The sequence below is a fragment of the Micromonospora sp. NPDC003816 genome, from assembly GCF_042874705.1.
Lineage (GTDB): Bacteria > Actinomycetota > Actinomycetes > Mycobacteriales > Micromonosporaceae > Micromonospora.
Genome location: NZ_JBIANP010000008.1, coordinates 1 through 57,671 on the forward strand (window position 1 = coordinate 1; position 57,671 = coordinate 57,671).

Annotated in this window: 35 protein-coding genes (1 of these 35 running past the window's edge); 18 read left to right on the forward strand and 17 right to left on the reverse strand. The window is 70.2% G+C overall.

Going from position 1 to position 57,671, the window contains the following annotated elements; all coding sequences use genetic code 11:
* On the reverse strand, positions 1-194 hold a 194-nt coding region (locus tag ACFYTT_RS23325), incomplete at its 3' end, for an S-adenosylmethionine synthetase N-terminal domain-containing protein (RefSeq protein ID WP_387262145.1).
* Positions 195-710: 516 nt separating this feature from the next.
* On the opposite strand from ACFYTT_RS23325, the gene ACFYTT_RS23330 reads away from it, so the two are divergent.
* The gene (locus ACFYTT_RS23330; protein WP_131053206.1) at positions 711-1,304 is read left to right on the forward strand and encodes an NTP transferase domain-containing protein; all 594 of its coding nucleotides are present in this window, start codon (positions 711-713) and stop codon (positions 1,302-1,304) included.
* Positions 1,305-1,335: 31 nt separating this feature from the next.
* Here the strand turns inward: ACFYTT_RS23330 and ACFYTT_RS23335 are convergent, their stop codons facing one another.
* The 8 genes from ACFYTT_RS23335 to ACFYTT_RS23370 form a co-directional block, all read right to left on the reverse strand.
* Positions 1,336-2,463 (reverse strand): Fic family protein, encoded by a 1,128-nt coding sequence (locus ACFYTT_RS23335; RefSeq protein ID WP_176094571.1) that lies wholly within the window; start codon positions 2,461-2,463, stop codon positions 1,336-1,338.
* 49 nt (positions 2,464-2,512) lie between these two features.
* Positions 2,513-3,919, reverse strand: coding sequence for a GH1 family beta-glucosidase (locus ACFYTT_RS23340; RefSeq protein ID WP_387262149.1), 1,407 nt, complete (start codon positions 3,917-3,919; stop codon positions 2,513-2,515).
* Entirely contained in the window at positions 3,916-6,147 is a 2,232-nt protein-coding gene (gene yicI / locus ACFYTT_RS23345; protein WP_387262152.1) for an alpha-xylosidase, read from the reverse strand. The genes ACFYTT_RS23340 and yicI overlap by 4 nt, the downstream gene beginning before the upstream one ends.
* Positions 6,144-7,028: a carbohydrate ABC transporter permease gene (locus ACFYTT_RS23350; protein WP_387262155.1), complete on the reverse strand. Its 885-nt coding sequence runs from the start codon at positions 7,026-7,028 to the stop codon at positions 6,144-6,146. The genes yicI and ACFYTT_RS23350 overlap by 4 nt, the downstream gene beginning before the upstream one ends.
* Complete coding sequence (locus tag ACFYTT_RS23355) at positions 7,028-7,999, reverse strand: carbohydrate ABC transporter permease (protein ID WP_387262158.1); 972 nt, start codon at positions 7,997-7,999, stop codon at positions 7,028-7,030. Before ACFYTT_RS23355 ends, ACFYTT_RS23350 begins: the two co-directional genes overlap by 1 nt.
* A gap of 71 nt (positions 8,000-8,070) precedes the next feature.
* Positions 8,071-9,366, reverse strand: coding sequence for an ABC transporter substrate-binding protein (locus tag ACFYTT_RS23360; protein WP_387262161.1), 1,296 nt, complete (start codon positions 9,364-9,366; stop codon positions 8,071-8,073).
* 36 nt (positions 9,367-9,402) lie between these two features.
* Complete coding sequence (locus ACFYTT_RS23365; protein WP_387262473.1) at positions 9,403-10,500, reverse strand: LacI family DNA-binding transcriptional regulator; 1,098 nt, start codon at positions 10,498-10,500, stop codon at positions 9,403-9,405.
* Positions 10,501-10,776: 276 nt separating this feature from the next.
* On the reverse strand, positions 10,777-11,586 hold the full coding sequence (locus tag ACFYTT_RS23370; RefSeq protein ID WP_387262164.1) for a metal-dependent hydrolase: 810 nt from the start codon (positions 11,584-11,586) through the stop codon (positions 10,777-10,779).
* Between the two features lie 278 nt (positions 11,587-11,864).
* Here ACFYTT_RS23370 and ACFYTT_RS23375 point away from each other — a divergent pair, with 278 nt between their 5' ends.
* Positions 11,865-12,242 carry a bleomycin resistance protein gene (locus ACFYTT_RS23375; protein ID WP_387262167.1) on the forward strand — a complete coding sequence of 126 codons (378 nt, stop codon included), beginning with the start codon at positions 11,865-11,867 and terminating at the stop codon, positions 12,240-12,242.
* Positions 12,243-12,409: 167 nt separating this feature from the next.
* Here ACFYTT_RS23375 and ACFYTT_RS23380 read toward each other — a convergent pair whose 3' ends face one another.
* From ACFYTT_RS23380 to ACFYTT_RS23395, 4 genes are all read right to left on the reverse strand, one after another.
* Complete coding sequence (locus tag ACFYTT_RS23380; protein WP_387262170.1) at positions 12,410-13,000, reverse strand: DUF1707 domain-containing protein; 591 nt, start codon at positions 12,998-13,000, stop codon at positions 12,410-12,412.
* A gap of 105 nt (positions 13,001-13,105) precedes the next feature.
* The gene (locus ACFYTT_RS23385; RefSeq protein WP_387262173.1) at positions 13,106-14,962 is read right to left on the reverse strand and encodes a protein kinase; all 1,857 of its coding nucleotides are present in this window, start codon (positions 14,960-14,962) and stop codon (positions 13,106-13,108) included.
* 79 nt (positions 14,963-15,041) lie between these two features.
* The gene (locus tag ACFYTT_RS23390; protein WP_387262176.1) at positions 15,042-16,373 is read right to left on the reverse strand and encodes a glycosyltransferase family 4 protein; all 1,332 of its coding nucleotides are present in this window, start codon (positions 16,371-16,373) and stop codon (positions 15,042-15,044) included.
* Positions 16,374-16,589: 216 nt separating this feature from the next.
* Positions 16,590-18,524 (reverse strand): amylo-alpha-1,6-glucosidase, encoded by a 1,935-nt coding sequence (locus tag ACFYTT_RS23395; RefSeq protein WP_387262179.1) that lies wholly within the window; start codon positions 18,522-18,524, stop codon positions 16,590-16,592.
* Between the two features lie 42 nt (positions 18,525-18,566).
* Here ACFYTT_RS23395 and ACFYTT_RS23400 point away from each other — a divergent pair, with 42 nt between their 5' ends.
* The 7 genes from ACFYTT_RS23400 (at position 18,567) to ACFYTT_RS23430 (ending at position 29,895) form a co-directional block, all read left to right on the forward strand.
* The gene (locus ACFYTT_RS23400; protein WP_131056709.1) at positions 18,567-21,269 is read left to right on the forward strand and encodes a glucosidase; all 2,703 of its coding nucleotides are present in this window, start codon (positions 18,567-18,569) and stop codon (positions 21,267-21,269) included.
* 71 nt (positions 21,270-21,340) lie between these two features.
* Positions 21,341-21,913, forward strand: a complete 573-nt coding sequence (locus tag ACFYTT_RS23405) for a TetR/AcrR family transcriptional regulator (RefSeq protein WP_236145986.1) — start codon at positions 21,341-21,343, stop codon at positions 21,911-21,913.
* A 401-nt stretch (positions 21,914-22,314) separates the two neighbouring features.
* Positions 22,315-23,739 (forward strand): endo-1,4-beta-xylanase, encoded by a 1,425-nt coding sequence (locus ACFYTT_RS23410; protein ID WP_387262183.1) that lies wholly within the window; start codon positions 22,315-22,317, stop codon positions 23,737-23,739.
* Between the two features lie 44 nt (positions 23,740-23,783).
* On the forward strand, positions 23,784-25,223 hold the full coding sequence (locus tag ACFYTT_RS23415) for an RICIN domain-containing protein (protein ID WP_387262185.1): 1,440 nt from the start codon (positions 23,784-23,786) through the stop codon (positions 25,221-25,223).
* Positions 25,220-27,916 carry an RICIN domain-containing protein gene (locus ACFYTT_RS23420; RefSeq protein ID WP_387262187.1) on the forward strand — a complete coding sequence of 899 codons (2,697 nt, stop codon included), beginning with the start codon at positions 25,220-25,222 and terminating at the stop codon, positions 27,914-27,916. The genes ACFYTT_RS23415 and ACFYTT_RS23420 overlap by 4 nt, the downstream gene beginning before the upstream one ends.
* 267 nt (positions 27,917-28,183) lie before the next feature.
* The gene (locus ACFYTT_RS23425; RefSeq protein WP_387262189.1) at positions 28,184-29,074 is read left to right on the forward strand and encodes an acetyltransferase; all 891 of its coding nucleotides are present in this window, start codon (positions 28,184-28,186) and stop codon (positions 29,072-29,074) included.
* 146 nt (positions 29,075-29,220) lie between these two features.
* The gene (locus ACFYTT_RS23430; RefSeq protein WP_387262476.1) at positions 29,221-29,895 is read left to right on the forward strand and encodes an HAD family hydrolase; all 675 of its coding nucleotides are present in this window, start codon (positions 29,221-29,223) and stop codon (positions 29,893-29,895) included.
* Between the two features lie 369 nt (positions 29,896-30,264).
* Here ACFYTT_RS23430 and ACFYTT_RS23435 read toward each other — a convergent pair whose 3' ends face one another.
* The 3 genes from ACFYTT_RS23435 to ACFYTT_RS23445 form a co-directional block, all read right to left on the reverse strand.
* The gene (locus ACFYTT_RS23435; RefSeq protein WP_387262192.1) at positions 30,265-30,534 is read right to left on the reverse strand and encodes a hypothetical protein; all 270 of its coding nucleotides are present in this window, start codon (positions 30,532-30,534) and stop codon (positions 30,265-30,267) included.
* Between the two features lie 47 nt (positions 30,535-30,581).
* Positions 30,582-31,013 carry a hypothetical protein gene (locus tag ACFYTT_RS23440; RefSeq protein ID WP_131052704.1) on the reverse strand — a complete coding sequence of 144 codons (432 nt, stop codon included), beginning with the start codon at positions 31,011-31,013 and terminating at the stop codon, positions 30,582-30,584.
* A 189-nt stretch (positions 31,014-31,202) separates the two neighbouring features.
* Complete coding sequence (locus ACFYTT_RS23445; protein ID WP_255446604.1) at positions 31,203-31,331, reverse strand: hypothetical protein; 129 nt, start codon at positions 31,329-31,331, stop codon at positions 31,203-31,205.
* 3 nt (positions 31,332-31,334) lie between these two features.
* Here ACFYTT_RS23445 and ACFYTT_RS23450 point away from each other — a divergent pair, with 3 nt between their 5' ends.
* Positions 31,335-31,997: a DUF1707 domain-containing protein gene (locus ACFYTT_RS23450; protein ID WP_161594940.1), complete on the forward strand. Its 663-nt coding sequence runs from the start codon at positions 31,335-31,337 to the stop codon at positions 31,995-31,997.
* An 82-nt stretch (positions 31,998-32,079) separates the two neighbouring features.
* On the opposite strand, the gene ACFYTT_RS23455 is transcribed toward ACFYTT_RS23450, so the two are convergent.
* Positions 32,080-32,820, reverse strand: a complete 741-nt coding sequence (locus ACFYTT_RS23455; RefSeq protein WP_176094563.1) for a methyltransferase — start codon at positions 32,818-32,820, stop codon at positions 32,080-32,082.
* 1,164 nt (positions 32,821-33,984) lie between these two features.
* Between ACFYTT_RS23455 and ACFYTT_RS23460 the strand changes: the two genes are divergently transcribed.
* The 8 genes from ACFYTT_RS23460 to ACFYTT_RS23495 form a co-directional block, all read left to right on the forward strand.
* Positions 33,985-34,839, forward strand: a complete 855-nt coding sequence (locus ACFYTT_RS23460; RefSeq protein WP_387262196.1) for a 3-hydroxyacyl-CoA dehydrogenase family protein — start codon at positions 33,985-33,987, stop codon at positions 34,837-34,839.
* Positions 34,840-34,910: 71 nt separating this feature from the next.
* A complete protein-coding gene (locus tag ACFYTT_RS23465; protein ID WP_131052701.1) occupies positions 34,911-35,936 on the forward strand; it encodes an HAD family hydrolase in 1,026 nt (341 codons plus the stop codon).
* Complete coding sequence (locus ACFYTT_RS23470) at positions 35,929-36,225, forward strand: phosphopantetheine-binding protein (protein WP_357215565.1); 297 nt, start codon at positions 35,929-35,931, stop codon at positions 36,223-36,225. Before ACFYTT_RS23465 ends, ACFYTT_RS23470 begins: the two co-directional genes overlap by 8 nt.
* 1 nt (position 36,226) lies before the next feature.
* Positions 36,227-37,357, forward strand: coding sequence for an acyl-CoA dehydrogenase family protein (locus ACFYTT_RS23475; RefSeq protein ID WP_131052702.1), 1,131 nt, complete (start codon positions 36,227-36,229; stop codon positions 37,355-37,357).
* A gap of 89 nt (positions 37,358-37,446) precedes the next feature.
* Positions 37,447-47,370 (forward strand): amino acid adenylation domain-containing protein, encoded by a 9,924-nt coding sequence (locus ACFYTT_RS23480; protein ID WP_387262200.1) that lies wholly within the window; start codon positions 37,447-37,449, stop codon positions 47,368-47,370.
* A complete protein-coding gene (locus ACFYTT_RS23485; RefSeq protein ID WP_387262203.1) occupies positions 47,367-48,614 on the forward strand; it encodes an ACP S-malonyltransferase in 1,248 nt (415 codons plus the stop codon). Before ACFYTT_RS23480 ends, ACFYTT_RS23485 begins: the two co-directional genes overlap by 4 nt.
* Positions 48,611-53,203 carry an SDR family oxidoreductase gene (locus ACFYTT_RS23490; protein WP_387262206.1) on the forward strand — a complete coding sequence of 1,531 codons (4,593 nt, stop codon included), beginning with the start codon at positions 48,611-48,613 and terminating at the stop codon, positions 53,201-53,203. Before ACFYTT_RS23485 ends, ACFYTT_RS23490 begins: the two co-directional genes overlap by 4 nt.
* Positions 53,200-57,671: the 5' portion of an SDR family NAD(P)-dependent oxidoreductase gene (locus ACFYTT_RS23495; RefSeq protein WP_387262209.1), read on the forward strand. 226 nt of this gene lie beyond the right edge of the window; only the first 4,472 of its 4,698 coding nucleotides appear in the window; its start codon is at positions 53,200-53,202; its stop codon lies beyond the right edge, outside the window. The genes ACFYTT_RS23490 and ACFYTT_RS23495 overlap by 4 nt, the downstream gene beginning before the upstream one ends.

The window sequence follows — 57,671 nt, forward strand, 5'->3', positions numbered from 1 at the left end:
ATATCGGCATACGCCTTCGTCGTCACCTCACCCGCCACATGCACCTGACCAGTCGTGATCAGAGTCTCCACCGCCACACGGCTATGCGGATCCTGAGCGAGCAGGGCATCGAGAATACCGTCACTGATCTGGTCAGCGATCTTGTCCGGGTGGCCTTCCGTGACCGATTCGGACGTAAAGAGGCGGCGTGACACGCTTGTCCTTTCCAGAGCGAGACGGGGGCAGGGATGGGGCGTTCCGGGGAATCACCCCGTTAGCGCAGCCTGCCATGTCGCGACCGGTGACGGCGAGTCCCTGTGTTCGGGAACGCGGACGTGGACGACCGGGGGATCGTGGCGAGCGACCGGCCCGTCGGACGGGAAGGCCGAGTTGTGCCAGGTCTGGTCGCCCTGCCGCCGGGCGGGCCCGCGCGGACACGAGTTCTGTCGGCTACCGGTCCGCTCACATTCCGGTCGGGGTCGTGCTCTCGGGTGGTCGGCTGTGGTCGCCCGCCCCGGGCGCGCCGAGTGGGTGCGGACGGAAGGGCGGGTGCGGCTTACGTCCGACGCGCACCGAAGGATGAGCGTGTTACCTAATTTATCCTATTTGCCCCGCCACTCTCCTCCGTCCGTGCTCGTTGCAAACGATGTGCGTCGGACGGGACGGACAGCGCCACGGTGCTCACCCGGTCCCACACTGGAGGGAGCGCGGTTCTGAACCGGATCGCAGGAATGATCATCGCGGCGGGAGGTGGCCGTCGTATCGGCGGCCCCGAGGCCCTGCTGCACCAGGGTGACAAACCCCTGGTCGACCAGATGATCGACACGCTGACGGAGGCGGGCTGCGGGCAGATCGTCGTCGTCCTCGGCGCCGCCGCCGACCAGGTCCGTGACACCGCGCACCTGGACCACGCCACGGTGGTGGTCAACCGGGCGTGGGGCACCGGAGTCGGCTCGTCCATCCGTGCCGGCCTGGCCGGCATCGACGACGACCGGGTGGAGGCGGCGGTGGTGGTCCCCGTCGACATGCCCGGGCTGACCGCCGAGGCGATCCGTCGGGTCACCGCGCTGCCCTTTCCCGACGTGCTGGTCTGCGCCACCTACAACGGGCTGCGCGGCTACCCGATGCTGTTCGGCCGTCGGCACTGGCCGGGCATCGCCACCCTGGCCAGTGCCGACGTCGGTGCCCGGCCCTACCTGCTGGCGCACAAGGACCAGATCGTCGACATCGCCTGCGACTCGGTAGCCGACGGCAGTCGGGTGGACACCCCCGAATTGATGGCGCTGTACGGCCTGACCGTGCCCGAGCAGCGCGTCGGCGTCTGACCGACCTGTTGGCTGTGTCGGCCGGGACAGGTCACTGCTGGTACGGGTCGACGATCTCCTTGGGGCGTAGTGCCGGTGCGGCCAAGTCCCTGAGCGTCGTCGAGGCGACGTAGTGCCTCCCGCGCGTCTGGCCACGCTGTTCGAGTAGACCCACCTTGACCAGCGCCCGAAGATCACGGATGGCCTGGTCGTCCGTGAGGCCCTCGTCGTGTTGGTACACCGTTCGGCGGACCCGGCCGCCGGTGGCCGCCAGTTGCAGGGCGCTGACGACCCGTTCGGGCAGCGCGTGTCGGCCAGCCCAGCCGTCGAGCAGATCCCACAGGCGGGCGGCCTGGTCGATCCGTTGCCGAACCAGTTGGGCCTGCTGATGGTGGGCGCTGAGGCAGAACCGGATCCACGGCCCGGTGTCGGTGTCCGGCTGCCAGGTCGCGCCGCCGATCTCGGCGAGTACGTCGTAGTAGGCGTAGGTGTTCCGCCCGGCGCCCAGCCACTCCTCGATCGACGAGAACTCCGGAGCCAGCACGCCGTCCCTGGCGAGGACCAGGGTGTGCAGACATCGTGACATCCGTCCGTTTCCGTCCCGCCACGGATGGATCTTCACCAGGTTGAGGTGGGCCATCGATGCGCGCACGAGCAGCGGGACCTCCGGCTCCCCGTCCGCCAGCCAGGCCATCAACTCGGAGATCAGAGCGGGAACGTGGTCCGGGTCAGGGCCGGTGTAGACCCGCCGTCCGGTGTGGGCCTCGTCGACGTAGATGTCACCGGGCCGGTACCGACCCGGCCATTTGGTGAGGTCGTGCCGCATCATCATGAAGTGCAGCGCGTCGAGGAGCATGTGTTGCCAGGCGAACTCCCGGGAGTGTCCGAGCTGCTGCACGTAGGTGAGGGCGTCGCGGTATCCGGTGATCACGTCCCACGTGTTCGGACTCGTTTCCATCGGTTCCTCGCCCGCGACGGCCGCCACCGCGTCGTCGAGGCCGACTTGATACCCCTCGATCGAGTTCGACCCCTGGATGGCGTGGGCGATCAGGGTCCTGCGGAGCTGGCCGCTCCACCGGCGCGGCTCGGCGACCTGGTAACGAAGGGCTTCACGCATCGTCTCCAGTTCGCCGAGAACGCGTTTGTCGTCCTGGGTCAGCTCCGGCGTCCGGTACAGCATGACTCAATCATAGGATAATCCCCAGCTAATGCCGAAATGATTTGAGCATTTAGGGATGGCGGTCCAGTCGGTCTGTCGTCGCCAGGTGCTGGTACCAGTGGGCACTGTCCTTCCAGAGGCGTTCCTGGGTGTCGTAGTCGACGCGGATGATCCCGAAGCGGCGGTCGTAGCCGTACGCCCACTCGAAGTTGTCCAGCAGCGACCAGACGAAGTAGCCCCGCACGTCGACACCCGCCGCCATCGCGTCGTGCGTCGCGGCGATGTGGCGGCGCAGGTAGTCGACGCGGCGGTCGTCGTGCACCGCGCCGTCGGGCGAGACCACGTCGTCGAAGGCGGCGCCGTTTTCGGTGATCATCAGCGGCAGGTCGGGGTACTCGCGGTGCAGCCGCAGCAGCAGCTCGGTCAGGCCGGCCGGCTCGATGTTCCATCCCATCGCCGTGTACGGGCCCGGCTGGGGCAGGAAGTCGACCCGGTCGGCGCCGACCCAGGCGGAGTGCGCCGACCGGCCGTGGCCGTCCGCGCTCGACCGGGCCGAGACGCCGTCCCAGGTGCGGACCAGGGTGGTCGAGTAGTAGTTGACGCCGAGCACGTCGAGCGGGACGGCCGCGGTGCGCTCGTCGCCGTCGCGTACGAACGACCAGTCGGTGACCGCCGCCGTGTCGGCGAGCAGGTCGGCCGGGTACGCGCCGTCGAGCATCGGGCCGAGGAAGGCCCGGTTGGCCAGCGCGTCGGTGCGGCGTACCGCGTCGGCGTCGGCCGCCGAATCCGAGGCCGGACGGATCACGTGCAGGTTCAGCGTGACCGACAGCCGCGCCGCCGGAGCCAGGTCGCGGATCACCCGGCCGGCCAGACCGTGAGCCAGGTTCAGGTGGTGTACGGCGCGCAGCGCCGCCTCCGGTTCGGTGCGTCCCGGCGCGTGTACGCCGGAGGCGTATCCGAGGTACGCCGAGCACCACGGCTCGTTGAACGTGGTCCAGGTGTGCACCCGGTCGCCCAGCGCCCCGACGATCGCCGTGGCGTAGTCGGCGAAGCGCAGCGCGGTGTCCCGCTCCGGCCAGCCGCCGGCGTCCTCCAACTCCTGCGGCAGGTCCCAGTGGTAGAGCGTGGCGACCGGCTGGACCCCGCGCTCCAGCAGCCCGTCCACCAGCCGGGAGTAGAAGTCCACGCCGGCCTGGTTGACCGGGCCGGAGCCGCCGGGCTGCACCCGGGGCCAGGCGATGGAGAAGCGGTACGCGTCCAGCCCGAGCGCGGCGATGTGGTCCAGGTCGGACTCCCACCGGTGGTAGTGGTCGGCGGCGACGTCGCCGGTGTCCCCGTTCAGGGTGCGTCCCGGTGTGTGGCTGTAGGTGTCCCAGATCGACGGTCCACGGCCGTCCACCCGGGCTGCCCCCTCGATCTGGTACGCGGCCGTGGCCGACCCCCAGACAAAGCCCTCAGGGAACACGACATCACTCACTTCGTCACCTCCGTGACCTCGCAGCGGTACCCCGACGAGTCGCCCGCCACCACCTCGGCGGTGGCCGTCCCGTCGCGGTGGTACACCTCGAACTCCGTGCCGGACCCACGGTCGGGCGCGGGCACGCGTACCCGGGTCCGCTGGCCCGGTGCCGGAGCGTACAGGCGCAGGGTGACGTCGTCCGCCCAGCGGTAGTCGGGCCGGTCGGTGACCGTCCCGAACGGGATGACCGAGCCGGGCCGGGCCAGCACCGGGACGCTGTCGAAGCCGTGCTTCTCGGTGACCCAGCCCGGGCCGGTGACCTGTGCGCCGCTGGTCAGGTGGGTCCAGGTGCCGGCCGGCACGTAGTAGGTGACCTGACCGTCGGCGCTCATCACCGGGGCGACCAGCAGGTCCGGGCCGAGCATGTACTGCCGGTCCAGGTACGCGGCGGTCGGGTCGTCCGGGAACTCCAGGATCATCGGCCGCATCACCGGTACGCCCTCGCGGTGCGCCTCGTCGGCCGCTGCCGCCAGGTACGGCATCAGCGACATCTTGAGTCGGGTGAACCGGCGCAGCACGTCGACGGCCTCGTCGTCGTACGCCCACGGCACCCGGTACGAGCCGGAGCCGTGCAGCCGCGAGTGCGAGGAGAGCAGCCCGAAGGCGATCCACCGCTTGAACACCGCCGGGTCGGGCGTGCCCTCGAAGCCGCCGATGTCGTGGCTCCAGTAGCCGAAGCCCGACGCGGCCAGCGACAGGCCGCCGCGCAGCGACTCGGCCATCGCCACGAAGGTGGACTCGCAGTCGCCACCCCAGTGCACCGGGAACTGCTGACCGCCCGCCGTGGCGGAGCGGGCGAAGACGACCGCCTCGCCCTCGCCTCGCTCGGCCGTCAACAGCTCGAAGACGGCCTTGTTGTAGAGGTGGGAGTAGTAGTTGTGCATCCGCTGCGGGTCGGCGCCGTCGTGCCAGACCACGTCGGTCGGGATGCGCTCGCCGAAGTCGGTCTTGAAGCAGTCGACGCCCATGTCCAGCAGCACCTTCAGCTTGTCGGCGTACCACCGGACCGCGTCCGGGTTGGTGAAGTCGACCAGCGCCATCCCGGCCTGCCACTTGTCCCACTGCCAGACCGACCCGTCCGGGTTGCGGACCAGGTAGCCGGCCTGTCGGCCCTCCTCGAAGAGGTAGGACCGCTGGGCGATGTACGGGTTGATCCAGACGCAGACCTTGAGGCCGCGTTCGTGCAGCCGGCGCAGCATCCCCTCCGGGTCGGGGAAGGTCGCCGGGTCCCAGATGAAGTCGACCCAGTGGAACTGCCGCATCCAGAAGCAGTCGAAGTGGAACACCGACAGCGGCAGGTCCCGCTCGGCCATCCCGTCGATGAACTCGGTGACCGTCTTCTCGTCGTAGGAGGTGGTGAACGAGGTGGACAGCCACAGCCCGTACGACCAGGGCGGCACCCGGGCCGGGCGACCGGTCAGCGCGGTGTAGCGGCGCAGCACGTCCTTCGGGGTGGGGCCGTCGATCACGTGGTACGTCAGGGACTGCCCCGGCACGCTGAACTGGGTCTGCGACACCACCTCGGAGCCCACCTCGAACGACACGTGTTCGGGGTGGTCCACGAACACCCCGTACCCGGCGCTGCTGAGATAGAACGGCACGTTCTTGTACGCCTGCTCGCTGGCGGTGCCGCCGTCGGCGTTCCAGATGTCGACGGTCTGGCCGTTCTTGACGTACGCGCCGAAGCGCTCGCCCAGGCCGTAGATCGTCTCGCCGACGCCGAGCGAGAGCCGGTCGTGCACGTACTTGTGGCCCTCGGCGTCGGTGACCACGCCGATGCTGCGTTCGGTGGAGGAGGTGACCAGCTTGTCGCCGCGCAGGAAGTCGACCCGCCACGGGCCGGTCAGCGCCACCCGCACGGTCATCTCGCCGGTGGTCAACCGCGCGCTGAGCCCGGTGACCTCCACGTGCACCGGGTGTGCGGTGCTGTCGGCGAGGGCGAAGCGGGGCTGCCTGGGGAGCCCGCCGGAATGGTGTCCGACGGTCACCCCAACCACGCCGGGGGCGGGGGAGAAGAAGCGCACGGTGACCACCGGGCGGTTCAGGGTGTCGCCGCGTCCGGTGATCCTGCCGATCGGGGCGAAGACGGTGAAGGACCGCTCGTCCGGCTCCACCGACTCGACCGTGCCGGGGCGCAGCACGCTCACCCCGGGACGCAGTTGCCAGTATCCGTCGGTGAACTTCACTTGTCGGCTCCTGCCGTGATGCCGCGCGCCAGGGTGCGCTGGAAGACGAGGAAGAACAGGATCGCCGGGAGGAGACTGAGCAGCGCGCCGGCGTTGGTGGTGGGGGCGTCCATCAGCCGGTCGCCCTGCAACGAGGCGAGCGCGACCGGAATGGTCTGGGTCTGGTTGTCGATCAGCATGACCAGGGGGATGAGGAACTCGTTCCAGGTCCAGATGAAGAAGAAGACCAGCAGCACCGAGATGGTGGGCCGGACGTTGGGCAGCACGACCCGCCACAGGATCCGCCACTTGCCGGCCCCGTCGAGCGCGGCGGCCTCCAGCAGCGGGCGCGGGAAGGTGCTGAGCACCGAGGCGAGCAGGTACGTGCCGAAGGCGGCCTGGATGACGGTGAAGATGATGATCACCGCCAGTCGGGTGTTGTAGAGCCCGGCCTCCTTGGCGAAGTGGTACAGCGGATAGATCAGGGCTTCCTGCGGCAGCATGTTGGCCAGCAGGAACAGCCCGATGATCCAGAGCCGGCCCCGGACCCGGCCGATGCCGAGCGCGTACGCGCTGAGCAGGGAGACGACCACGGCGAGCACCGCGACGGAGCCGGAGATGAGGATCGAGTTCCACAGTTTGACCGGGAAGTCGACCTGCTCCCAGTAGGTGCGCAGCCCGGTCGTGTAGAACTCGGTCGGCCAGCTCAGCGGGCCGTTGGTCGAGTAGTCGCCGGGCGACTTGAACGCGTTGAGCAGCATGAACGCGAACGGCACCAGCATCACCAGCGCGGCGACGGTGACCAGGGCCAGCACGATCCAGCGGGTGACGCCCCGGTGGTGCCGGTCGGGAACCCGGCGGGTACGGCCGCCGGTGCGGGGTGGGGTGGGCGTGACGGCCATCAGATTCCTCCGTCGCGGCGTTCGGCACGGTTCTGCGCCCGGATGAACAGCACCGCCACCACGACGATGATCAGTGTCAGCACCATCGAGATCGCCGAGCCGTAGCCGACGTTGAGCCGCTTGAAGAAGGTGAAGTAGGCGAAGTAGGAGGGCACGTTGGTGGCGTTCTCCGGGCCGCCCCGCGTCAGCGCGTAGATCGGGCCGAACACCTTCATCGCGGCGATGGTGCAGGTGAGGCCGACCACGAAGGTCTCCGGCCGGATCTGCGGCAGGGTGATCGCGCGGAACCGTCGCCACCAGCCGGCGCCGTCGATCTCCGCCGCCTCGTACAGCTCGGGGTTGACCCGTTCCAGCGCCGCCATGAAGACGACCACCGGGTAGCCGAGCTGCACCCAGATCATCACGGCCATCACCATCGGCAGGGCGGTGTCCGGGTCACCGAGCCAGTCGTGGCTCAGCGTGCCGAGCCCGATGGCGTCGAGCAGCCCGTTGAGCGCGCCGTCGGGGCGCAGGATCCAGCCCCAGACGATGCCGGCCACCACGACCGGCAGCACCTGCGGCAGATAGAAGGCGGCCCGCAGTGCGGCGGCGGTACGCGGGCGGAAGCGACGTCCGATGGTGTCGAACAGGACGGCCGCCAGGACCAGGCCGATCAGGGTGGGCAGCACCACCATCGCGACGATCATCGCGATGGTGTTCGTGAACGAGGTCCAGAAGACGTCGTCGGTGAGCAGGGTGCGGTAGTTGTCCAGGCCGATGAAGCTGGGGTCGCCGACGCCGGACCACTTGGTCAGGGAGAGGTAGCCGGTGTAGACCAGCGGGCCGCCGATGACGAGCAGGAACAGCACCGCGCCGGGCAGCAGATAGAGCCAGTAGCCGGCGTCGGGGCGTCGGGGGCGGCGCGGGGTCTTGCCCGTCGGGGGTGACGGGGTCGCCCCCGGGCGGGCGGCGACGGTGTCGGGCACTGCCATGGGAGGTCCTTCCAGGGTGGGGCGGGCGTCACCGTGGTGACGCCGACGGGTACGCCCGCCCCCGCCGCCGCTCAGTCGCGCGTGATCTCCGCGACACCGTCCTGGTAGGGCTTGGCGATCGCGTCGAGGACCTGCTCGGGCGACCTGGACTGGTTGATCAGGCCCTGGAAGCCGGAGACCAGCACGTCGTAGTAGCCGGGCACCGGCCAGTCCGGATAGAAGGCCAGGCCGTCCTGGCCGCTGATGGTGTTGAAGTTCTCGATCAGCTTGCGGTCCTTCTCGTCGCTGATCGCGGCCGGGTCACCGGCCACCGGCACGCCCCCGTTGTTGCCGATCAGCGCCTGGATCTCCGGCCGCATGGTGATGTCGATGAAGTCGTACGCCAGGTTCTTGGCCTTGCTGGTCTCCGGGACCACCCAGAGGTTGCCGGAGGAGCCGGCGTGCATCGTGTTGCCGGGGAAGAGGAAGCTGTCCCAGTCGTAGGAGATCTCGCTCTTGAACCGGCCGTACCACCAGCTACCGGAGACGATCATCGGGACCTTGCCGGAGATGAACGAGGTGCCCATGTCCTCGGCCTTGAGGCTGGCCGAGTCCTTGGCGATGTAGCCCTTGCCGACCCACTCGGCGAAGGTCTGTGCGCCGTACCTGAGCGGGTCGGCCTTGAAGTCCACCGGGTTGGCGTAGAGCTGGTAGTCGTTGACGAAGGTGCGGTCCGCGCGGGAGAGCGCGAGCTGGTAGAAGAGCTGACCGGCCGGGTACTCGGCGCCGGACATGCCCAGCGGCGTGACGCCCTTGGCGACGAACGTGTCCATCGCGGCGGTCATCTCGGCCAGCGTCGTCGGCACGGTGACGCCGTGCTCGGTGAAGAGCTCCTTGTTGTAGTAGACCATCACGTACTCGCCGTAGTTGGGTACGCCGTACCAGTTGCCCGAGCCCATCACGCCGTTGTCGTACCTGGCGGTGGTCTGCAGGCTGGGGCTCAGCGCCTTGTCCCAGCCGCGCTCGGTGGCCTCGGCGGTCAGGTCGGTGAGCAGGCCCTGCGAGGAGAGCAACCCGGCGGTGGCGTTGCCCTTGTTGTACTCCATGATGTCGGGGCCCTCGGCCGAGTTGATGATCATGCCGGCGTTCTGCTGGATCTGCTCGAACGCCTTGCGCTCGAAGCGCACCTCGACCCCGGGGTGTTCGTCTTTGAAGATCTCGATCGCCCGGTCCCAGGCGATGCCCATCGCACTGTTGGCGCTCTCGTAGTGCCAGAGTTTGAGGACGTTCGCCCCACTGTCGTCCCCGTCACCGCCGCAGGCGGCCAGGCTCGTCGCCGTGAGCGCGGCCACCGTGGCCGCCACGGCTACGCTGCGGAATCGTCGCATTGCTAGTCTCCCTGGTGAGTATCGAGCCGGTACTCCTCAAGCCCGTCGTCGCGTGGCAGCGCGACGGCGGGCTGCTTCACTGCCCGGAGCCGGCTGGTCGCCGCCGGCCCCCGTGTCACTCGTGCCGGCCGTACGCGGCGGAGCGCTGGATCCGCGGACCTCCAACGCGCACGGCAACAGTTGCTGGCGAATCTCGTCGCCACCGCCGTCGACGTGACGCAGCAGCGTCTCGATGGCGATCCGCCCCACCGCCGACCCGGGCGAGTTCATCGCGGTCAGCGCGGGCGTGGCCAGTTCGGCGACCTGGGGCGAGGTGACCATCGAGACGACCGAGACGTCGTCGGGGACCGTCCGACCCCTGGTGGCCAACTCGCCGAGCAGGCCGAAGACAGCGCTCTCGTTCATCGCCAGGATCGCGGTCAGGTCGGGTGCCTGCCGCAGCGCGGTGTCCAGTGCGGCCCGGCCCCCGGCGGCGCTGTCCTCGGCGGGGATCATCAACGGCTCCAGACCGTGTCCGGTCATCGCCACGGTGAACGCGTCGCGGGTGCGCAGCGCCGGACCGTACCCCTCGGCCAGGGTCTCGGCGGAGTGGTTGACGTAGACGATCCGGCGGTGCCCGAGGTCGACCAGGTGGCCGACGGCCTCCTGGACGGTCTGCGCGAAGTCGATGTCCACGTAGGACAATCCGGTGGTGTCCGCGGTGCGACCGATGAGCACCAGCGGTACGCCGACCTCCCGCAACACGTCGACCCGCGGATCGTGGAGCTGCACCTCCATCAGCAGCGCGCCGTCGAGCATCCGCTGGCTGGCCAGCCGGCGCAACTCGTCGAGGTCGCCGACGCCGATGGGGGAGAGCACCAGGTGGTACCCGGCCGCACCGGCGGCGGCCGCCGCACCGGTGACGAAGGCCGTCTCGGTGGCGCCCAGACCCCGCTCGTCCATCGGCAGCAGCAGGCCGAGGATGCGGCTGCGTCGGCTGGCCAGTCCACGGGCCATGGCGTTGGGCTGGTAGTCGAGCGCGGCCATCGCGGCGAGGACCTTGTCCCGGGTGGCCTGGGAGATCGGGCGGGTGCCGGTGAGCACGTACGACACGGTGCTGACCGAGACCCGGGCGAGGCGCGCCACGTCCTGCATGGTGGCCACGGCACCTCCCCACACGGGCTCGTCGAAACGCTTCGACTAAGCGGTTCGACAGAAGGTAGGTCACGTGTTACAGCCACGTCAATAGCCAATGACGAACCGACGTCGCAGCCCCGGACGCCCGCCGCCGCACCCCGCTTACCCGCCGATCATGGACGTGTGGTGCTCACAAATGCCACCTGTCGGGGCAATCCTTCAGCCACCACTCCATGATCGACGGCTGGTGGCGGTGCGTCCCCAGCGACGGCTACCGACCCGGCCTCGACGAGATCAGATGTCGAGGTTGAACTTCTCCAGCACCGACGGGGCGACCAGGCCCAACGCGGCCAGTGTCGAGACGACCATGAGCCCGGTACGCACGAAGACGGTCTCGGTCCGTCCGCCGGCCCGCATCGCGATCTTGTCGGGCAGGCTGATCGGCGTCCACATCCGCCGTTTGATCGGAATCGGCCACAGGATCGGCACGCCGGCCCGGGTGATCATGTCGCCGAGGATGTGTACGAACGAACCCACCCCGACCGCGAGGCCGATCATCGGGTACCCGCGATCACCGGGCAGGTTGACGGCGGTGAACACGGCGGCGCCGGCCGAGACCAGCGTGACGATGACCCAGCCGGCACGCGCGGCCCACTTGTCGAACAGGCCCCGCAGCGCCAGACCGATCATGAAGAACAGGATGCCGATGACGGCCCACTTGCCGTACTGGACGCAGAGCGTGGTGGTGCCCCAGCCGACCAGCACCGTGAACGGGATGGTGTGGGTCAGCGTCCGGTGGCCGTTGTTGCGTTTCGGGTCCCGGCTGAGTTTGGTGGCGTAGTAGACGCCCAGCGAGATCTTCTCCACCACCTCGGCGACGAACAGCGAGAAGACGCCGAAGGTGCGGGCCACGGTCGCGCCGCCCCGGTTGCGGGTCACCTTGCCGGAGAGGTCGATGTCCGGCAGCAGTGCCGCACCGGCGCAGACGGCGGTGCCGACGGCCAACGCCAGCGGCGACTGCTCGTAGTCGTAGAAGTGCTGGAGCGCCCAGGACCCGCTCAGCCATACCGCTGCGCCGGACAGCGCGTGCGACGGACCCATCATCTCGGCTCGCCCTCCCCAGGGATCTTGAGCGCCAAAACTACGTCACTGTAGTTCTCCGCCACGCCGCAGGGGGACCGTCGGGAGAATCCACAAGGGACATCGCTGCGGCGCTGCCCGAGGAACGACCCGACCACCAGGGAGTATGGCAGCGCCGGACGGCCCGCCGGACCGCTTGTGTCGGCCATGGGACGCGGCGTTCCGCCGACCTGTCACAGCCCGGAGGTACGGTCTCGGGGAGGTCGTCGCCGCACGTCGGCGCTTTCGGACAGGGTGGCCGCATGCCCGCAGAAGTCTCCTTCGACAGGATCGCTCCGGTGGTGCCGGTGCGTGATCTGGACGCCGCGCTCGACCGCTACCGGCGGCTCGGCTTCACCGTGCGGTCCCACCCCGGGCCCGAGCGCTACGGATTCGTCGAGCGGGACTCGGTGTCCTGGCACCTGACCGAGTGGGCCGAGCACGATCCGACCCGCACGGCGTCGACGCTCTACCTGTACGTCTCCGACGCCGACGCGCTGCACGCCGCCTGGGCCGTCTCGGGTGTCGACGGCCGGCTGGGCGAGCCCCACGACACCCCCTACGGGCTACGCGAGTTCGCCTACGTCGACCCGGAGGGCACGCTGCACCGCATCGGCTCGCCCGTCTCCGCGCCGGGCTGACCGGTCGTCGACCGGACCACCCCAACCATCGGTGTGCCCCCTGACGTTCTAGAGCGGTGAGGGGGTGGGCATGGTCCAGTCGTTCCACGAGTTCGTGGTGGCGGCGACGTCGGTTCGCCGAGCGGTCGGAGGGTCGGCGGGTCCGGGCGGCAGAGGGCGAGGGGTGATCAGCTCCACCAGCGTTTGCGGGGCGCCCGGACGGTCACGTCGCCGAAGATCGCACGGCAGGTCACCTCGATCACCGGGGAACCGGGGGTGACCGGCCCGGTCAGCTTCGACTTCTTGTTGCCGAAGACCGCGCTGCCGGTGAGCCGGACGTCGGTGCCCTCCGGCACGACGACCGTGACGTTGCCGAAGATCGCGTCCGCGTCGATCCGGATCACCCGGGCGGAGAGTTCGGCCTCGTGCAGCTCGATCCGGCAGTCCCCGAAGATGGCCCGCGCCTCGATCAGCTCCGGGGCCGTCCAGGTCCCCTTGCGGACCTCGTTGCCGAAGACGGCCATCAGCTTCTCCGGCGTCGGAGCGAGCGCACCGGTCGACCGGCCCAGCGTCCGACCCGGGGCGTCGGGCAGGTCCGTGGTCAGCCGGGCCAGCTCACCACGCGTCTGGGAGGCGTGTGCGGCGCCGGCCCGCTCGGTGTACTCGTCGAGGGTGATCCGGCCCTCGGTCACCGCCTTGCCGAGCACTTCGACGACCTCCTCCCGCTCCCGGTCGGAGACTCGCAGCCGGTCAGTGTCGTCGTGCCGTTCCCGTTCCACGCCCCCGAGCCTAGCGGCGTCCCGCACCGGGCCACCCCACCCCACCTGGGGCGGGCCGACACCGCACCGTCGCGATCACCCTGCGGGTGCCGGCGCGTCCGGGGCTCAGCGGCGGGGTCGGAAGCTGGTGCGGATGGTGGCGAACTGGTCGATCGAGGGCTTCCAGTCGTACTCGTGGGTGATCCAGCCGAGCGTCCAGACGCGGTCGCGGGTCCGTTCGTCCGGCACGATCTGGGTGGCGCGCAGCCGGTCGCCGTGCGGGGTCAGCCAGCCGAACTCCCAGGCGGTGGCGTCGCCCATCCGCCCGAGCCGGAACTCCTGGTAGCCGGGGAGGGTGCCGGCGGCCAGTTCCCGGTCGCGGACCGCGCGCAGTCGCGCCACCGGCCCGAGGCGGGTGTCGGTGCTCCGGGCGACGGTGAGCGCGCGGCCGGTCGCCGGATCCTGGAAGCAGGCCACGTCGTCGTCGCGGGAGTACCGCCACTCGGCAGGTACGGCCACCCGGAAGCCGGTGCGGTCGGTGTGCCAGGCCCAGCCGGTCGGCGGCCGGAACTTCTCGTCGTCGGTCACCGGTGCGGCCGTGTCGATCGGCCCGCCCTCGACCCAGGGCCGCACGCAGGGCAGCGGAGGCGGTACGAGCCCGCCCGGCGGCGGCGGGCGTCTCCCGTCGCGCGGGGGCGGACCGCCCGGCTCCGGGCCACCGGCCTCGAACGGGTCCGGTCCGGGCGGCGGTTCGGCAGCCTCGTACGGGGAGCCGGCGTGGTCGTCGCCGGTGCCGACGACGGTCAGCGCGGTGCCGATGCCGGCGGCCATCGCCACCAGGACGGCGACGGCGGCGAGTGCCCAGGCCCGAGGCACGGCGACGCGGTCGCGATCCGGTTCGTCCGCGCGGGCTCGCCGTGCGGGTGGGTCGGACAGGTGTGGCGGGGCGTCCCGTTCACCGGGAGCGGCGTCTCGTTCCTCGGATTCAGGAGCGGCCCCGCCACCGCTCTGCTGCTCGTCGGTGAGGCGTCGGTGCGCGGAGTCGTGCGAGGTCGGGTCGGGGGATTTCCGGTCGGTGCCGGGGACGGTCCCGGGACCTGCGACCGGCGCGTCGCGCGCCTCGGAGCCGGTGGGCAGGGGAGCGGTCTCGTCGCCGGTCTGCGGCGGGGTCTCCCCGGCAGCGGCGGCGACGAGCAGTCGGAGGCGGGTCTCGGGGTGGCCGGCGCGGTGCGCGGGCTCGCGGCGCAGCAGCCCGGCCAGCACCGCCGAGAGCGGACCGGCGTGCCGGGCCGGGTCCGGTGGCGCGGAGGCCAGCGCGCTGAGGGTGGCCATGGCGGTGCTGCGGGCGTACGGCGAGCGACCCTCGACGGCCGCGTAGAGGGTGGCGCCGAGCGACCAGAGGTCGGCCGGCGCGCTGGACACTCCGTCGGCGGCACGTTCGGGGGCGACGTACTGCGGGGAGCCGAGAATGGTGCCGGCGCCGGTCATCGCCACGTCGCCGTCGAAGACGGCCAGCCCGAAGTCGGTCAGCAGGACCCGGCCGTCGTGGGCGAGGAGCACGTTGGCGGGTTTGACGTCGCGGTGCAGGACCCCGGCCTCGTGCGCGGCGCGCAGCGCGTCCAGCAGGGCCAGGCCGATGCGGGCGGCGCGCTGCGGTGGCAGTGGGCCGTCGGAGTCGAGGACGTCCTGGAGGGTGCGGGAGGGCACGTACTCCATGACGATCCACGGCGTGTCGTCGTCGGAGACCACGTCGTAGACGCGGACCACGTTGGGGTGGTTGAGCCGGGCGGCGGTGCGGGCCTCGCGCAGCGTACGGGCGCGCAGGTGGTCGAGTTCGTCACCGCCGAGCCGGGCGGGCAGGACGACCTGCTTGACGGCGACCTGCCGGTGCAGCAACTCGTCGTCGGCCCGCCACACGGTGCCCATTCCGCCGCGACCGACCAGGTCGAGCAGTCGGTACCGGCCGGCGATCAACGCTCGCACGTGTCCCCCATCCGCCGTCCGGCGTACACACTAGCCAGCGGATCGGGGATCACCTATTCGCGCGTGCGTGTCTCGACCCTCAGCAGGCGGCCCCTCCCACGGCCAGCAGGTTGCCGTCGGGGATGGTGATGGTGCGGCGGCGTGGCGACGGGTCGACGACAGGGTGCCGGGAGCGCGCGGGCCCGTGTTCGCGGCGGGCGACGGCGTAGCTCTCGGCGGTGCGGGCGGCGATGGTGGCCCAGCCGTACCGTCGGCCGACCATGGTGCGGGCCTGTCGGGCCACCCGGCGGGCGAAGACCTCGTCGCCGAGGAGCTGACCGACCGCTCCGGCCAGCGCCGACGGATCGCTGTGCGGGAACGTCACGCCGGTGACGCCGGGTTCGACGATCTCGGCCAGCCCGCCGGTGCGGGCCACCGCCAGGGGTGCGCCGGCCGCCGCGGCTTCCAGCGCGACCATGCCGAAGGGCTCGTAGAGGCTGGGCACGACGGTGGCGTCGGTGGCGCCGAGCATCGCCGGGAGCTGGGTGTTGTCCAGGAATCCGGCGAAGCGGACGGTGCCGCCGAGCCCGAGCTGCCCGATGCGGTCCTCCAACTCGCCCCGGTAGGGGCCGTCGCCGGCGATCAGTACGCGCAGGCCGGGGTGCTGCTCCCGCAGTTCGGGTACGGCGTCGACCAGGTGCTGCACGCCCTTCTCGTAGACCAGCCGGCCGGCGTACCCGATCAGTGGGCCGTCACCGGCGAAGCGGGCGCGGGCGGTGGCGACCGCGCGGGGGCGGGCCCGCCAGGCCCGGTCGTCGACGCCGTTGGGGACCACGTCGACGTGTCCGGCGGGGACGTCGAAGAGCGTGGTGACCTGGTCGCGCATGTAGCCGGAGCAGGCGATCAGTCGGGTGGAGGCGTTGCTGAGCCAGTGTTCGACGCCGTGGATGGTGCGGTTCATCTCCTCGGGCAGCCAGCCCTGGTGCCGACCCGCCTCGGTGGCGTGGATGGTGGTGACCAGCGGCAGGTCCAGGTGTTCGGCCACGGTGATCGCGGTGTGCGCGACCAGCCAGTCGTGGGCGTGGACGACGTCGTAGTCGCCGGTGTCGGCGGCGCGCAGCGCGGCGCGGGTGAGGGTGTGGTTGAACGCCATCGTCCAGGCCAGCAGGGAGCCGGTGGCCAGGGGGAAGGTGACCGGGTCCTCGGCGGCGCGCACGACGCGTACGCCGTCGATGTGTTCTTCCAGCGGCGCGCCGTCGGCGTGCCGGGTGACGACGGTGACCTGGTGGCCGGCCGCGGCCAGGGCGACGGAGAGGGCGTGCACGTGGCGGCCGAGCCCGCCGACGAGGACGGGCGGGTACTCCCAGGACAGGATCAACACCCGTTGCGTCCGTGCGGCGTTGATGTCGATCACGTCGGCGTTCGGTGACATACGCGCCCCCTTGGAGTTGTCCCCGCGCGCCCGGAGTCAGGCCCCCCGGCGGGCCTGTCGGTGTCGCGGTCGGATCGGGACCCATCCTGGTCGGGCCTGGATAACCAGCGGAGACGTAGCCGTTGCGACGGTGTAAAGGGCTGCCGGCGTCTCGGTTCGTCGGGTGTCAGCCGGGACCGATGTGGTGGGGCGCCGGTGTGAGCGCCCCACCGTGCGTCAGCGGCGGGCGCGCAGCAGTTCCGCGACCGACCATGCCTGGAACGGGCAGCCGGTGGCGATGTGCGGGGACGCGCCGTCGGCGGTCTCGCTGACCGACCCGAGGCCGTACTCGGTCAGGTGGGCCTCCAGGCCGGTGAACAGCGTGTCGACGGAGAGGCCGGCGCGTCGGCTGGCGTCGGCGTACGGGCCGATCAGCCACGGCCAGACGGTGCCCTGGTGGTAGGCGCTGTCCCGTTCGGCCGGTCCGCCCCGGTGCCGGCCGATGAATCCGGGGCAGTCGGGGGAGAGGCTGCGCGGGCCGAGCGGGGTGAGCAGCCCGGCGCCGACCAGGCCGACCGCGCGCGCGTCCGGCTCCAACGGCGCGAACGGCAACGACCAGGCCAGGAGCTGGTTGGGTCGCATCAGGTCGTCGTCGTGGAAGGCCGCGCCACCGAGCGGGTACGCCGGGGCGGGCGCGTCGACGACGTCGTGCAGCCAGCCGGACGGGGTGGGGAAGCGCTCCCGGAACGCCTTGGCCGCCCGTTCGTGCAGTCGGTGCAGCCCGTCGGAGTCCTGCCCGGCCAGGTCCGCCAGCTCGGCGACTCCGGCCACCCCGTTGATCCACAGCGCGTTGACCTCGACCGGCTTGCCGTGGCGCGGGGTCACCGGCACTCCGTAGACGCGGGCGTCCATCCAGGTCAGCGCCGCACCGGGGGCGCCGGAGGTGAGCAGTCCGTCGGCCGGGTCGACGGCGATGCCGTAGCGGGTGCCGGCGAGGTGGGCGTCGACGACGCCGCGCAGCGCCGGCAGCAGTTCGTCGCCGAGGTCGGTGTCGCCGGTGACGGTGACGTGCCGGCTGACCGCGTGCAGGAACCACAGCGTGCCGTCGACGGTGTTGTACTCGACCCGTCCGGTGTCGGCGGTGTTGGCCAGCATCCCCTCGGACAGGGTCGCCGCGTACGAGCGCAGCAGCTCCCGGCCGCGATCGGCCCAGCCGGTCCGGAGGAACAGGCCCTCGTAGGAGATCATCGTGTCCCGCGACCAGGCGCCGAACCACGGGTAGCCGGCGACCACCTCCACGGGCGCGTCGTCGGTGCGCACGATGAACGCGTCGGCGGCCAGCGCCAGGGTGGCCTCGACGTCGTCGGCGGGCTTGGCGGAGGCGACGACCTCCCGGTTGCGGCGGCGGGCCGCCGCGACCACCTCGGTGGCCGGTGGCGGGGCCGGAGCGGGGTCCTGCGCCCAGGCCAGCACCGACACGGTGTCGCCGGGGTGGCGCAGGGTGTCGCGGAACTGGCCCGCGTACCAGAGGTCCTCCTCCGGGTGGAGGCCGCGCGCGGCCTCCTCACGGTGGTAGACGCCCCGCCACCAGTGGCCCTGCGGGGACCAGCCGGGCCCGGACAGCCGGTAGGCGCCCTCGATGACCGCGCCGCCGTCGACCGGGTCCATCCGCAGCGGCGGACCGTCGGCGCGCCGCTCGCCGTGGGCGTCGCGCCAGGTGCAGGCCGCCGCGAGCTCCAGCTCGACCGGGCCGCCGCTGATCAGCCGGTGCACCACCGCCACGCAGGAGCGGCCGTGCAGCATGGCCAGTTCCCGCTCGATCACCACGTCGCCGATGCGCCACCGCCAGCGGGGCAGCCCGTCGGTCAGGTCGAAGCGCTCCAGCAGCTCGAAGCCGCGCGGGTCGACGTCGCCGGAGACCCACTCGTGCGCGCCGAGGCGGACCCGGGCGCCGGAGGGCAGCAGCACCGCCGGGTCGAGGCTGGCCAGCCCCACCTTGCGGGCGGCCGGGGTGTCGCCCGGCACCACCAGCAGCCCGTGGTACCGGCGGGTGCGCAGCCCACCGACGGTGCCCATGGCGTACCCGCCGAGGCCGTCGGGCACCAACCACTCGCGGCCGGCGGCGCTGGTCAGCTCTCCGCAGACCTGCGAGCCGAAGCGAATCTCGATCAACTTTCCTCCACCGGCGGCGAGGTGTAACACGACACGACGACAATGGCCGCTGTGGTGAAGTACCCAGGCGGCGTCGAAGATGTAGAAGTGATCACTGACGGTTCGCCCTCCGCCCCGGCCCCCGATGCCGAACGGGTCCGGCTCGCCCAGGCCGATGCCGGCGAGCAGGACTGGCGTGCATGGGGTCCCTATCTGTCCGAACGGGCGTGGGGGACGGTACGGGAGGACTACAGCGAGCACGGCACAGCCTGGGACTACTTCCCCCATGACCACGCGCGGTCCCGAGCCTACCGGTGGTCCGAGGACGGCATGGCGGGCGTGTGTGACGATCGACAGACCTTCTGTTTCGCCGTCGCGCTCTGGAACGAGCGGGATCCGATCCTCAAGGAACGGATGTTCGGTCTCGGCGGGGACGGCGGCAACCACGGCGAGGACGTCAAGGACTACTGGTGGTACGAGGACTCCACGCCGACCCATTCGTGGATGCGCTGGCGCTACCACTACCCGCAGGCCGCCTTCCCGTACGACGAGCTGGTCGCGGTCAACGGGCTGCGGGGTCGGGACGACACCGAGTACGAGCTGGTCGACACCGGCATCTTCGACGACGACCGGTACTGGGCGGTGACGGTCGACTTCGCCAAGGCCACCCCGACGGACATGTGCGTGGTGGTGACCGTGGTCAACCGGGGGGACCAGCGCGAGCGGCTGCACGTGCTGCCGCACCTGTGGTTCCGCAACACCTGGGCGTGGGGGCTGCCCGGCGGTGACCGGGTGCCGCAGATCGTCGGGGAGGGCAGCCGGCTGCTCGGCGAGCACTGGGTGCTCGGGCAGGTCCGGCTCGAAGGTGACGGCGACCCGACGCCGCTGCTCTGCGACAACGACACCAACGCCGAGCGGCTGTGGGGGCTGGCGAGCCGTACGCCGTACCCGAAGGACGGCATCAACGACCACGTGGTCGACGGGGCCGAGACGGTGAACCCGGAGCTGACCGGCACCAAGGGCGCGCTGCACTACGTGCTGGACGTGCCGGCCGGCGAGCAGCGTCAGATCCGGCTGCGGCTGACCCGTACGGCCCCGCCGCCGGGTGCCGTCGACCCGCCCGCGGCGGACCTGGGCGACGGTTTCGAGACCGTGGTGTGGGCGCGGCGGGCGGAGGCGAACCGGTTCTTCGACGGGGTGATCCCCGCCAAGGCCAGCGCCGACGAGGCGTTGATCGCCCGGCAGGCCATCGCCGGGCTGATGTGGGGCAAACAGTTCTACCACTTCGACGTCAAACGGTGGCTCGACGGCGATCCGGGGTCGGCGCCGCCGGCCGGGCGCCGGCACGGCCGCAACAGTGCCTGGTGGCACATGACCAGCTTCGACGTGATCTCGATGCCGGATCCGTGGGAGTACCCGTGGTACGCCGCGTGGGACCTGGCCTTCCACTGCGTGAGCATCGCGCGGGTCGACCCCGGCTTCGCCAAGGACCAGCTGCTGCTCCTGCTGCGGGAGTGGTACCTGCACCCCAACGGGCAGATCCCGGCGTACGAGTGGGCGTTCGGCGACGTCAACCCGCCGGTGCACGCCTGGGCGGCGTTGAAGGTGTTCGAGATCGACGGCAGCCGGGACCACGACTTCCTGGCCCGGATGATGCACAAGCTGCTGATGAACTTCACCTGGTGGGTCAACCGCAAGGACACCGGTGGCAACAACGTCTTCGAGGGCGGCTTCCTCGGGTTGGACAACGTCGGCCCGTTCGACCGGTCGGCGGCGTTGCCGGTGGCCGGGGTGCTGGAGCAGTCCGACGGCACCGGCTGGATGGCGATGTACGCGCTCAACCTGCTGGACATCGCCATCGTGCTGGCCGAGCACGATCGCACCTGGGTGGACACCGCGACGAAGTTCTTCGAGCACTTCACCTACATCGCGGCGGCCGCGTACGACCAGGGGCTCTGGGACGAGGAGGACGCGTTCTTCTATGACGTGCTGCGGCTGGCCGACGGGACGAAGGTGCCGTTGAAGGTGCGTTCGGTGGTGGGCCTGCTGCCGTTGGCGGCCGTCACCCGGCTGCCCGCGCGGACCCTGCACCGGCTGCCGGAGCTGGGTGCCCGGCTGCGTTGGTTCCTCACCCACCGCCCCGAGTACGCCTCGGTGGTCGGCGCCCGACGCATCGGCCCGGACGGGCGTCAGCAGCGGCTGCTGTCCATGTGCGGTCCGGAGCAGGTCGTCCGGGTGCTGGCCCGGATGTTGGACACCGACGAGTTCCTCTCCGAGTACGGCCTGCGGACGCTGTCGCGCGCGCATCTGGACAAGCCGTTCGCGGTGACCCTGGGCGGGCAGGAGTTCTGCGTCGGGTACGAGCCGGCCGAGTCGACCAGTGGCCTGTTCGGCGGCAACTCCAACTGGCGCGGCCCGATCTGGATGCCGACGAACTTCCTGCTGATCAGCGCGTTGCGGGACTACGCGGCGTTCTTCGGTGAGGACCTCCAGGTGGAGTACCCGACGCGTTCGGGGGTGAAGAAGACCCTCGACGAGATCGCCGACGACCTCTCCGCCCGGCTGATCGCGTTGTTCACCCGCGACGACTGGGGGCGGCGGCCGATCTATGGCGCGGCGCAACTGTTCCAGACCCATCCGGACTGGCGGGACCTGATCGCGTTCCCGGAGTACTTCCACGGCGACAACGGTGCCGGGCTCGGTGCCTGGCACCAGACCGGCTGGTCGGCCCTGGTCGCCGACCTGATCCTGACGTTGCGGCGCTGACCGGCCGGGCGCAGAGTCGCCATTCCGTCGCGGAGGGTTCGCCGGGGAGCGGCGCGACTACGCTCGGCGGGGTGTCCGGAGCAGAGCACGGAGACGGTGAGCTGGGCGGTGACGCGATCGTCGCCACCGCCTGGCGGTTGGCCGAGGCCGAGGGGTGGGCGGGTGTGACCGCCCGCCGGCTGGCCGAGCGCGCCGACGTCGACCTCGGGGCCCTCTACGAACGCTTCGCCGACCGTGAGGCGGTGGTCGCCGCGGTCGCGGTGCGGGGTTTCGCCGATCTGGCCGCCGCGTTGACCGGCGCCCGGGTGGCGGTGGACCGGCCGGACGAGGTGTGGCCGGCGGTGATGGCGGCCTATCTCGACTTCGCCTACGCCCACCCGGAGATCTACGACGCGATGTTCGCTCACACTCCGGACCTCACGCTCGGGGCCGAGGAGGTGCCGGAGACCGTCGCGGCGGCTTTCGGTGAACTGCGGGCGGCGCTGACCGCGTCCGCCGCCGCGCAGGCCGACGACACGCTCGCCGAACTCGGCTGGAGTCTGTTGCACGGCATGGTGATGCTCACCCGGGGTGGGCGGTTGCGCCCCGAGGCCCAGGAGCAACGCGAACAGCTCCTCGGCAACCACCTCTTCAGCCCGCGCTGAGCCGCTCACCCTGCCCGTGTCGTACCCGCCGGAGGCGGGGGCGGCTTCCCCATGTCCCTCCACAATGGATTTATGTGCACTCGATGTTCACGTAAACATTGTGGGCGCTCGTGCGGAACGCGTGGGGCGTACGGCATTGCAGTGGATCTTTTAATGGTGTGTACGCAGGGCCGGGAATGGTGTCACCGATCCGCGCGCAGGCGTGTTGACATTGGCAAACGTCAACTCCTCAGCGTCGGCGGAAAGTACTTCTTGAACGCTCCGTAACTTTGTGGCAATCTCACCTTCATCGATGCGTAGCGTTCCCTCGTCGCCTGTCGTCTGCCCGACGAGCACCTCAGCCGGCCGGTTGTGTTAGCGCTAACTCATCGACTCGACGCGACTCTGGAGGTGCTGGGAACATGAAGACACTCGTCCACCCGAGCGGTCCTCCGCGACGGCGATGGTCTGCCGCACCGGTGGTGCGCGCGCTCGCGGTCGGCCTGCTGGCGGCCGGCGCGGCGCTGGCGCCCGCCGGCGCCGCCACCGCGGGCACCACGTTGGGCACCTCGGCGGCGGAGAAGGGCCGCTACTTCGGCGCGGCGGTCGGCACGTACAAGTTCTCCGACACCACGTACATGAACGTGCTGAACCGCGAGTTCAACAGCCTCGTCGCCGAGAACGAGATGAAGTGGGACGCGACCGAGCCGCAGCGGGGCGTGTTCAACTACAGCGCCGGCGACCGCATCGTCAACCACGCCCGGTCCCGAGGCATGTCGGTCCGGGGACACGCCCTGCTGTGGCACGCCCAGCAGCCCGGGTGGGCGCAGGGACTGTCCGGTGGTGACCTGCGCAACGCCGCCATCAACCACGTCACCCAGGTGGCCACCCACTTCCGGGGGCAGATCCACTCCTGGGACGTGGTGAACGAGGCGTTCGCCGACGGCGGCAGCGGCGCCCGCCGCGACTCCAACCTGCAACGCACCGGCAACGACTGGATCGAGGCCGCGTTCCGGGCCGCCCGCGCGGCCGACCCGAACGCCAAGCTCTGCTACAACGACTACAACACCGACGGGGTCAACGCGAAGTCGACCGGCATCTACAACATGGTGCGCGACTTCAAGGCGCGCGGCGTACCGATCGACTGCGTCGGGTTCCAGTCCCACCTGGGCACCACGATCGCCGGTGACTACCAGGCCAACCTGCAACGCTTCGCCGACCTCGGCGTGGACGTGCAGATCACCGAGCTGGACGTCACCCAGGGGTCCAACCAGGCCACCATCTACGCCACCGTCACCCGCGCCTGCCTGGCGGTGTCGCGGTGCACCGGCATCACCGTGTGGGGTGTGCGGGACTGCGACTCCTGGCGTGGTGGCGACAACGCCCTGCTGTTCGACTGCGCGGGCAACAAGAAGCCCGCGTACACGGCGGTCCTCGACGCCCTCAACGGTGGCACCACCCCGAATCCGACCGGCAACCGCCTGCGCAACGAGGCGTCCGGCCGGTGTCTGGACGTCGACGGCGCGAGCTCGGCCAACGGTGCCCAGATGCTGGTCTGGGACTGCCATACCGGGGCCAACCAGCAGTTCACCCAGAACGGGCGGGCCCTGCAGGTGATGGGCAAGTGCCTGGACGTGCCGAACAATGCCGCCGCCGGGACCCGGGTGCAGATCTGGGACTGCCACGGTGGGGCGAACCAGCAGTGGGTCGTCAACGGCAACGCCACGATCAGCAACGCCCAGACCGGCCTGTGTCTGGACGTCAACGGCGCCGGCACCGCCAACGGCACCGCGGTCATCGTGTGGAGCTGCCACGGCGGCACCAACCAGCGCTGGACCCGGTTCTGACCTGACGAGCGCGACAGTCGGCACCGTACGAGAAGGGAACGACAGTGACCCGATCCCGATCGCGTCGCCACCTGCGCCGGATTCTCTCCTGCGCGCTGGCCGCCCTCGTGGCGGTGCCGACCGCCGTGCTCGGTGGTGTCCCACCGGCTGCTGCCGACACCACCGCGTTCCGGGGCGTCAACTGGGCCAGGTTGGGAGACAACTTCCACGGTGGACCACTGGTGCTCTACGGCCTGAGCAGCTCCGACAGCTATGCGACGGTGACGGCCAAGGCCACCGCGATCTACACCGGCTTCCAGAACAACCTGGGTGCCAACACGGTCCGGCTGCCGATCAACACCTACACCGTCGGCACCACCTGGTGGAACGCGTACACCGGCGCGATCGACGCCGCCACGGCGAAGGGCTTCAAGGTCGTCCTCTCCTACTGGGACGACGGGGTGGCCGCCAGCGGCGGCCGGATCGTCAACACCACCGCCTTCCACACCATGTGGAACACCGTGGTCGCCAGGTACGGCACCAACGACCTCGTGTACTTCGAACCGATGAACGAACCTGGCGGGCACAGCGCCGCGGAGTGGGCCAACCTGGTCAGCGACTGGCTGAACGCCCGTCCGTCGATCCCACGCCACCGTGTCTTCGTCAGCGGTGCCGGCCTGAACACCGACATCAAGTCGATGTGCGCCGACCGTCGACTCGACGGCACGATCGTGTCGCTGCACCACTACACCTTCTTCAGCGGCGCGAAGAACTACGACCAGTGGGTGACGTTCCTGCGGGACGCGATCGGCTCCTGTGCCGCCCGCACGGTGATGGACGAGTTCGGTGCGCCGATGGACACCGGGCTCAACTACCTCGACGCCACCAGCACCGACAATTTCGTGCGCTACTTCCGGGCCACCGCCGACGTGCTGAGGGAACTGCGGATCGGATCGATCTACTGGCCGGGGCTGGGTGGCAAGGTCACCGCCGGTCAGGGCGACGACTGGTACTCCATGCAGAAGCTGCACGGCACCGGCACCAACCTCACCCTCAGCACCCCCAACGCGAGCGGGCTCAACCGCCTCAGGCATGCCTGGGGGTTGACCGACGGTGGTGTTCCGGACGAGGCCAGCCTGCTCCGCAACGTCGGCACCGGGCAGTGCCTGGACCTTCCCGGCGCCACCACCGCCGCCGTCCAGGTCCAGGTGTACCCCTGCAACAACACCGCCGCCCAGCGGTGGACCGTGACCTCTGGTGGGCAGATCACCGCTCTGGCGGGCCAGCGGTGCCTCGACGCATACCAGCGGGGGACCAGTAACGGCACCGTCGTCGGTACGTACGCGTGCAACGGCGGCGACAACCAGCGGTGGACGGTCGGCGGCGACGGCACGATCCGCAGCGCACAGTCCGGCCTCTGTCTGGACGTGCACACCGCGACGTCGAAGGTGCAGCTCTGGTCCTGCTGGGGTGGCGACAATCAGAAGTGGCAGGTGCAGAAATGAGATCCCTCGTCCGTACTGCTAGGGGTTCGCTGCTCGCGCTGGCGGTGCTCGTCTCCGCCGCGTTGCCGGCGGTGGTGGCAGATCAGGCTCCGGCGCTGGCTGCGGTGCAGGAGACCCTCTATGTCGCACCGGGAGGGAACGACGCCAACCCGGGCACGATCGCGTCCCCGTTCCGGACCCTCCAGCGGGCGCGGGACGTGGTCCGCACGAAGACCGCGACCATGACCGGCGACATCCAGGTGCTCCTGCGCGGCGGAAGCTACCCGGTGGGCGGTACGGTCGAGTTCGGGTCGAGTGACTCCGGCACCAACGGCCACCGGGTCGTGTACGCCGCGTACCCGGGCGAGACGCCGGTCCTCGACGCCGGTGTGCAGGTGACCGGCTGGACCCAGCACAGTGGGAACATCTGGAAGGCGCCGCTCGACCGGGCCAACAAGCTGCGGGCCCTCTACGTCAACGGCCAGCGGGCCCAGATGGCCGCCAAGACGATCACCTCGGCGGGATGCCACGGCACGTACACCATCACCGCCGGGCAGGCCGACTGGGCGTGGGAATCCGGCTCACAGTGCGACGGCGCGAGGTACGGCCTCGGCGACTTCCCGGCGATCTCCCGCAACCAGGAGGACATCGAGATCGAGACGGCCACGACCTGGACCACCGCCATCGTGGGAGTCCGGCAGGTGACCACGAGCGCCGACGGTCAGAGCCGTCTCGCCCTGTTCCAACAGCCGGGTGCCGCCATCGCGCAGGGGGCGTTCAACGGCAACGCCCAGGTCGCCGGCGCTCACAAGGTCATGAACGCCTACGAGTTCCTGGACGCGCCGGGCGAGTTCTACTTCGACAAGTCCAGCCGGACGCTCTATTACTACAAGGCCAGCGCCGACAACATGTCCACCGCCACGGTCTTCGCGCCCAACAACGTGACCACCGCCCTGCGGATCGCCGGCACCTCGACCAGCAGCCGCGCCCGCAACATCACGTTCTCGGGTCTCACCGTCCGGCACTCCGACTGGAACCTGTTCACCGTCGCCGGCTCGGTGTACAAGCAGGCGCAGCAGGGCAACCTGGGCGCGATGGCGTACGCGAAGGGCAACTTCCACGTCTACTACTACCGCAACGTGGACGTCACCCCGGGCATCGTCCACGTGCAGAACGCCGACGGGATCCTGCTGGAACGCAACCGCATCGAGCACACCGGGGCCGACGGGATCAACATGGTCAACGACGTGACGAACTCACAGGTGATCGGCAACGTCACCAGCGACGTCGCCGGGTCCGCGATCTCCGTGGGACACCCGCAGCACGTCTTCGTCGGCGACCACACCTCGACCAACCGCGAGAAGTACCCGCCCCAGGTCGAGGGACTCCCGAAGAACATCGTGATCAGGAACAACTACATCCACGACAGCGCGGTGCTGTTCAACGGGCACGGCGCGGTCGCGGCGTACTTCGCCGACACCCTCACGATCCAGCACAACCGCATCGAGAAGACGCCGTGGGCGGGCATCACGCTCGGCTGGGGATGGTGGAACTTCGACGGATCCTCCGGATCGATCGCGCCCAACCGGCCGACCACGACGGCGAGGAACAACACCATCAGCCACAACCACATCATCGACACGGTGCAGCGACTCAGCGACACGGCACCGATCTACACGCTGGGCAGCCAGCCGGGCACCACGATCCACAGCAACTATCTGCAAGGTGTCCCGGCCGGCCACAAGTACGGGCTCCACCCGGACGAGGGTTCGGCGTACATGACCTTCCGGGACAACGTCCTGAGCGTGGACAAGAACATCACCTGGATGATCAACTCCGACGACTTCGGACGCAAGCACGACCTGAGCATCACGCAGACGTACGGCCCGATCAACAAGGTCTCCCAGAAGAACCTGCCGAACAGCACCATCCACGACATCCTCGTCTCCGCCGACTACGTCTGGCCGGCGGCGGCCTACGGGATCGCGGTGAACTCCGGGCTCGAAGCCCCGTTCCGGGACATCACCGCACCGCGCAACCTGCCCCTGGCGGACCAGGTCCTGCCGGCCAGCACGTTCGTCGGCAGCGGCACCACCTCGATCCCGGTCCGCAGCACGGGCGATGCGACCAGGTCGCTCTGGCTGGCTCCCTCCGGCACCACCACCTTCACCGCCGGTCCGACGATGACCAGGGCCGACGGCACCGCGACCACCATCGCCGTACCCACCACCTCGGGTGACTACCGGCTCTACGTCGTCGACGCCCAGGGCAACCGGTCGGCCGAGTCGACGTCGCTCGTCAGGCGGCAGGGCACCGGCAGCGCCACCGACGCACAGATCGTGGGCGGCCAGTCCGGCCGGTGCGTCGAGGTCCCCGGCGGCGCCACCACCAACGGCACCCAGACCCAACTCTGGGACTGCTCCGGCGCCACGCAGCAGCGGTGGACCCACACCGCCGGCAAGCAGCTGACCGTGTACGGCACGAAGTGCCTGGACGCCAACGGGGCGGGCACCGCCAACGGCACCACGGTCATCATCTGGGACTGCCACGGCGGGCTCAACCAGCAGTGGAACGTCAACGCCAACGGCACCATCACGAACGCCCAGTCCGGGCTCTGTCTCGACGCCAACGGCGCCGCCACCGCCAACGGAACGAAGATCATCCTCTGGTCCTGCAACGGCGGCACGAACCAGCAGTGGACTCGACGCAGCTGAGAGCGGTCCCGGGGCCAGGCACGTTCCCGCCTGGCCCCGGGACGACCGTGTGCGTCCGTCGGGGAGATCGAGCAGTCGGACACTGTCTCCCGTATCGCATCGGCAGCAGGCGAATCGGGTGTCGCGGCAGCGGGCTGCGGTGTAGGTTCACGGTCACGCCGTCGAGCCGGAAGGAGGTCAGAACGATGTCCGATGTTCTGCGCCCCCTCCGCGACCCGGCGTCCCCGCGGAACTGAGCCGGGGCGCCGCGTTCCGGAGGATCACGCCATGGCTGATCTGGTCATCCGCCCGCTCGTCGCGGGTGAGGAAGAGTTGTTCGATTCGATGCCCGACCCGTTGCCGCACGTGCGGCAGGTCGGTTACGCCGACGGGCTCGCCGGTGGCGGTTTCCGTCCTGAGCGCACGTGGGTGGCGCTGCGCGCCGGCCGGGTGGTCGGCCGTGCCGCCTGGGCGCTTCCGCCCGGGTCCGTCGGCGACCCGTGGCTGAACCGGTTCGATCTGGCCACCGCGCCGCAGGACGGTGCCGCGCTGCTCCGTGCCGCACACGAGGCGCTCGGCGGCCCGAAGGTGTACCACGCCGCGCTGCCGGCGTACTGGCGCCGACAGCCGCAGGTTCGCGACGTGGTCGCGGCCCCGATGGCGGCGGCCCGTCTCGCCGGTCTGGTCGAGCAGGGGGAACGGTTGCGGTGCTCGTGGACGGGCGGAGCGCTCCCTGCCGCCACCGGCCGGTACACGTTCCGCCCGGCCACCGACGCCGCAGAGATCACCTCGTTGGTCGCCCGGATCGCCGCACCGGACCTGCTCACCGGCGCGGAGACGGCGCGGGCGGTGGCGGGGGTGGACCTGGCCACCGATCCACTGTCCTGGCTCCGCGGGTCGGCCCGGGAATGGCGGGTGGCGCTGGACGGCGGCGAACCCGTCGGCCTGGCGGCACCGGCGAGCCGGGCCTGCTTCCCGATGATCGCCTATCTCGGCGTGCGGGCGCCGGCGGTGCGGGCCGACCTGCTGGCCGAGGTGGTCCGGACGTTGTCGGGCGAGGGCGCGTACGAGGTGATCGCCGACGTGGACGCGGACCGGGTGGGTGTGCTGGCGGATCTGGAACGGGCCGGGTTCCGTCGGATCCGTGCCCGGGTGAGCTTCACCCCGGCCGACGCCTGACCTGTCGGGACGGTCTCCGCGATCGACGGAGACCGTGCCGACTGACGGCTTCCGCCGTCGTGCGGGCGAATTATCGGGTCGCCGAGATCGTCCGGGTCGCCTACCGTCGCCGCGTGACGCATGACAGGTCGATCGAGTCGGGGCAGGTGCTCGTCTTCGATGCGGACGACACGCTCTGGGAGAACAACGTCGTCTTCGAGCGGGTGATCGACGACTTCCTGAGCTGGGTGGACCATCCGACGCTCGACCGGACGCAGCTGCGGGCGGTGCTCGACGACATCGAGCGGGCCAACGCCGTCGCGCACGGGTACGGCAGCAAGGTCTTCCTGCGCAGCCTGCGGGAGTGCCTGGAGCGGCTGCGGGAACGGCCCGCCACCGAGGCGGAGCGCCGCGAGATCGACGAGTTGGCTATGGCGCTGATCAACCATCAGGTCGAGCTGATGCCGGGGGTGGCCGACGCGCTGGACGAGTTGGCCGGGCGGCACGAGTTGCTGCTGCTGACCAAGGGGGAGCGCGAGGAACAGCAGCGCAAGCTGGACGCGTGTGGGCTGCTGCACTACTTCACGGCGGCGCACATCGTGCCGGAGAAGGACGTGGCGACCTATCACCGGCTGAGTCGGGAGCACGCCGTCGACCCGACCCGGGCGTGGATGATCGGCAACTCGCCCCGGTCGGACATCCTGCCGGCGCGGGCGGCCGGATGGCGGGCGGTGTTCATCCCGAACGACAACACGTGGGTGTTGGAGCACGACGAACTGGACCCGACCGACGAGGGCGTCCTGCGTCTGCGCGCTTTTCCCGACCTGCTCGCGCACTTCTGAGGCCGACCGGGGCCGCCGGTGACCCGGTGGTCCGCTGATCAATCGCTCCGACCGGGTCAGCGCCTGGCGCCCGCCGGGTGTTACACGCTCCTGCCGCTATTTCCCGTTGCTGGCAATAGTGCGTGCCGGCCCGCGCGGGCTCGACCCGGGCACGCCTAGCCTCGGCCCCAGGTGCCGCGACTCGCCGGGGTGGGTCGCGGTACCGGGTCCGGTCGTGGGGCACCGTGGAGCTGAGTGCTGGCGGACCGGCTGCCGTGCCGGCGCGTGCTGACACGTGCGTCGGCAGGCGGCTGGTTCGCTGCCCACGCCGGACGGGTCAGGGCCGGGTCGTGCGGGTCCGGTCCTGACCCGTGTCGTCGTCGGGTCGGCTCAGGTGGTCTCGCCGCGCACGATGGCGACGGCGACCCGGCAGAACTCGTCCATGTCGGGCTGGAAGGCCGCGGCGATGTCCGGGTGCAGGCCGGCCCGGGTCTCGTCGAGCAGTTGCTGACAGACCTGCTCCACCGGCTCGCCGGTGTAGGAGTCCCGGATCCGCTCGGCGGCGACCTGGAGTGCCGATGTCAGCTGCTGCTCCAAGGGCCCGCGCAGTTTCTCCTGGACCGGGTCACGAGGTTCCAGCGTGACATGTGGCTCCGACATCGGTGCTCCCTTCGTCGGCGGCAGCGGTACCCGACCACGACCGTCCGTCAAACCACGTTCGGTACCGCGGCGACGCGGACCTGGTACGAGAATTCCTCGCCGGGCTCCTCCGCGTACGACAACCGGCGGATCTGCCGGTCGTCCTCGTAGAGGGCGACGTCGACCAGGACTCCGAGGTGGGCGAGGCCGATGCTGGTCACCCGCTTCTTGTCCTGCAGCACCGCGCACACCCCGCCCAGCAGGGTGCTGGCGTCGGAGGTGCGGTGCCCGGGCGGACAGCGCAGCGTCAGGTCCACCTCGATCGGGCCGGACAGCGGGGTCCAGCCGGTCTTCTGCGCCGCCTCGCAGGCGGCCCGGAGCAGGGTGCGTACTCTCGTCGCCTGCCGGTGACCGGCAGCGAAGATGGACAACGCCTCGGTCTTGACCGGTGGCAGGCCGCTCACCTCGAACGTCAGGGCGAGAGCGCGGGTGTCCTGCACCACGACGGCACCTCCTCGTTGGGGACGATCCTGCCCAACAGGTGAAGCGGTGACGGGGTGTTCCCGTGAGAACCCACCGATCGGGCGGATCGGGGACGGCCGGGGCGTATCGACGGCGACGGCGTACGCGCTGGTGGGCTTAGACGCTAGTCCACCTGGCTCCCGCCCGGTAGCAGCCGATCACCCGTGTCAGATGGTGAACGGTCGGTCCGGGGAGTACCGGGCGTCGGGGTGGAAGGCGGAGAAGGTGTTGCCGGAGGCGGCGTCGGGCGGGGAGTTGCACGAGGAGCGGGTGAGCGTCGGCCGGGTAGGCTCCACGGCGTGGAGATCGAGCCTCGACCTGAGCAGTTGTCACGGAAGCCGAGTGAGCTGGAGCAGGAGGCCGCCGCGACGGCGCTGCAGGAGGCGGTCGGCGAGGGCCGGCTGACCCTGGAGGAGTTCAGCGATCGGGTCGGGGCGGTGTGGGCGGCCGAGCGCATCGAGGATCTGGAGCGGGCGACGGCCGGGGTGGTGGTTTCCGCGCCTCCGGTCGGTAGTACGCAGACCGTGTCGACCGTGGTCGCGTTCCTCGGTGACCAGCGGCGGGTGGGACGGTGGCGGTTGCCCGCCCGACTGCGGATGTTCAGCGTGCTCGGCGATGTGCATCTCGATCTGCGGACGACTGTCTGCGCCGAGGCCGTGGTGGAGATCGAGGCGTGGAGCCTCCTGGGTGACATCAAGATCGATGTGCCCGACGGGGTGGATGTGGAGCTCGCCGGTATCGGGTTGCTCAGCGACCGGGAGCTCCGGTTGGCGTCGATGCCCCCGGTGCCGGGAACGCCGCGGATCCGGGTCAGGGTGCACTCGCTGCTGGGCGACGTGCGGGTCAGATCGACGAGTGCGGGCAAGGACGTGGCGGGTTGGCGGCGCTGGTTGCTCGGTCAGCAGTCGCCACCCGCGACCGGGCACCACTCACCGCCGCCACCCGCGGTGGGGAGCCGCTGACCCGGTCGTCGGCGACCTGCGGTACGAGGCTGCCGGCGGCGCCACACGTGTCGTGGCCGCACACCGTGGCTGCCGCCTCTGCTCAGAGCAGCTCGAAGTCGTAGATGGAAGAGTCGATGTAGATCATCCCGCGGTCGTCGGCGGCGGCGGCGATGGCGGGGGTCCACCCGATCAGCGTCCCGGGAATCTCGATCCGGTTCGAGTGGTGCTTGCGCGCGGAGAAGCCCATCCGCACCGCGAGGGAGACGATGGAGTGCGGATCGCCCATCGTGTCGCTGGTGTTCATGAAGATGTGCCCGCCGGCGGCGAGGTGCGGCTTCACCTCATGGAAGAAGCGCTGGTGGAGGGCGTACCCGGGGTCGAACACCGAATGCTCGATCGGCCGGTCGTAGGCCCGGTCCTCCCGCGCCCGCACGAGGGGCGGGTTGGACACGATCAGGTCGAAGACGTCCTCCGGGCCGAGTTCGAGGAACAGGTCGCTGGTCAGCGCTTCGACCTTGTGCCCGACGTCGTGTGCCTTGGCGTTGAGCACGGTGTTGGCCACCGCAGCCGGGTTGATGTCGGTCGCGACGACGCGTTCGCAGCCACTCATGGCGGCCACCACGCTCGTGACGCCCGCGCCGCACCCGATCTCGAGGAACCGGGTGCCGGAGCCCAGGGGCAGCGCGGACGTGAACACCTCGGTCGCCGGATCGGGAGGCCACACCTCGGGCAGCACGGACCAGGTCGATCGCATGAGCTCTCTGGTGCCACCGTCCTTGATGAGCGAGTCGGCCTGGGCGACCAGCCAGTCGCCGACGTCGTCGGCGAACGTTCGGTCCATGATTCGTCCTCGGGTTCGGTGTGTCGTCGAATGGCTGGCGACGCGTGACGCCAGTCGTGCCGGTCGGGTGAAGCGCCTGTCGGGTTAACGCACCTGCGGGGCTGTTCCGGCTCGGGGAACGGTAACCGTCCGCCGGTGTTGTTGCCAAGCAGTGAGCCGTTCCGTGCATGGCGCTGACTCCCGGAATTCGCTACCCGGCTTCCTTGGCGTTAAGTCCGAGTCGGAACAGGCGCACCCATGGAGCGCTCTCCGGACAGGAATTTGCGACAGCAAATTTCCCCACCGGTGATATCGGTTCTGCCAACATCCAAGATGGACATTAAAGGCGTGTCATCACTAATCGGCGGCTGAGTCTTGCCGGAGTCGACTAGAGGGCGGCGTGTGGGTGGAGTGGCGGGTAAGCGGATGCATTATCGGTTTGGCACGTCGTCGCCAATCTGAGACGTACTGCCGGCGGGAGGGGGTCGTGTGCAACGGTTCGGGCGGGCTCCGGACACGTGCGGACGCGGCCGGTTCGGGCTGGCCCGTCGTGAAGTGTGATCCGCGTGCTTTCCTTTGATCGTCCGTAATTGGGGTGGTGCGGCATGGTTGCGGCGCGTCCTCTGCGTCGTTGACCTGCGGTTGCCCTGACGTGGGCGGCCCGGCTGCCGGACCGTCTGTCGCATGTGGATCAGATAACGCCTTCGGCCGCAAGGGCTCGCCGGATCATCTATTCATCCCTACTTTTGACCGGATTGGCCGCTGACACTGCGAAACCGAGGGCTTTAAGGGGCGGGGGCCAGGCCGCTCGGGTGCGAATTTTTTGCCGTTTTGATCGTCCTGTCGCGGCGGCCAATCGCCCCCGAAGCAGTGTGCAATTGAGCCACTACTGCCCGTAGTGTCGATGCTCGTCTTTACGGCTTGCGGCGCTTCCGTGTATGGTCCGTCGCACGGAGTTGACAATCTCATGCAACTTGCAATGAAGGCGAAGCGGGCACCTGCTGCTGATGTCCACTCATTGCGTGCAGGGTCTCCGAACAAACGGGGCAATCGTGTAATAGGTTCCTCCGACGCCGGGCCGACTCAGCCCGGCGTCGTCCATATGGGTGTGCGAAGGCGAATGTTGGAGCGATGTTCGCGTACATTACGCGTGCCCTTTCCATCATTACCGGGGGCGGCTGGACAATGGCGACAGTAGGGGTCATCGGCGCGGGCGTCATGGGCAAGGACGTGGCCATCACGTGCGCGGCCAAGGGTTACGACGTCATCCTGTCCGACCACGACTCCGACGTGCTGGCCACCGCGCCCCGGGACATCCGGCAGCTCGTCCGGAAGTTCCGGATGATGTCTCCGGCCGCCGCCGCCTGGAAGGCCGACGAGATCCTGGGCCGCATCCGCTTCGGCGCCGACCTCGGCGACCTCGCCGGAGTCGACTGGATCGTCGAGAACATCGTCGAGGACCTGGCCGCCAAGGAGCGCCTCTACCTCGATCTGCGTGACGTCTGCGGCGAGAGCACGAAGATCGCCGTGAACACGAGCTGTATCTCCATCACCAAGCTCGCCGCCGGCACGCCACGACCCCACGACGTCGTCGGCATCCACTTCATGAATCCGGTTCCCCTGCTGGAGTGCGCGGAGGTCGTCCGTGGCTACCACACCTCCGAGGACACGATCAAGCAGGCCGAGGAGTTCGTCCGGTCGCTCGGCAAGCAGTCCATCGTGGTCAACGACATGCCCGGCTTCGTGTCCAACCGGTTGTCGCACCTGTTCATGAACGAGGCGGCCTTCCTGGTGCACGACGGCGTCGCCGAGCCGGAGCAGATCGACGCCATCTTCAAGCTCGGGTACGGGCACAGGATGGGCCCGCTGGAGACCGCCGACCTCATCGGCCTGGACACCGTGGTCGACTCCCTGAACGTGCTCTACGCGGAGTTCCAGGACAGCAAGTTCCGCTGTTGCCCGACGCTGAAGAAGATGGTCGCCGCGGGCCGGCTGGGACGGAAGAGCGGTCAGGGCTTCTACACCTACGCGAACCACTGAGATCTCCCCGAACGCTGACGCGGTCATCGGCTGCGCCACCGGGCAGCGATCCCCCTGGAGGACTTCGATCTATGAAGATGGCGAAGTGTGTCGTCTGGGACCTCGACGACACGCTGTGGCACGGCACCCTGTCCGCCGGCGATGACCTCGTCCTCCGCGACGACGTGGTCAACGTGATCAAGACCCTGGATGCGCGCGGCATCCTTCAGTCGGTGGCCAGCAAGAACAACCACGACGACGCGGTGCGCAAGCTGGAGGAGGTCGGCCTCGCCGAGTACTTCCTCTATCCGCAGATCAACTGGAACAGCAAGTCCAGCTCGCTCGCCGCGATCCGCGAGAAGCTGAACATCGGCATCGACACGATCATGTTCGTGGACGACCAGCCGTTCGAGCGCGACGAGGTGGCCTTCGCCCACCCGGAGGTCGAGACGGTCGACGCGGCGGATCTGGGCACCCTGCTCGCGATTCCGCGCCTGTCACCCCCGGTGGTGACCGAGGACGCCGCCCGCCGTCGGCGGATGTACCTGGAGGATCACGCGCGCAACGCCGCGGAGCTCGAGCACCGGGGCGCCCCGGACGAGTTCCTCAGCGGTCTCGACATGATCTTCACGATTTCTCAAGCGAGGGACGGCGACCTGCTGCGCCTCGCTGAGCTGACCGAGCGCACCAACCAGCTGAACTCCACCGGCATCCAGTACTCGCACCAGCAGCTCGAAGAGCTGATGGGCAGCCCCGACCACGACATCTGGGTGTGCGAGCTGACCGACCGCTACGGCTCCTACGGCAAGATCGGCGTGGCGCTGGTGGAGAAGCAGGACGACCGCTGGACGGTCAACCTCCTGCTGATGTCGTGTCGGACGGTGTCCAAGGGCGTGGGCACGGTCCTGCTGTCCTTCCTGTTGAACCGGGCCGCCGAGAACGGGAAGCGTCTCCTGGCCCGCTTCCGCCGGACCGACCGGAACCGCCAGATGCTGGTGACGTACCAGTTGGCGAACTTCCGCGTGGTGTGGCGCGAGGGCAACGACTACCTGTACGAGCACGATCTCGCGGTCCGTCAGGACTATCCCGGTTACATCAAGGTCAAGATCGATGCGTGACGAGGCGGTGGTGAACATGGCAGACGTGATGGTGGCGGACGCTGCGAACAGGATCCGGGAGTACCTCCGGGAGAACATGACCGCGTTCAAGGACGTCGAGCTGGACGACGAGGAGAACATCTTCGAGCGTGGCTATTTCACGTCGTTGTTCGCCATGCAGCTCCTGCACTACGTCGAGTCCACGTTCGACATCGTGGTTCCGGACGACTACATCATCCTGCAGAACTTCAGTTCGGTCCGCCGCCTCGCGGACATGGTGGGTGAACTGAAGGCCTCGGCTGGTGAGTGACATGGACAGGTCCGACGTCATCGCACGCGCCATGCTCTTCGCCGAGACCGAGCTGGCCCCACGGGCCGCGGAGTTCGACCGGGACGAGGCCCTGCCGCGCGACGTCATCCAGAGGATGGCGGCGGAAGGTCTGCTCGGTGCGTCGATCCCGACGAAGTGGGGCGGACTCGGCCTGGACCCGCTGGAGTACGGCGAGGTCACCGAGGCGATCGGCAAGGCCTGCGCGTCCACCCGGGCGCTGCTGACCGTCCACACCTCGATCGTCGCCGGGACGCTGCTGGAACTGGCGTCGCGGCGGCTCAAGGAGAAGTACCTCACCGCCCTCGCCCGGGGCGAGATGATCGGCTGCTTCGCGCTGTCCGAGGAGGGCGCCGGGTCGGACGCGGCGGCGGTCGCCACGACGTACATCAGGAAGGGCGACTCCTTCGTCCTCAACGGACGCAAGAAGTGGATCTCCTTCGCCGGTGTGGCCGACCTGATCCTGGTGCTGGCGACCGACAACGGCGTCACGAGCGCGTTCATGGTGGAACGCGACATGCCCGGCGTACGGACCTGGCCGATGTCCGGCTTCCTGGGCAACCGCGCGACCCACATCGCGGAGATCGAGCTGGACGACGTCGAGGTGCCGGCGGAGAACCTCATCGCGGGTATCGGGGCCGGCTTCGGCTTCGTGGTGAACACGGCCCTCCTGCACGGTCGCTACAGCATCGCGTGGGCCGGTGTCGCGCTGGCCCAGGCGGCGCTGGAGGAGATGTGCACCTACGCGACGCGACGCGAGCAGTTCGGGGTCAAGATCGGCACGCAGCAGTTGGTGCAGAAGATGGTCGCCGACGCGGTCACCAGCGTCGCCGCGGCCCGGGAACTGTGTCGCAGCGCGGGCCGGTCGCTCGCGCAGCGCAGTGCCGACGCGGCCACCGAGACGATCATCGCGAAGTACTTCTCGTCCACCGTCGCCCAACGTGCGACGTCGGACGCGGTCCAGGTGCTGGGTGGGAACGGGTGCTGGTCGGGATACCCCGCGGAACGCCTGTTCCGGGAGGCGAAGATCCTCGAAATCATCGAGGGCACCTCCCAGCTGCAGCAGATCATGATCGCCGACGCCGGCTACAAGAAGTACGCCCGGAAGGCATAGGCGATGACCCCGTGTCCGATCCCGCGCGCCGCGAACACCCTGGAGACCGTCATGGCAAGCACCCCCGGTGGCTGGGTGGTGAGGCACCGGTGACCATTCCCTGGATCCTCAGTACGCCGAACGAGCAGGCGCTGCGCGATGTCGCCGGGCGGTTGCGTGACCTCGTCGAGGAGTGCGCCGCCGACCCCTGGGACGTGGGGCGCACGCTGGCGGCCCGCCCGTCACAGGCGCACCGGGCCGTGCTGCTGGGCGGCGGCGACAGCCTCGTGACGGCGGTACGGCTGCTCGCCCAGGGGTGGCCGAGTCCGCACGTGGCGCGGGCGACGGCGGCGGACGTGACCCGCCCGGCGTTCGTCTTCCCCGGCCAGGGCGCGATCTGGCCGGGTATGGCGGCAGAGCTGCTCGACTCCGCGCCGGTGTTCGCCCGGCGCATCGGGGACTGCGCCGACGCGCTCGCACCGCACGTGGACTGGTCGCTGGTCGACGTGCTGAGGTCGGACTCCACGGACCTGTACCAGCAGACCGACGTCGTGCAGCCGGTGCTGTTCTCGATCATGGTCGCGCTCGCCGAGTTGTGGCGTTCGCACGGTGTCGAGCCACAGGCGGTCGTGGCGCACAGCATCGGCGAGGCTGCCGCCGCCTGCGTGTCCGGGGCACTGTCGCTGGACGACGCCGCGAGGACCGCCGTGCTGTGGAGCCGGGCCCAGTCGACGCTGGCCGGCCGAGGCGGGATGGCCGTGGTGGCGTTGCCGGTGCACGAGGTGACCTCGTGGTTCGCCGAGCACGGCCACGACGTCGACGTCTCCGGCCTGATGGCACCCCGCACGGTGGTGGTCTCCGGTGACAGCGCGGTGCTCGCGCTCGCTGCCGAGCAGTTGCGCGCCGCAGGCGTCTACGCGCACGTGACATCCGTGCCGCTGGCCGCGCACTCGCCGCGCGTCGAGGAGGTGCGGGACACCGTGCTGACCTCGCTCGCCTCGATCAGCCCGCGCACCTCGGACATTCCGTTCTACTCCGGCATGACGGGTGGGGCCTTCGACACCGCCGGGCTGGACGCGCAGTACTGGTATCACAACCTGCGTCGACCGATGCTCTTCGAGAGCGCCACGAGGGCCATGCTGGCCGACGGCTATCAGGCTTTTGTCGAGCTCAGCGCACACCCGGTGCTGACCCTGGCCATGCGGCAGACCGTGGAAGCCGTCGGCACGGCGGTGCCGGTACTCCACTCCCTGCGTCGCGACGGGCAGCGCATGGATCACTTCCTGGCCTCGCTCGCCGAGGCGCACGTCCAGGGTCTCGCGGTGGACTGGGAGCCGGTGTTCGCCGGGCGCGGCCGGCCGATCGACCTGCCCGACCTGGACCTGCCCGGATCGGCCGGAGCCGGCGCGGACGTCGCACCGGTCCGGTCGGTGGCGAGCCTGGTGTCCACACAGGTCGCGGGCGTGCTCGGTATCGGCCCGGAACTGGCCCAGGACGACCACACCAGGAGCCTGTTCGAGCTGGGCTGCACGTCGGTGCAGCTGATCGAGCTCCAGAGCGGGCTGGCCAGGGAACTCGGTGTCTCGCTGGAGAGCACGTTCATCATCGACCATCCCACCGCGCACGCGCTCACCGACGAGCTGACCCGCCGGGTCGAGCGGGGACGCGCACCGGCCGAGGCGCGCGCCGCCGCCCCGGCGTCGACGGGGTCGTTCTCCACGGAGCCCGTCGCGGTGGTCGGCATGGCGTTCCGGCTCCCCGGCGGGATCGGCACCCGGCACCAGCTCTGGGAGACGTTGAGCGGCAAGGTCGACGTGGTGCGGGAGGTACCCGCCGACCGGTGGTCGCACAGCGACCTCGACACCAGCGAGGTGACCACCACCCAGGGCGGCTACCTCGACCAGGTGGACCAGTTCGATCCGCTGTTCTTCAGCATCTCGCCCGCGGAAGCCGCGTCGATCGACCCGCAGCAGCGCCTGCTGCTGGAACTGACCTGGGAGGCGCTCGAAGACGCCGGGATGAACCCGGTGACGGCGGGGCAGGACCGGCGCGTCGGCGTGTTCGTCGGTATCTACAACAACGACTACGCCCAGGTCGGCAAGAACCTCGGGCACCCGGCGGAGCGGTACACCTACACCGGGAACATGGCCAACTCGGCGGCCGGGCGGATCTCCTACAGCTACGGCTTCGACGGTCCCAGCCAGGCGATCGACGCGGCCTGCGCCTCCTCGCTGTACGCGCTGCACCAGGCCGGACGGGAACTGCGGCAGGGCGGCTGCGACATGGTCGTCGCTGCGGCGGTGAACCTGATCCTCAGCCCCGAGGGGCACGTGTCGTGGTCGCGCCTACAGGCGCTGTCCCCGACCGGGCGGTGTCGCAGCTTCGACGACGGGGCCGACGGCTACATCCGCAGTGAGGGCGGAACGGTCGTCATCCTCAAACGGCTCTCCGACGCCGAACGCGACGGTGACGACATCCTGGCCGTGATCAGCGGGTCGGCGATCAACCACAACGGCCAGGGCGGTGGGTTCACCGTCCCGAGCGGGGCCGCCCAGCAACGGGTGGTCGAGGCCGCGATGGCCGAGGCGGGCGTCGGGATCGAGGACGTCTCCTACGTCGAGGCCCACGGCTCGGGCACGCCGATCGGCGATCCGCAGGAGCTCAACGCCCTGGCCCGGGTCTTCGCCGGCCGGAGCGGCAAACTGCGCGTCGGCAGCGTCAAGTCCAACCTCGGGCACCTGGAGTCCGCGGCGGGTATGGCGGCGCTGTGCAAGGTGATCGTGTCGATGCAGCACGGCCGCCTTCCGGCCACCCTGCACTTTCGCGAGGGCAACCGCCTGATCGACTGGGACGCCGTCCCGATCGAGGTGGTGGCGGACGAGATCGCGTGGCAGCCGGCCGGCGGCCGGCGGCGTGCCGGGATCAGCTCCTTCGGCATCAGCGGCAGCAACGCCCACATCATCGTGGAGGAGTACGAGCCGACGTCGCGCCGCACGTCGTCGACGCCCGGTCTGCCGCGCCTGCTGCCCGTCTCGGCGAAGTCGGACGCGGCGCTGCGCGCCGCCCTGCGGACCCTCGGCGAGTGGAGTGCCGACACGACCGCCGACCTCGCCGACATCGCGCACACGCTGGGCACGCGGCGGGCGGGTCTGCGACACCGGGCGGCACTGGTCTGCGACGCCGTCACCGACATCCCGGGTGCGGTCGAGGCGGTGCTGGCCGACGGGGGCGTGCGTGACCAGGCGGACCCGGGACAGGTCTTCGTCTTCTCCGGCCAGGGTACGCAGTACCCGGGCATGGCGCGGGAGCTGTACCAGCACGCCGACCTGTTCCGGCGCGAGTTGGACGAGATCGACCGGGTGTTCCGGCGGCTCGGCGACGTCTCCCCGATCGAGGCGATGTTCGGTGACGACGAGGCGTCGTTCCAGTCGCCGCGGCACACCCAGCCCATGATCTTCGCGGTCGGGTTGGCGCTCGCGCGGTACTGGCAGGCGCTCGGCGTCACGCCGTCGGCTGTGATCGGCCACAGCATCGGCGAGTACACGGCCGCCTGCTTCGCCTCCGTCATGAGTCTCACGCAGGCGGTCGACCTGGTGACCCGCCGGGCGCGGGTCGTGGCGGCCTCGACCGGCGACGGCTCCATGGCGACGCTGCTGTGCTCCCGGGAGCGGGCGGAGCAGCTGCTGACCGACTATCCCGACGTCTCCGTCGCCGCCGTCAACGCTGCCGAGAACACCACCGTCGCCGGGTCCGCCGAGAGCATGGCCGAGGTGTTGAGGGCCGCCCGCAGACAGCGGATCTTCACCGAGCGCCTGGACGTCTCACACCCGTACCACTCGGTGCGGATGGCTCAGGCCGCCGACGACCTGTACGCGCAGATCCGGCACCACGAGTTCGAGCATCCGGCCATCCCGTGGATCTCGACGCGCACCGGTGGGCCGGTCACGGCGGACGCGCCGATCGACGCGTCGTACTGGAGCCGGCACCTCGTCGAGCCGGTCCTGTTCCAGGCGGCCGTCGGGGTCGCGATCGCGCGCGGCTCGCGGGTCTTCGTCGAGATCGGCGCGACGGCCACGGTCGGCGGTCTGATCGCGCAGGAGTTCGCGGACGCCGCCATCGTCGTTCCGAGCCTGCGCAAGGGGCGCTCCGATTGTCGGCAGCTGCTCGAGAGCGCGGGTGAGCTGTGGCGGCTGGGCCGGTCGCTGGAGTTCGGTCGGCTGCCCGGCGCGGCGGGCGGCCTCGTCCGCGACCTGCCGCGTACGCCCTTCGACCGGCAGCGGATCTGGTATTCCGACCGCGCCGGAGACCCCATCGCCGTGGCGCGGCCCGCCGTCGCCGAACCGGAAAGGACCGGTGTCCAGCGGATGGCCGATCGAGGACCCGTCCTCACGTTCGTCAAGCAGTGCGTCAGCCAGGTCACCGGGGTCGGCGTCGACGCGATCGACGAGTCGGTGCACCTGTTCGCGCTGGGAGTCGACTCCCTGATGCTCGTCCAGTTGGGCAAGCGCGTCGAGGCCGAGTACACCGTCGAGATTCCGATCAAGGCGTTCTTCGAGTCCCTCTACACGCCGGGTCTGCTGGCCGACTTCGTTCTCGAACAGCGGCCCGCCGAGGTGACGCCGGTGCCGTCGGCGGAGCCCGTGGCCGTCGCGCTTCCGGAACCGCGGGCCGCCGCCGCGCCGCCGGCCGAGATCCGCGGTCGACTCGACCCGGCCGGCACACCGGCGCGCGGAGTCGAGGACCTCATCCGGCAGCAGCTGGAGATCATGCAGCAGCAGCTGGCCGTGCTGTCGGGGGTGCCCTCCGGCACGCCGACGCCGACGCCGGTCGTCCCGGAGACGACGGCACGCCGCGCGACGCCCGTCTCCCGCAAGGTCGGCTCGTACAGCAACAACATCGAGCTCAGTCAGGACCGGCTCACCGACGAGCAGAGCGCGTTCATCCGCGACTTCGTGGCGCGGTACACCGCGAGGACACCCACCTCCAAGGTGTATGCCGGGCAGCACCGCGAGGTGTTGGCGGACTGGATCGCCTCGCTGAACTTCAACCCGAGTATCAAGGAGACGGTCTATCCGGTCGTGTCGGCCCGGTCGCGCGGGGCGACGTTCTGGGACGTGGACGGCAACGAGTACGTCGACACCGCGATGGGTTACGGCGTGCACTTCTTCGGCCACCAGCCCGACTTCATCCTCGACGCGATGCGGGACCAGCTCGACCGGGGCTACGAGCTCGGCCCGCAGAACATGGTGGCGGGTGAGGTCGCGGCACTGGTCCACGAGATGACCGGCGCGGAGCGGGTCGCGTTCTGCAACACCGGTACCGAGGCCGTGATGGTGTCGGTGCGCCTGGCCCGGGCCGTCAGCGGCCGGGACAAGGTGGTCAGGTTCCTCACCTCGTTCCACGGCAGCTACGACGCGGTGCTGGCCGAGGCCGACGGCGAGGAGAGCATTCCCACCTCGATCGGTATTCCGCAGTCGGCGGTCGACGACACGATCGTGCTCACCTATGGCAGCGCCGAATCGCTGGACCGTATCCGGCGGCACGGCTCCGAGCTGGCCGCCGTGCTGGTCGAGCCGGTCCAGTCGCGCAACCCGACGTTGCAGCCCACCGAGTTCCTGCGGGAGCTGCGCGAGATCTGCACCGAGTACGGCATCGCGCTGATCTTCGACGAGATGATCGTGGGCTTCCGGATCGCGCTGGGCGGCGCGCAGGAGCACTTCGGCGTCGAGTCGGACATGTCGCTCTACGGCAAGCTCGTCGGAGGCGGTATGCCGATCGGCATCATCGCGGGCCGCAGCAGGTACCTCGACGCCGTCGACGGCGGCGCGTGGTCGGACGTGGACGACTCCAAGCCGGCGGTCCCCACGACGTTCTTCGCCGGGACCTTCTGCAAGCACCCGTTGACGATGGCCGCGTGCCGGGCCGTGCTGTCCTATCTGCGCGAGCACGGCGCCACCGCACTCCCCGCCGTCAACCGGCTCACCGCCGACTTCGCCCGTCGTGTGAACGACTACTTCGACGCGGAGGAGGTGCCCCTGAAGGTGACGCACTTCGCGTCACTGTACAAGTACGAGACGGTCGTGCCGCGCGACATGGGGCACATGTCGTTGACGCTGAACCTGTTCTTCAAGCTCCTGGTGTTCCACGGCGTCTACGTGTGGGAACGCAGAACCGCCTACTTCTCGCTGGCGCACACCCGCGAGCATCAGGACCGCATCTTCGAGGCCATCCGCGCCAGCGTCGAGGCGCTGCGCGGTGGGGGGTTCGACTTCCGGCGGTCGACGTCGACCGCGCCGCGTGGCCTGCCCGTCGGCGCGCCCCGGGGCACCGATCTCACGCCGCTCGACCCCACGGCGGTGTCCGAGCAGGAGAAGCGGGTCTACGTGCTGTCGCGGATGCGCGGCGGTAACGAGGCGTACCAGATCCTGGCCGGCCTGCGTTTCGACGGCGCCCCCGACCGGGAGCGGCTCGCCGAGGCGTTCCGGGCGATCGCCGACAAGCACGAGAAGCTGCGCGGCTACTACGAGATCGACGCGACCGACATCAAGGCCCGCGTCGCGGCGGAGGTCACCCCGGAGTTCCACCTCTTCGACCACACGCGCGAGCCCGGACTGCGCGCCGAGGACGTCGTCGCGGTGATGAACCGGCCGTTCGACCTGGCGACGCCGCCGCTGTGGCGTTACGGGATCGTCGTCGACGAGGACGGCGTCCACCACCTGCTGCTCTCGCTGCACCACATCATCGCCGACGGCGGGTCGATCGACATCCTCCTCAACGACCTCGCCGAGCACCTCGGGCGCGGCGAGCTGAGCCCGGTGCGGTCCGACGGCTACCCGGCGTTCGTGCGGCAGCAGGCCCGCTCCGTCGGCCTGGCCTCCTACCAGGAACACCGGCGATGGTGGCTGCGCGAGTTCGAGACCGTCCCGCCGCCGCTGAGCCTGCCGACCGACTCCCCGTACCCGCTGGTCAACGACTTCCACGGGACGCACCACTACTTCCGCGTCGACGACGCGCTGCACCAGGCGGCGAAGGCGGTCATCGAGCGGCACCGCACCACCCCGTTCATCTTCTATCTGTCGCTGTGGTCGGTGCTGCTGGCCAACGCCGCCGACACCGAGGACCTGTGCGTGGGCGTCCCCCTGGACCAGCGGATCATCGGCGCGTACGACGACACCGTCGGCATGTTCGCCCAGTCGCTTCCGCTGCGTGTCCGTACCGCCTCGGACGCCCGTCTGCCGGACCTGCTCCACGCGGTGCGCGACACCAGCCTCGCCGCCGTCGAGCATTCGCCCTACTCCTACGACGTGCTGGTCCAGGAGTTGGACCTCGACCGGGACTTCGGACGCAACGCCCTGTTCGACGTGATGTTCACCTTCACCAACGCCCGCGAGCGCGTGCGGCGGTTCGGTGACGTGAGCGCCACGTCGGAGGACTTCGGGGTGCCCCGCTCGATGTTCGCGCTCGCCCTGGAGCTCACCGAACGCGACGGTGGCCTCTTCGGCGACCTGAACTTCTCCAGCGTGTACGGCGAGCGGCGGATGACCGAGCTGGCCGAGCAGTTCGTGCACCTGATCGCCCAGGTCGTCCGGGAGCCGGACCAGACGCTCGGGGAACTGTCCCGGTTGGACGACGAGACGCGGGACCGGCTGTTGACCATGGGCACCGGACCGGTCGTGGTGGACCTGCCGACCCTTGCCGAGGCGTTCGACACGGCGGTACGCGAGCACGCGGAGCGGGCCGCGCTCCGGTTCCGTGGCGCGGAGGTCAGCTACGCCGAGCTCGCCGAGCGGGTGAACCGGTACGCCGGTCTGCTGCGCGAGCACGGCCTCGGTCAGGGCGATCTGGTCGGGCTGCTGCTGCCGCCGACGCCCGAACTGGTCACGCTGATGCTCGCGGTCAACCGCATCGGTGCCGCGTGGCTTCCGATGGACGTCAAGGACCCGGCGAAGCGGCTCCGGCTGGTGATCGACACGGCCGAGCCCACGAGGGTCGTCTGCGCCGAGGAACTGGCCGTCGCGGTGGGACTCGGTGACCGTGCGCTGCACCTGCCGGCGGACATCCCGGCCGGTCCGACGCCGCCGGTCGGGTCGCCGGGCGGGCCGGACGACCTCGCGTACGTGATCTTCACGTCCGGGTCGACCGGAACGCCCAAGGGCGTCACGGTCACGAACGGGTCGTTGGCGAACTTCCTCGTCGGGATGCCCGAGGCGCTCGGATGGGCGGATCGGAAGGTGGTGGGCTGCCTCACCACCCCGTCGTTCGACATCCACCTGCTGGAGACGCTGTTGACCCTCACCAGCGGCGGCACGGTGGTGGTGGCCGGTGAGTCGGAGGTCCGTACGCCGGCGGACATCGCCGAGTTCGTCGCGGCCAACGGTGTCGAGCACCTCCAGATGACGCCGACCCGGTTGCGTCTGCTCTGCGCCGACCCCGAGGCGGCCCGCGCCACGCTGGCGCGGCTGGACAAGCTCGTCGTCGGCGGTGAGGCGTTCCCGGAGGACCTGCTGCCCCGGTTGCGGGAGCACCGGTCGCTGGGTGTTCACAACGTCTACGGCCCGACCGAGACCTGTATCTGGTCCAGCGTCAAGGACCTCACCGGGGACGACGCCACGGTCACCATCGGCGTCCCGATCGCCAACACCACGATGTACGTGCTGGACGACAACCTCCGGCTGGTGCCGGAGGGAGTGACCGGGAACCTGTGGATCGGCGGGCTCGGTGTGTCGCCCGGGTATCTGCACCGGCCCGAGTTGACCCGCGAGCGGTTCCTTGCGAACCCGTTCGGGGACGGCAGGATCTATCTCAGCGGCGACCGCGCGCGGTGGCAGGACGGCGAGCTCCACTGCCTGGGTCGGGTGGACGACCAGGTCAAGATCCGGGGCTACCGGGTCGAGTTGGGTGAGATCGAGTTGGCCATCACCGGGCACGAGCTGGTGACCGGCGCGGCGGTGATCGTCCAGGAGTTGCCGAGCGGCAGCCAGGTCATCCGCGCGTTCTACCAGGTACGCGAGGGCGGCTACCTGGCACCGGAGGCGCTGCGGAACTGGCTGACCGAGCGGCTGACCGACTACATGGTCCCGGCGACCCTGGCCGTGGTGTCGGACATCCCCATGACCACGAGCGGCAAGGTCGACCGCACGGCGTTGGCGGCGCAGGCCGACGCCGGCCCGCCGGTGGAGCCGGGGCGTTCCGAGGAGCGCGGTGTCGGCGTCGCCCAGGAGTTGGTCACGGCCTGGCGCACGGTCCTCGGTGACATTCCGATCGGCGCCGACGAGAGCTTCTTCGACCTCGGCGGCAACTCGTTCAGTCTGGTCCTGCTGCTGGAGGAACTGCACCGGCAGTTCCCGGGCATGCTCGACGTGAGCGACCTGTTCGCGAACCCGACGATCGGCAAGCTCCGCAAGCTCCTGGAGTCCCGGCTCGCCGGGCAGGACTCCGACGCGCTGCTGACCGGTTTCGGGGTACGCCTGCCCGAGTCGTGGTTCACGCACGACGCCACCGCCGACGGCCGGGTCGAGGCCGTGCTGCCCGCGCGGACCAGGGCGACGTTGCGGCGGCTGCGGCGCAGCGGAGCGCGGGAGCCGGAGGATCTGGCCCACGTCGCGTTCGCCGTCGCCCTGCACAAGCTCGTCGGCACGGATGACATCTCGCTGTGCGTCCTTGACGACGACGCCCGGGTGACCGTGGTGCGGTTCGACTTCGCCGGCAAGACCGATCTGGCCGACGTGCTGGACGACTACCGGCGGCAGCGCGACCACAACGACCGGCTCGACCTGCACCGCTTCGTCGCCTGCCGGGGTGTCGACCGCACCGTCTCCGTGGCGTGCGGCAGCGCCCGGCAGTGGGAGGAGGTGGACGTCCTCCGCCACTTCGACATCGGGTACGCGATCGACGTCCTGGCCGACCCCGTCGCGGTCCAGATCGACCACGCCCGCGAGGTGGACTCCACGCGGGTCGAGCAGGTGATGGGCGGCCACCTGAAAGTCCTCGCAGTCCTGGGCCGGCCCGCCTCGAAGGAGAAGGTGCAGTCATGAAGGATCTCGTGATCGTGTTTCCGGGGCAGGGCTCCCAGTTCGCGGGCATGGGCAGGAAGTGGTTCGACGAGCACGAGAGCGTGCGGGACCGCTTCGGGCAGGCGTCCGACATCGTCGGGTACTCGCTGGCCGACCTGTGCTTCACCGCACCGCCCGCCGAGGTGACCAGGACCCGGCACGCGCAGGTCGCGTTGCTGGTGCTCAGCTACTCGATGTACGAGGTGATGGCCGCCGGGCGCAGGGTGCCGGTCTCGTACCTGACCGGCCACAGCCTGGGGGAGATCACCGCGTTGCTCGCGGCGGGCGCGCTGACGTTCGAGGACGCGGTACGCCTGGTCAAGGCGCGCGGTGAGGCGATGGAGAGCTGTGCTGCGGGCAGCGGCACCGGGATGATCGCCGTGGTGCGGATGCCGGCCGCCGACGTGGAGAAGTGCGTCGGGGACTTCAACGCGGCGGGTCACGACGTGCAGGTCGCCAACTACAACGGCGAGACCCAGACCGTGCTGTCGGGCAGCCTGGACGACCTGTTGGGCGTGACCGTCCACCTGGAGGACCGTGGGGCGCGGGTGATCAAACTCAACGTCGCCGGCGCGTTCCACAGCACGTACATGGCCGCCGCGCTGCCCGAGTACACCAGGGCGCTGGACGAGATCACGTTCGCGGAACCCGCCGTCCCGGTCTACAGCAACGTGACCGGCGAGGTGTACGAGAGCGCCGGGGCCATCCGGGAGGCGCTGGCCGTCCAGCTGACCAGCCCGGTGCGGTGGAGCGACATCATGGCGTCCCTGGTGGAGCGCAAGGCGGCGGTCTGGATCGAGGTCGGGCCGAAGCAGGTGCTGAAGAAGATGCTCACCGGTGCCGTCGGCTCGGGCGAGGTGTACAACCTGGACGAGGAGCCCGAGCGGGTCGGCGCGGTGCTCGACCAGCTCGTCGAGCTGAAGAAGCGCGAGCCGGGGCTGGTCGGGCTCTGCCTGGGAGCTGCGGCGGCCACCCGCAACCGGAACTTCGACGCCGACGAGTACCACAACGGCGTCGTCGTGTCGTACCGCAAGCTCCAGGAGCTCAGCAAGCTCGACCAGGAGTCGCTCTCCGACCGGCAGAAGCAGACCGCGTTGGACCTGCTGCTCACCATCATGGGAACGAAGCGGGTCCCCGAGGCCGAGCAGCGGGACCGGGTCGAGTCGATCGTGTCCCGGACCCGTGAGGTCGGCCTCCGGACGAACGCGGGGGCGCTCGCCACATGAGTTCCCTGCTCGATCTTGACGACCTGGACCTGACGGGACCCCCGGACGACGCCGACGTCCCCGTCACGCGCTCCAGTCCACGGCGGAAGGCCGAGCCAGTCGCCATCATCGGGATGAGCGGCCGGGTCGGCGAGGCGGAGAACCTCGACGCGTTCTGGTCGACGCTGCTGCGCGGCGAGGAAGGGTACCGGGACCTGCCGGAAGCCCGACGGGCCGACGTCGACGCCTACCTCGCCGCGCGGGGCGTCCGGCTGCCGATCGCGGCCGAGCGCTACTCCGGCGGCACCCGGCTGCCCAGCGTGTCCGAGTTCGACTACCGGTTCTTCTCGCTGTCCCGGCAGGAGGCCAAGTCGATCGACCCGAACCAGCGGATCTTCCTGGAGACCGCCTGGGCCGCGCTGGAGGACGCCGGTTACCTGAACAAGGACATCGGCGGCCGGAAGGTCGGCGTCTACGCGGGCATGTCGGCCGACTTCGGCGAGGACTACCGGGCGATGATCCAGGCGGTCAGCCCGGGGGCGCCCGAGATCGCGGTCGCCGGCAACATCAGGTCGATGATCGCCAGCCGGATCGCCTACCTGCTGGACCTGCGGGGACCGTCGCTGCTGGTCGACACGGCCTGCTCGTCGGGATTGGTGGCCGTGTACACGGCGTACCGCGCGATCCAGAGCGGCGAGTGCTCGATGGCGATCGTCGGCGCGGTCAAGACCGACCTGCTCCCGGTCGACGCCGACGATGAGTCCGGCATCGGCATCAAGGACATCCAGGACACGCTCTCCGAGGACCGGCGTACCCGGACCTTCGACCGCAGGAGCGACGGCACCAGCGCCGCCGAGGGCTGCGTCGTCTTCGTGCTCAAGTCGCTGGACCGGGCGCGGCGCGACGGCGACAACATCCACGCCGTCATCATGGGCGGCGCGGTGAACCAGGACGGGGCCTCCAACGGCATCACCGCGCCCAACGCCGACGCGCAGGCCGACCTCATCACCGAGGCACTCGCCGACTCCGGGGTCCGGGCCGAGCAGATCAGCTTCATCGAGGCGCACGGCACCGCCACCAGGCTCGGTGACCCCGTCGAGGTCAGCGGCATCCAGCGGGCGTTCTCCCGGCAGACCGACCGCAAGCAGTTCTGCGGCATCGGCACGGTCAAGACGTACATCGGCCACATGGACAACGCCTCCGGCCTTGCGGGGCTGGCCAAACTCGTCCTGTCGCTCAAGCACCGGGTCCTGCCGGCGAGCCTGCACTTCGAGGAGCCGAACCCGAACATCGCGTTCGCGCAGACGCCCGTGTTCGTCAACGACCGGACGGTGGCCTGGGCCGACGACGACCAGGAGACGTTGTTCGCCGGCATCAACAGCTTCGGGCTGAGCGGGACGAACTGCCACCTCGTGCTGCGCAGCGCGGACCCGGTCGGCGCACGGCCCGGCGGGGGCTCGCCGTCCTGCTTCCTGCTGCCGCTGAGCGCTCCCGACGCCCCGGGCCTGACCAGGCTCGCCGAGCGTTACCGCGAGGTCCTGGCCCGGCCCGAGACGGACCTCGCCGACCTCGCCTTCACCGCGTCGGTCGGCCGGTTGCACCATGGCGTACGCGCCGCGTTCGTCTTCGAGAACCGGGCGGAACTCGACGCGTTGCTGGCCCGGTTCCTCCAGGACGGCGACGTCGGTGCCGCAGGTCCGGACCTGAGCCGGGGCGCGTTCCGCCTGGTGCTGGAGCGTGGCGACAAGCGCGAGCCGCACGACCTGCTGCACTCCGAACACGACGAGCTGAACCGGGAGGCGGCGGCGACCGTCGGGGCGACCGACCGCGCCGCGCTGCGCCGGTTGGCGTCCCTCTACGCCCGTGGCGCGGAGGTCGACTGGCAGCGGGCCGCCCCGGCGGGCGCGCGCCGGACGTCGCTGCCGACGTACCCGTTCGCGCGGACCTCGTGCTGGATCGACGCCGTCGACCAGGCACGGCGGGGTCTGGTCGACGGCGCGGACGTGGTGCGCTCGCTGCACCGCGACATCGTGGTGTGCCGGCTGACCCCCGAACGCTTCTGGGAACTGGCCGAACACCGCATCCACGGGGTCAGCGTGCTGCCCGGAACCGGGCTGGTCGAGATGGTCGTGACGTCGGCGCGGCGGCTCGGCCTGGCCGAATCGGCGGTGACGCTGCGCAACGTCCTCTTCGCCACGCCGCTGGCGGTGGCCGACGGCGAGGAGAAGGAGGTGCACGTCATCTTCGAGAGCGCGGGCGACCTCACCGCCGTCACCATCGCCAGTCGGGGCGTCGACGGTGAGTGGGTGGAGAACGCCCGCGCCGACCTGGTCCGCGACGCCGTCGTCGAGCCGGTCGCGACGCTGGACGTGGAGGGCCTGCGGCGGCGGTTGGACCGGCCGCTGCGGGAGCCGGAGGGTTCCGATCACGCGAAGGGGCTGGACGTCAGCGAGCGGTGGACCGCGACGCTGGGCGCCGGGCACGCCGACGCGGAGTCGACCGAGCTGTTGTACGAGTTCGCGCTGCCGTCGCGGTACCGGTCCGAGCTGTCGGACTACGTCCTGCACCCCTCGCTGTTCGACACCGTCATCAACGCGCCGAGCAACGTCTACGACCAGGAACGGCTGTATCTGCCGTTCTCCTACGGGGTGCTGACCGTCCGCGACTCGCTGCCGGCCCGGGTGCTCGCGTACTTCCGTCGGCGGCCCGAGTCCGTGGCCGGTGCGTTGTACGCGTTCGACGTGACCGTGGTCGACCCGGCCGGCCGGGTGCTGCTGACGGTCGACAACTACTGCATCAAGTCGGCGGTCGACCTCGATGTGACGGGGTCCGGCGAGTACGGGTACGTCCAGACCTACCGCCGGGTCGCTTTGCCCGCGTCGCCACCGCAGGGCACCGGGACCGTGCTGCTCTGCGGAGACTTCGGCACCACGTTCACCGGCGTCCGGGATCACCTCGCAGCGTCCGGTTACGACTGCGTCCACGTGTCCGGTGTGGCCGACGCGGTCGGCGACGAGCGGCTGGGGGAGCGCCGCGAGTTCGCCTTCGGCGTGCTGGCCTGCCTCCCGGCCGAGGGCGACTCGCTGGCCGATGCCACCGGCGAGCCGGTCGAACGGGCACTGGGCCTGCTCAGGCTCATCTCGGAGCGGCAGGTCACGTTCGCCGACGGCCTGCTGGTCCTGACGCACAACGCGCTGGCGGTCACCGGTGACGAGTCCGCGCTGCACCCCGGGCAGGCCGGCCTGCTCGGCATGATGCGTGTCGCGGCCCTGGAGTACAAGGCGCTCGGGATCCGGTGTGTCGACAGCGACGAGGACACCGGGCCGGTGCTGCTGGTGGGTGAGGCCACCAGTGCCGATCGGCCGCCGTTCCTGCTCTACCGCGACGGGCGTCCGTACGAACCACAGGTGAAGCGGCACCCGATCCCGTTGTCCGCCGGTGAACGGGCGCTGCCCGGTGACGAGCGGACGCCGCTGCCCGGCGGTGACGGGGTGACGGTCATGTCGGGCGGCACCGGTGACCTCGGCACCGCCGTGGCGCGGAACCTGATCCGGCGGGGCGTGCGTCGACTCGTCCTGCTGGGGTCCGACCGCGCGGCCGGCACCCGGCCGGAGTGGTCGGAGTTCGCGCGCGACCTGGACGTGTTCGAGGTGGTCCGGCTCGACCTGGGTGACCGGCAGGCGGTCGAGGCGATGGTGCGGGACCTCCGCGCGCGGCACGGCCGGATCTCCGGGGTGCTGCACCTCGCCGGGCGGCCCGGTGTCGGCTTCCTGTACACGAAGAACCTCGACGAGTTCATGGAGGTCTACCGGCCCAAGGCGCTGGGCGGGGTGCACCTGCACGAGGCGACCCTGGCCGATCGGCCCGACTACTTCGTCGCGTTCTCCAGCATCGCCGGGCTCCTGCTCAACCCGGGCCAGTCCGACTACACGGCGGCGAACCTGGTGTTGGACAGCCTGGCGCAGTACCGCGACCGCGAGCGGCTGCCCGGCCTGAGTGTCCAGTGGCCGGCGTGGCGCGAGATCGGCATCGCCCGGCGGATGGACGCGGCCGACGAGGACGAGTTGTTCCCGCCGCTGGACACCGCCGAGGCGGTGGAGCTGCTCGACGCCCTGATGAGCGCCGGTGGGCACCCGGCGGCGCTCATGCCCGGCCGGATGAGGAGGACGACCCGGCAGGCGTCCCCGGACGCCGGGCGGAGCGCGGTCGGGCGTGCCGTCGAGTTGCACGGGCTCGCCGAGTTCGGCGACCTCGAACGGGGTGTCGCGCAGATCTGGGCGGAAGCGCTCGACCTCGACGTGCTCGACGCGTACGAGGACTTCGGTGACCTCGGCGGCAACTCGCTGCTGACGGCGCAGATGTTGAAGCTCTACGACGAGCGGTACCCCGGTCTGATGGACATCACGGACCTCTTCCGCCACACCACCGTCGCCGCTCAGGTGGCCTGCCTGAAGGCCAGGCTGCACCCGGACGAGCCGGCCGCCGAAGGGCCGCCACCGGCCGCCGAGGCGGACGAGGGCGACATCGACAAACTGCTGGACCTGCTGGAACAGGGCGCGATCACGGTCGACGGCAGGCGGGGCCTTCTCGAGGGAACGGACACCAGATGAGCAGCGTGAAGGATTTCATCCTCGAGCAATTCGTCAACAAGCAGATCGACCGGGAGCGCACCAAGCGGCTGCTGCGCGAACTGTCCGAGGCGAACCTGCACGAGGACATCGCGGTCATCGGACTGGCCGGTCGCTTCGCCGAGGCCACGAACGTCGACCAGTTCTGGGACTTCCTCAAGGTGAGCCGGGACTGCATCCGGGACTATCCGCAGTCCCGCAAGGAGGACATGTACGACATCCTCCGCAACCCGTACTACGCGGAGGTCATGCTGGGTCGGCCGGTCGACGAGGCAGACCTCGACCGGCTCTACTCGGTGAGCGGTTACCTGGACCGGATCGACCACTTCGACTCGCGGTTCTTCGGCATCCCCCCGCTCGAAGCGGACTACATGGACCCGAACCAGCGCATCGCGCTCGAGGTGGCGTACGAGGCGCTGGAGAACGCCGGCTACGGCGGCGAGAGCGCGATCGGGTCGAGGACCGGGGTGTTCCTCGGCCGCGACCAGTCGAACTACTCCTACTACCGGATGTTCTCCGAGCGGCACCCGATGCAACTCTCCGGCTCGTGGGAGGGGATGGTCGCCAGCCGCATCTCCTACCTGCTGGACCTCAAGGGCCCCTGCATCATGACCGACACCGCGTGCTCCGCCGGCAGCGTCAGCGTCCACCAGGCCATCCAGTCGCTGCTGCTCGGCGAGTGCGACATGGCCCTGGCCGGCGGCATCAACCTGTCCTCCGGCGGCGAGCCGAAGACCAGTTTCCTGTCCGGCGCGACGATGGACAACGTCGTCTCCGGCGACGACAGCGTGCGCACCTTCGACGCCCGCGCGAACGGCACGCTGTGGGGCGAAGGTGCCGGCATCGTGCTCCTCAAGCCGCTGAAGAAGGCGCTGGCCGACCGCGACCACGTGCGCGCCGTCATCAAGGCATCCGCCGTCAACAACGACGGCACGTCGAACAGCATCACCGCGCCCAACGCGCTGATGCAGGAGCGGGTCATCCTCGACGCATGGGCCAAGGCGAACGTGCCGGCGGAGACGATCACGTACGTGGAGGCCCACGGCACCGGGACCGTCCTCGGTGACCCGATCGAGGTCAAGGGGCTGACCAACGCGTTCCGCCGGCACACCGACCGCAAGCAGTTCTGCGGCATCGGATCCCTGAAGACCACGATGGGCCACATGGTGGCCGCCTCCGGGTCGGCCTCGCTGGCGAAGGTCGTCAAGTCGCTCGAATCCGGCCTGTTGGCGCCCTCGTCGAACTTCGACGTGCCCAACCCCTACATCGACTTCACCGACAGCCCGCTGTACGTCAACGACCGGCTCATGCCCTGGGACACCGACGGCGAACCCCGTCGGGCCGGGATCAGCTCGTTCGGCTTCATCCGCACGAACTGCCACATGGTGCTGGAGGAGGCGCCCCGCTACCGCGCCGCGCCGCAGTCGCGGGAGCGTTACTGCCTCACGGTCAGCGCCAAGACCGAGGCGGGCCTGACCGCACTCCTCGACGGGTACGCGGCCGTGCTCGCGGACAGCCCCTGGTCGCTCGCCGACATCTGCTACACGTCCAACGTCGGTCGAGGCCACCACGAACACCGCGTGATGATCATCGCGGCGACGAAGGCGCAGTTGGCCGAGTCGGTCGACCGGCTCCGGCGGCACGGCCCCGGCACCGACGCGCAGCAGGGCATCCACCACGGCGTGCACGCCGTGGTCAGCGACAAGAGAGGCGATCTGCGTCCCGGCGACATCACCGCCCAGACCGGCAAGCGACTCTCCGACTCGGCCAACGCCACACTCGCCGAGTACCGCTCGCGGGGTGACGCCGCCGCCCTCACCGCGTTGGCCGACGCGTACGTCCGTGGCGCCCGAGTCGAGTTCGCCGAGTTCTACGCCGACGAGCCGCGTCAGCGGGTGCCCCTGCCCACCTACCCGTTCGAGAGGATCCGTCACTGGGCCAAGCCCATGCGCACGAGCGTGCGGAGCTTCGGCGCAGGCGAGACCAACTCCCTGCTGGGCACGGAGATCAGCCGCTCGGACAGCACGGTCGTGTTCGAGAACCGGCTGTCCGTCGACCGGCACTGGGTGCTCTCCGACCACCGCATCGAGCACCGGCCCGTGGTGCCGGGAACGACGTACCTGGAGATGGCGCGGGCCGCGCTGGCCGCGGTGGAGAACACCGGCAGCATGCGGTTCGAGAACGTGTTCTTCCTCGTCCCCCTCGCCGTCGAGGAGGGGGAGGAGGCGACCGTGCGTACCCGGCTGGACCGGCTGGAGCGGGGTTACTCCTTCCAGGTGGCCAGTGCGCAGGAGGGCGAGTGGGTCACTCACGTCGAGGGTCGGATCAGCCCGCTGGGTGACGCCGACCCGTTGGCGTCGGTCGACATCGAGGCCCAGCAGGCCGCCGCGATCGAGGTGACCGACCCGTACCCCACCGAGCCCGACACGGGTGTGTTCCAGTTCGGTGCGCGCTGGGACAACGTGCGGGCGGTGTGGCGACACGAAGCCGGTGCGTTGACCCTGCTGCGCCTACCGCAGGGCGTGCCGAGCGAGACGTTCGGGCTGCACCCGGCCAAGCTCGACAACGCGGTGAACCTCATCTCGCAGAACAGTGGCGAGACGTTCCTGCCGTACATGTACAAGAGCTTCGTGCTGCGCCGGCCGATGCCGGAGACGTTCTACTCGCTGATCCGTACCGTCCGCGACGACAGCGACGAGGGCGAGACCATCACCTACGACGTGGATCTCGTCGACGTCGACGGTGAGGTGTTCGCGCGCATCACGGACTACACGGTGAAGAAGGTCGACTGGCGGCGGTTCAGCCTGGCGGGACCGCGCCGCTTCCTACAGGTCGAGTGGCTGTCGGTGCCACGGGTACCGGCCGACGCGGCCGGCGGCGAGGTGTGGGCGCCGGTGGTGCTGGACAACCCGGCCGGCCGGCGGCTGGTCGCCGCGGTCGAGGCGCAGGGACACCGGGTCGTCCCGTGTTACGTCGGCGAGCGGACCGACCAGGGTCGCCACGTGTTCGCCCTGCACGAGGACGGCGCGGGGCCGCTGGCCGAACGGCTGCGGCAGGAGGGGGTCGACGGCGTCCTGTTCGCCACCGACTTCACCGCGCCCGAGCACACCGACGAGGCGGCGCTCACCCACACGCAGCGGCGGGCAACCGGTGTGGACGCGCTGTTCGAGCTGTACCGCGCCTTCGTGGCGCACCGGGTCAAACTCGCCCGTGGTCTGAAGGTCCTCGGTCGGCACGCCTGGCAGGTCGGATCCGGGGACGGTGTCACCGATCCGTACTCCGCCGCCACCGAGGCGCTCGCCCAGGTGGTCGGGCAGGAGCACCGGCACCTGCTGGTGGACGTGCTGGACGCGGGGGCGGACGTGGACCTGGACCTCCTCGTCCGGGAGTCGTTGGGCGGCGCGGGCGGCGTGCTGCGGGCGGTGCGCGGTACGCAGACCCACCTGCGGCGCCTGCGGTACGCCGAGGCGCCAGACGAGGCGGGCGAGTCGCCGTACCGGGGTGGGACGTTCGTGGTCACCGGCGGTGCGGGTGGCCTCGGCCTGAGCGTCGCCGAGGAGATGGTCCGCGAGGGCGCCGAGCGGGTCATCCTGCTGGGTCGCAGGCCCCTGGCCGAGGAGACCGCGCGGCGTGTCGAGAAGATCGTCGGCGCCGAGTACGCCCTGTGCGACGTGTCGCGGGAGGCCGAGGTGCGCGCGCTGGCCGCGCGCCTGCGGGAGGAGTCGATCACCCTCGGCGGCATCGTCCACGCCGCGGGCGTGGCGGGTGACGGGTTCCTGGCCACCAAGCCCCGTCCGGCCTTCGACGCCGTACTGGCGTCCAAGGTCGACGGCAGTCTCGCCCTGACGGAGTTGGCGAAGGATCACCCCGGCGCGTTCCTGGTGTTCTTCTCGTCCATCACCGCGATCGTCGGCGGGCAGGGGCAGGGTGACTACTGCAGCGCCAACGCGTTCATGGACTCCCTGGCCGTGCGGGCGCGCGCCGAGGGCGTGCGCGCGCTGTCGATCAACTGGCCGACGTGGTCCGAGGTCGGCATGGCCGTGCGGTACGGGATCGGTGACGGCGACTCGCCGTTCCGCGCCCTCACCGTGAAGGACGGCCTGGCCTGGCTCGGCCACTTCCTGCGCGCCCCGGCCGACGGCGTCGTCCCCACCCGGTTCGACCTCGGGGCGCTACGCGAACAACTGGACGAGATGCCCTTCCTGCTCGACGAGGACGTCGCCGCCGCCGTCGCGCGGGCGGGCACGGGCGGGTCGTCCGCCGACGGCGGGACGGCCGAGGTCCGTGTCGTCGGCCTGTCCGACCCGAACCAGACCCAGATGAGGATCGGCGCGGTCTACGGCGCGGTTCTCGGCATGACGGAGGTCGACGCCCATGAGAGCTTCCAGGACCTCGGCGGGAACTCGCTGATGACGGCGCAGCTGTTGCAGAAGATCGAGGACGTCTATCC

Coding starts and splice junctions, on each gene's coding strand:
- ACFYTT_RS23330 (WP_131053206.1), top strand. CDS start 711: ATGATCATCGCGGCGGGAGGTGGCCGTCGTATCGGCGGCCCCGAGGCC.
- ACFYTT_RS23335 (WP_176094571.1), bottom strand. CDS start 2,463: ATGCTGTACCGGACGCCGGAGCTGACCCAGGACGACAAACGCGTTCTC.
- ACFYTT_RS23350 (WP_387262155.1), bottom strand. CDS start 7,028: ATGGCCGTCACGCCCACCCCACCCCGCACCGGCGGCCGTACCCGCCGG.
- ACFYTT_RS23355 (WP_387262158.1), bottom strand. CDS start 7,999: ATGGCAGTGCCCGACACCGTCGCCGCCCGCCCGGGGGCGACCCCGTCA.
- ACFYTT_RS23360 (WP_387262161.1), bottom strand. CDS start 9,366: ATGCGACGATTCCGCAGCGTAGCCGTGGCGGCCACGGTGGCCGCGCTC.
- ACFYTT_RS23365 (WP_387262473.1), bottom strand. CDS start 10,500: ATGCAGGACGTGGCGCGCCTCGCCCGGGTCTCGGTCAGCACCGTGTCG.
- ACFYTT_RS23370 (WP_387262164.1), bottom strand. CDS start 11,586: ATGATGGGTCCGTCGCACGCGCTGTCCGGCGCAGCGGTATGGCTGAGC.
- ACFYTT_RS23375 (WP_387262167.1), top strand. CDS start 11,865: ATGCCCGCAGAAGTCTCCTTCGACAGGATCGCTCCGGTGGTGCCGGTG.
- ACFYTT_RS23390 (WP_387262176.1), bottom strand. CDS start 16,373: ATGTCACCGAACGCCGACGTGATCGACATCAACGCCGCACGGACGCAA.
- ACFYTT_RS23400 (WP_131056709.1), top strand. CDS start 18,567: ATGGCCGCTGTGGTGAAGTACCCAGGCGGCGTCGAAGATGTAGAAGTG.
- ACFYTT_RS23410 (WP_387262183.1), top strand. CDS start 22,315: ATGAAGACACTCGTCCACCCGAGCGGTCCTCCGCGACGGCGATGGTCT.
- ACFYTT_RS23420 (WP_387262187.1), top strand. CDS start 25,220: ATGAGATCCCTCGTCCGTACTGCTAGGGGTTCGCTGCTCGCGCTGGCG.
- ACFYTT_RS23425 (WP_387262189.1), top strand. CDS start 28,184: ATGGCTGATCTGGTCATCCGCCCGCTCGTCGCGGGTGAGGAAGAGTTG.
- ACFYTT_RS23435 (WP_387262192.1), bottom strand. CDS start 30,534: ATGTCGGAGCCACATGTCACGCTGGAACCTCGTGACCCGGTCCAGGAG.
- ACFYTT_RS23455 (WP_176094563.1), bottom strand. CDS start 32,820: ATGGACCGAACGTTCGCCGACGACGTCGGCGACTGGCTGGTCGCCCAG.
- ACFYTT_RS23460 (WP_387262196.1), top strand. CDS start 33,985: ATGGCGACAGTAGGGGTCATCGGCGCGGGCGTCATGGGCAAGGACGTG.
- ACFYTT_RS23465 (WP_131052701.1), top strand. CDS start 34,911: ATGAAGATGGCGAAGTGTGTCGTCTGGGACCTCGACGACACGCTGTGG.
- ACFYTT_RS23470 (WP_357215565.1), top strand. CDS start 35,929: ATGCGTGACGAGGCGGTGGTGAACATGGCAGACGTGATGGTGGCGGAC.
- ACFYTT_RS23475 (WP_131052702.1), top strand. CDS start 36,227: ATGGACAGGTCCGACGTCATCGCACGCGCCATGCTCTTCGCCGAGACC.
- ACFYTT_RS23485 (WP_387262203.1), top strand. CDS start 47,367: ATGAAGGATCTCGTGATCGTGTTTCCGGGGCAGGGCTCCCAGTTCGCG.
- ACFYTT_RS23490 (WP_387262206.1), top strand. CDS start 48,611: ATGAGTTCCCTGCTCGATCTTGACGACCTGGACCTGACGGGACCCCCG.